This is a genomic window from Micromonospora coerulea (assembly GCF_016598485.1).
Taxonomy (GTDB): Bacteria; Actinomycetota; Actinomycetes; order Mycobacteriales; family Micromonosporaceae; genus Micromonospora; species Micromonospora coerulea.
Genome location: NZ_JAEMUW010000022.1, coordinates 57,672 through 98,816 on the forward strand (window position 1 = coordinate 57,672; position 41,145 = coordinate 98,816).

Genomic DNA, 41,145 nt, shown 5'->3' on the forward strand with positions numbered 1-41,145 from the left:
GATGGCCGCGCCGACCTTCAAGGTGCCGTTCCCCTGCGGCCAGTCCTGGTCGGGGCAGACCCGCTCCGACCACAGCCCGGCGTACGCGATCGACTTCAACCGCACCGACGACCTCGGCGACCCGGTGGTGGCCAGCGCGCCGGGCACCGTGGACCGGGTGACCGACCTGGGCGGCACCAGCTACGGCAAGTACGTCCGGATCGACCACGGCGGGGGGTACACCACCTACTACGCCCACCTCAACGGCTTCAACGTCTCGGTCGGGCAGAGCATCAGCTACGGCAAGGTGATCGGCTGGGTGGGCAGCACCGGCGGCTCCACCGGCCCGCACCTGCACTACGAGCAGCGGCTCAACGGCAACGACATCCAGGCCCGGTTCAACGGCACGCTCGCGCTCTACTGGGGCACCAAGACGTACACCAGCGACAACAACTGCTCCTCGACCACCGCCACCGGGACGGTGAACACCGCCGGCGCGGATCTCACCGTCCGCTCCGGGCCGGGCACCGGCTACACCGCGGTCGGCTCGGTCGCCGACGGCACCACGGTCACCATCTACTGCCAGACCTCCGGCACCACGGTCACCGGCACGTACGGCACCAGCTCGATCTGGGACCGGATCGGCAGCGGCCGGTACGTCTCGGACGCGTACGTCCAGACCGGCTACGACGGCTACATACCGAACGTCCCCCGCTGCTGACGGCGGGGCGCGGCCGGGCCCCGGGGCGACCGGGGCCCGGCTCATGCGTCCGTCGCCGCCCGGCAGGCGTCACGCCGCCGGGAAGCACGGCGCCGGGGTCGTCGTGCCCGGATGCTCCTGTCTGGGAGGACGGAGCTCCGGACCCGACGACCCCGGCGGGTCAGGGGAGGTGCGGAATCGGCGCCTAACTGAAGATGCTGACGCCACCCGGGCCGACCAGAAGACCGACCACGATGAGGACGACGCCCCACAGGATCTGCCGGCGGAACAGCGCGAGGATGCCGGCGACCACGAGTACGACTGCGAGAATCCAGAGAATCAGCTCCATGGCGGCTGAGTACCCGGCCATTCGCGCCCGGAAACCTGGCTCAGCCGACCAGATGATCTCCCAGGTGGAAGATGCTGTACGCCTGTTTGATCACGGGGTGGGCGACGTTGCGGACCCGTACCCCGCCCGGCGTGGTGCCCCGCTCCGTTCCGTGGTGGGCATGCCCGTGCAGGGCCAGCGCGGTCGGCGCCGAGTCGATCGCCTGGCCAAGCTGGTAGCAGCCGAGGAACGGGTAGATCTCCAGCGGCTCGCCGGCGAGGGTGTCCGGCACGGGGGAGTAGTGGGTGAGCGCGACCAGCAGGTCGCACTCCAGCCCGCGCAGGGCCTTGCCGAGCGCCTCCGAGCTCTCGTTGGTGGTCCGGACGAACGCCTTCATCTCCGGCTCGCCGAAGTCACTGGCGCACCGCCCGGCGAAGCCGCCGCCGAAGCCCTTCACTCCGGCCACGCCCAGCCGCCCGCCGGCACACTCCAGCACCATCCCCGTCCCTTCCAGCACGGTGATCCCGGCGTCCCCCAGCACCTTGACCACCTGCGGCACCTGGTCGCACTGGTGGTCGTGGTTGCCGAGCACGGTGATCACCGGCACCCCGAGATTGCCGAACTCCTGGGCCACGCAGCGCGCCTCGGACTCGGTGCCGTGCCGGGTCAGGTCGCCGGCGAGCAGCAGCACGTCGGCGCAGTCGGGCAGTTCCTCCAGGGCCGGCCGGAACCGGCCGACCACGTCCTCGTCCACGTGCACGTCGCCGACGGCGGCGATTCGGATCACGATTCCACCCCCCTCACGGCAACTCCTCGACCTGGGTGGGTGCCTGCGCCCGGATCACCCCGATGTCGCTGGTGATCGGCACGTCGGGGAAGCGCTCGGCCACCCGGCGCAGGATCTCCTCGCGCCGGTGCGGGCTCTCCACCTCGCCGTAGAGGACCAGCCCCCGCTCGCGGCGGAGCACGGTGATCCCCTGCTCGGCGACGTCCGGGTCCTCGGCCAGCAGACGGTGGATCTCCGCCTCGACGTACTCGTCGGGCGGCGCGCCGCCGTGCTCCTCGTTCACGGTGTCTCCCTTCCTCCGGGTGTGCCGCCGTGCGGCAGGACGTCCAGCCGGTCGAGCAGCACCAAAAACGCCTCGGCGTACGGCGAGTGCTGCGTCTCCTTCCGTACCCGTTCCCAGTCGATCTGTTCCCGCAGCGAACGGGCCAGCGGCAGGGCGCGGGCGAAGTCGCAGTAGTGCTGGGAGAAGCTGAGCAGCTTGTGCACCATGAGTTGGCTGGCCGAGAGCACCGGCATGTGGATCGCGTCGACCGGGCGCACGATGGTGTCGGCGAAGGTCTCCTCGGTCACCGGGGTCTCGATCGGCCGGTGGATCAGGTCCACCATCCGGCCCTCGTCGTAGACCTTGACCAGCCAGTCCTCCGGCGGCCGCTCGGCGGTGAAGCCGGCCGCGACCAGCGCCTCCAGCGCCCGGTCCACGTCCTGCTCGCGGATCAGGAAGTCGACGTCGTGTTCGCTGGAATGGCCGCCGTGCGCGTACACGGCGAAGCTGCCGCCCAGGGCGAACGGGATCTCGGACTGCTTGAGCACGGCGGCGACCTTCTTCAGCGTGTGGACCAGGGTCTCGTCCCCGCGCTCGGCCATCTGGGTCTCCCGTCGTCGTCGCATGGCGGTGGGAATGAAGTTGCGTACCCGGCAAGCCGGTCGGCCACACCTGGCCCGGGCACGGGGGCGGCCTCCACGGTACAGAAAGGGACAAATCGTCAGAGTGCGAGCGCGGATCGGATAGCGTTGGGCAGGTGGCCAGATCACTGCGGGCGTGGCGCGGCAGGGCCCGACTACGCACCATCGCCCTGATCGGCATCGATGGCTCGGGCAAGACCACCCAGGCGCACCGGCTCGCCGAGGCGCTCAGCGCGGCCGGTCACCCGGCCACCTACCACCGCAACGCCGGCGGCCGGCGCTGGCTGGGCCGCCTCGCGCACCGGCTCGGGCGCCCGGACGCCCAGCGGCTCGTCGGGCGCAACGGGATGCTCGCGGTCGAGTCCGCGCTCCGCTGGCTGGCCATCGCCCTGGCCCTGCTGAGCTGCCTGGTCACCGGCCGGACGGCGGTGATGGACCGCTACTCCGCCTGCCAGTACGCGAGCATCCGGGCGCACGGCGGGCAGCGGTGGGAGCGGCTGACCCGGGTCGGCTACCGGCTCTTCCCGGCCCCCCAGGTGACCTTCCTGCTCACCGTCGACCCGGCCGAGGCGTACCGGCGAATCGAGCGGCGCGGCACCGACCACGAGAGCATGGACTGGCTCACCGCCGCCGCCACCGCGTACCGGACGCTGCCCGAGTACGCCAGCTTCGTGGTGGTCGACGCGGGCGGCTCGCCGGACGAGGTCTCCCGCCGGATCCGGGCGCACCTCACCGAGTGGCTGCCGGGCGACCGGCCCGCCGCCACCGGCCCGGACGACGCCGACCCGCTGGCGACCGGGCCCGGGCGGCCCGGTCCGGTGTCGGCTCAGGCCCGTCCGTAGACGGGGATGCTGGCGCCGCTGGTGGGCGCGGACTCGTCGGAGGCCAGAAAGCGGATCACCGTGGCGATTTCTGCCGGGGCGACCCAGCGCCGGTGGTCGGCGTCCGGCTGGGCGGCGCGGTTGGCCGGGGTGTCGATCACGCTGGGCAGCACGGTGTTGCACCGTACCCCGCGCGGCCGGTACTCCACCGCCACGGAATTGGCGAAGGCCAGCACGGCCGCCTTGGCCGTGACGTAGCCCGCCGCGCCGGGAAAGGGGGCCACCGCGGCGCGCGCCGAGACGCAGACCACCGCGCCGCCGCCGGCCGCGACGAGATGCGGCAACGCCGCCTGGGTGACCAGGTACGTCGGGCGCAGGTTGATCCGGAGCATCCGCTCGAACTCCTCGACCGGCGTCTCGTGCACCAGCCCGCCGCTGGCGTACCCGCCGACGAGATTGACCACGGCGCGCAGCGGCGCGGCCGGGTCGGCCGCGGCCAGCTCCACGGCCCGGGCGGCCCCGGCCGGATCGAGCAGGTCCGCGGTGAGCCGGACCGGTCCGGCCCCCGCCGGCTCCGTCGCCGCGCCCTCACGCTCCGGTACGACCACTCGCCAGCCGGCCCGCAGGAAGGCGGCCGTGACCGCCCCGCCCAGCCCGCCCGTGCCTCCGGTGACCAGCACACTGCGCTCCGCCATGGCCACACGCTAGCCGGCAGAGGTTCCCGCCGGGGCCGGGGGGCGGGCGGATCCCGCCGGTCCGGGCGCCGGTGCGTGACCGGTGCGCCCGGACGGCCGACCGGCGGGTCGGGCCGGCCGTCCGGCTGGCCGGGGATGGACGACGGCGGGTCGGCCGGCCGGCCGGCACTGCGGACTCGGCCGGAGCGGATGAGGCGGCGGGGCAGGGGTAGTGGGACCCTTGCCCGGCGGGGCCGGCACGTAAGGCGGTACTTTTCCGGATACGCGCGGTGATGGTTGACGGTCACGCCTCGTGAAAGTAAGTTTCATCCGTGGCGAAGAGTCCGAAGATTTCTGCGAGTCACGAGCAAGGTGGACTGATCGTCCACATCAGTGGCCTGCTCCCATCGCTGTCCCCGGCCGAACAGCGGGTCGCCCGGCTGGTCGTCGCCGACCCGGCGGGCGCCGCCCGGCGCACCATCACCGACCTCGCCACCGCCGCCGAGACCTCCGAGGCCACCGTCATCCGGTTCTGCCGGTCGGTCGGCATGGACGGCTACCCGCAGCTACGGATCCGGCTCGCCGCCGAGGCGGCCCGCCGGATCGAGCCGCCGGACGCCCGGGTGGTCGGCGGCGACATCCCGCCGGGCGCCGACCTGGCGCAGATCATCGCGACCATCGCGTTCAACGACGCGCGGGCCGTCGAGGAGACCGCCGAACAGCTCGACCCGGCCGTCTGCGAGCAGGTCGTCGAGGCGATCGGCGGCGCCGGCCGGATCGACGTGTACGGCGCCGGTGCCAGCGGCTTCGTCGCCTCCGACTTCCAGCAGAAGCTGCACCGCATCGGCCGCACCGCCTTCTACTTCCCGGACGTACACACCGCGCTCACCTCGGCCGCCCTGCTCGGCCGGGGCGACGTCGCGGTCGGCATCTCGCACACCGGCACCACGTCGGACGTGATCGAGGTGCTGGAGCAGGCCCGGGCGCGCGGCGCCACCACGGTGGCGCTGACCAACTTCCCGCGCTCGCCGATCACCGAGGTGGCCGACTTCGTGCTCACCACCGCGGCGCGCGAGACCACGTACCGATCTGGCGCGATGGCCAGCCGGCTGGCCCAGCTCACCGTGGTCGACTGCCTCTTCGTCGGGGTGGCGGCGCGCAACCGGGCCAAGGCGAAGAAGGCCCTGGAGGTGACCGCCGAGGCGGTCAAGTCGCACCGGGTGGGCTCGACGCGGAGGCGCGGATGACCGCCGGTCGGGTGGAGCGCGACGAGTTGTCCGCGGTCCGGCCGGTGGTGCGCGTCGGCGCGCCCACCGAGCGGCGCAACCCGCACAGCGTCGACCTCGACCTGATGTCGACCCGGGACGTGCTCACCGTCATCAACGAGGCGGACCGGCGGGTGCCGGCCGCGGTGGCCGCCGTCCTCGACGAGATCGCCGAGACCGTCGACCTCGCGGTCGCGGCGCTGCGGGGCGGGCACCGGGTGCACTACTTCGGCGCCGGCACCTCGGGGCGGCTCGGCGTCCTGGACGCCGCCGAGCTGGCGCCCACCTTCAACTCGCCGCGGCACTGGTTCTGCTCGCACCTGGCCGGCGGGCGCGACGCGATGTGGCGCGCCGTCGAGGACGCCGAGGACGACGACCGGGCCGGCGCGGCCGAGGCGGCCGAGTGCGTACGCCCCGGGGACCTGGTGGTCGGTCTGGCCGCCAGCGGGCGCACCCCGTACGTCCTCGGGGCGCTCGCCGCGTCCCGGGCGCAGGGGGCCGGGACCGTGCTCCTCTGCGCCAATCCGGAGGCCGAGGCCGCCTCGTCGGTGGACGTCTTCATCGGGGTGGACACCGGACCGGAGGTCGTCACCGGGTCGACCCGGATGAAGGCGGGCACCGCACAGAAGCTGGTGCTCAACACGTTCTCCACCGCCGTGATGGTGCGACTCGGCCGGGTCTACTCCAACCTCATGATCGACATGGTGGCCACCAACGCGAAACTGCGCGGCCGGATGATCTCGATCCTGATGGAGGCCACCGGCTGCGCCGAGGAGGTTTGTCGGCGCGCGCTGCAGGAGGCCGACGGCGACCTCAAGACCGCCCTGGTGTCCCTGGTCTCCGGCGCCGAGGTCGCCGCCGCCCGGGCCGCCCTGGCCCGCTCCGCCGACCAGGTGCGCGGCGCGCTGGACCTGCTCGCCTCCTGACTCCCCGCCGGCGCCCCTCCGTGGGTCCCATCGCCCCGCCTGTCCCGCTGCGACGCGCGTCACGCCGCGTCCGGGACGTCTTTCGCGCTGCGGATTGTTCATCGAGGGGTGGGGTAATCCTCACCCGTGGCTGAACCGACCGGTCCACCGGCGCGTATCTGGCAGTGACCAGGATCGCAATGAGGCGGTGACGCGGGTCGCTGTGTTCATGGATTTCGCAATGGTGCGATTCCGTGGGGCACGACGATTTCGCTGATCCGTCGCCCTGTTTGCGGGGCGGCGACGCAGCCGACCGGGCGGGGCCTTGACAGCAAACGTCGACCGGGCTCTCAGCTACTACTCAGGCATTCGTGACAGTTTCGACTCACGACATGGAATCCCCGACACGTCTCATCTGTTGTGTAGGTGTCAGCACCGATGGGCACAGCGGAAGTTACGGGGGAGGGCTGACGGACGTGGGGATGGCAAGGAACCGGGCAACCGGCGCGAGCGAGGGGACCGTGGGCACCGTGGACAAGAACATCGGCATGCGAACCGACGAGGTTGCCGAGGAGCGCGACCTGGTCGGCGTCTACCTGCACGAGATCTCCCGTACGCCGCTGCTGGACGCCGCCAAGGAGGTCGACCTCTCCAAGGCGATCGAGGCCGGGCTCTACGCCGAGCACCTGCTCGGCGAGGACCAGGTCCCGGCCGGCGTGGATCGGGAGGACCTGGAGCGACTGGTCGTCGAGGGCGAGCGGGCGAAGGACCTCTTCATCCGCGCCAACCTGCGACTGGTCGTGTCGATCGCCCGCCGCTACGTGCGGTCCGGGATGCCCATGCTGGACCTGATCCAGGAGGGCAACACCGGTCTGGTCCGGGCGGTCGAGAAGTTCGACTACGAGCGTGGCTACAAGTTCTCCACCTACGCCACCTGGTGGATCCGTCAGGCGATCAGCCGGGCGATCGCCCAGCAGGAGCGCACCGTGCGGCTGCCCGTGCACCTGGTGGAGGACGTCAACCGGATGCGCAACGTGGCCCGGCAGCTCACCCGTGAGCTGGGCAGCGACCCGGAGCCGGAGCAGATCGCGGCCGCCCTCGGCGTCACCGTCGAGCGGGTCAACGAGCTGCGCCGCTGGTCGCAGGACACCGTCTCGCTGGACACCCCGGTGGGCGACGACGGCGACACCAACCTCGGCGACCTGGTCGCCGACAGTGACGCCCCGTCCCCGGAGGACATCGTCCTCAGCGGCCTGGAGCGGCAGCGGATCGAGGGGCTGCTCAACCACCTCGACGACCGGTCGGCCGGCATCATGCGGGCCCGCTACGGCCTCGAGGACGGTCGCGAGCACTCGCTCACCGAGGTCGCGTCGCGGTTCTCGCTCTCCCGCGAGCGGATCCGCCAGCTGGAGATCCAGGCCCTCGGCCGGCTCCGCGAGCTGGCTCGGGCCGAGGGGCTGCAGGCGGCCTGACCTGGTAGTAATGGACAGAACGAACGGCCGGCGTCCGATAGGGGGACGCCGGCCGTTCGCCGTTCAAGGCGGGTCAGCGCACCCGGCCGTAGCCGGCGATCGTCATCATGTTCATGTCCCGCTTCAGCACGTTGCGGCCCGCGCTCGGTGCGTCGATCACCTGACCGCCGCCGACGTAGAGCGATACGTGCCCCAGGCCCTCGTAGAAGATCAGGTCACCGGGTTGCAGGGAGCTCCGGCTGATGCGGGACGTGGCGTCCCACTGCATCGCCGCGTTGTGCGGCAGGGACTTGCCGGCGGCCCGCCAGGCGGCCAGCGTCAGCCCCGAGCAGTCGTACCCGTCGGGTCCGTCGGCACCCCAGACGTACGGCTTGCCGATCGCCCCGTACGCGTACCGCACCGCCGTCCCGGCCGCGCCGGAGATCGCCGGAGCACTCCCGGCGGAGCTCGACGTCGCCGGTGCCTCGGTGGCCCGCCCGTACGCCTGCCGGCGCAGCTCGTAGAGCCGGGCCAGGTCGGCCTGGATCTTCTTCTTACCCGCCACCAGCTGCCTGGCCTGTGCGGCCTCCCGGGCCAGCGTGGCGTCCAGCCGGGTCTTCTGGTCGATCAGCCTGCGCTGGTCGTTGGTGAAGCCGGCGATGGTCTCCTGACGCTGCCGGGTCAGCTGGTCCAGGGTGCTGAGCCGGTCGGCCACCGAGGTGGAACCACCCTGCTCCAGCAGGGCCTCCGCGGTCCGCAGTCCACCGGTCTTGTAGGCGGTCACGGCGAGCGTGCCGACGTCGGAGCGGCTCCGCTCGGCCTGCTCCTGCAACGGGCCGATCTTGGCCTGCAACGTGGCCGCGGTGGCCTTGTTGGCCTTGATCTCCTCGTTGAGCTTGTTGTAGGACTCGACGATTCGCTCCAGCTCAGTCGAGGACTTCTCGATCTGCTTCGTCAGCTCGGCCGGGGTGGGCTCGGCCCGCGCCACCGACGCCGGGGCGATCAGCGCGGCCGAGAGGCCGGCGACCGCCAGTGAGCGCAGCAGGATCCGTAAGGACGACAAGAGCGGAAGACTCCTCTCCCACGGTCGCCCGGTCGTATGCGCGCGCGGGCGACACCGGCCCGGGGCCATCCGGGTGGATGGCGGTCGACCGGTCCGGCCCGGACAACCTAACCCGGGACGCGAGTTACCCGCAGTTGAAGCAGGGGCGAATGTTGGCAAAGTGTCAGGAAGTGCTGGCGATACGGACTACGCTTCGTGACCGGTTCGCAGTCCTGCGGTCGCCGGCTCGGCCTCAAACGGACGGTCCGGGCGGTTCGGGCGATTCGTCGTTCTGGACGGATGTCGCCAGCCCGCTCGCGGCAAAATACTGACAAAGACCGAAATGGATTCCGTTTGTCGGCATGCGCTGGCCCGCAGGGCGGTGCCAGCGGTCCGAAACCACCCGGTCCCGTTGGCGCGACCGCAACACAATGAAGCGCGGAGCCGGGAATCCGCCGGACGGCATCGATGCCGCTCACCGGCGGCGCAGACCTCCCCGGCGCGTCAGCTCTGGGAGGACGCCGTGCAGACCGATGGCTCCGCCACCCGCCCGCCCCGGTCGCCGAAACCGACCGGCGCGGCCCCGACCCTGCTCTACGCCCGACCCGGCATCGTCGTCACCGGCGAGCGCTTCACCGTCGGCCGGAACAGCTGGCCGGTCGCCGAACTCACCCAGCTCTGGACCGGTCGCGGCCCGCACGACCGGCTCGCCGTCCGCGCCGTCGTGGTCACCGCCGCCATGATCGGTGGCGTCGGGGTGCTGCTCGGTTTCACCGGCGGACTCCAGCGGCTCACCGCCGGGGCGTACCTGACCCTGGGGGCGGTCGGCCTGCTGCCGTTGGCCCTGGTGCTGGTCGGCGACCGCTGGCGGCCACCGGCGTACGAGCTGTGGGGCCGCTACCGGGGCGCCGAGGTGCTGCTGTTCAGCAGCGACGACGAGCGGCAGTTCGGCCAGGTGACCCGCGCGTTGCAGCGGGCCCGCGAGGGTGCCCGGCACGGCGGTTGGGGGGATCCCCCGGCCTCCGCCGACCCGTGGCGGCCGAACCGCTGACCGCCGAGGTCAGGACCACCGGCCGGCCGGGACCGGCCCGGCCGGCGGTCAGCCGGCGACCGGCTCCGGCGTCCGCGCCCGCTCCGCGCTGAGCCAGTGGGTCACCCGGCGCTCCGCGTAGAACGAGACGAACGGCACGGTGCCGGCGAGCATCACCAGCAGCATCCGCTTCAGCGGCCAGTCGACCCGACGGGACAGGTCGAACGTGGCGGCCAGGTACAGCATGTAGAGCCAGCCGTGCGCGGTGCCGACCACCGCGACCACGGTCGGCTTGTCGAAGCCGTACTTCAGCGGCATGCCGATCAGGACCAGCACCGCCAGCGCCACGCCCACGATCCAGGCGATCACGCGGTACCGGGTAAAGGCTCCGCCCACCGTCGTCCGTCCTTCCGTACCGGCCTCAGCCGGGATAGTCGCCGGGCTTCGCGCCCGGGTTGGCGTTCAACCATGTCAGGTAGCGGTTGTATGCGGCGAGGTCGCCGTCCTGGGCCCCGTCGGCCGGCACCGGCACCCGGTTGACCCGCACCGGCCGGCGTACCCCCGGGGTGGTGGCCGTCGGCGCGGAGCCGGCGCTCGCCGGCGGCACCGGGCTCGACCGGTCGCCGCGCGTGCCGCGCAGCGTGTGCCGCACCTCACGCCACCAGACGAAGATCACGAAGCCGGCGAAGACCGGCCACTCGATCGCGTACCCGAAGCTCAGCGTGTTGCCGGAGGCGGCCCGGGTGACCTGCCACCAGCCGAGGCCGAGAAAGCCCACGACCAGCACGACCATGGCCACGTGGCGGGCGATCCACCCCGGTGTCCAGAGCCGCTTCATGCCATCGAGGGTACCGGGGCCATCGGCCGTCTCCGACGCGGCGTCGTAGTCCGTGGGGTTTGGTGGCATTCCCGGTGGGCATCCGTCTAGACGCCAGCCCGAACGAGACGAGGGGGCGACGATGACCGAATCAGTACGCCACAGCGGTGACGCCAGCCCGGAACAGCGGTTGCCGGAATGGGACGCCGACCACATGCGGGACGCCGCCGGCGAGGACGTGGACGGTGAGCTGCTCGGGGTGGACCCCACCGAGCTGGGTGACGAGGACCTGATCCGCGAGATGCACAGCCTGCACCGCACCCGGCTGGACACCCTGCGCCACGCGGCCGACTCCGCGCTCGCCCACCACCTGCGCCGCACCGCCGAGCTCGAGACCGAGTACCTCGCCCGGCACCCGGGCCGCGAGGTCGACCCGAGCCGCCTGCGGGACGCCTGATGGGGGCGCGCGCCGAGCGCGGCATGTCCGCGCCGCCCGAGGTGGTCTTCAACACGGCCACCGACCCCGCCCGTGCCGCGTCCTGGCTGCCCGAGCCGCTGCGCCGGGACGGTGGCAGCCGGCCGGAGGTGGCCAGCGCCGACGAGCTGCGGGCCCGGTGGGCGAGCGACTCCGCGCCCGGCTGGTCCGCCGAGATCCAGGTGGAGCCGGCCGACGCCGGCGGCGCCCGGGTCCGGCTCGACCTGGCCGGCGGGGAGACCGACGGGCTGGCCGACGAGACCCTGAACAACCTCGCCCGCGAGGTGGCCGACAACCTGACCGCCGGCTGAGCCGGCCCCCGTGACGGACCGAGGAGACCGGGTGACCAGCAGTGGGCTGAAGCAGAAGGTGGCGCGACTGCGCCAGGCGTACGCGCCGCACGAGCAACGACCGCTGGGCGGGTACCTGACGGCAATGGGCACGTACGCCGCCGTCACCGCGATCCTGGCCGGGGTGGTCCGGGCGACCGGGCGTCCGGTGCCGGAGCGGCCCGCCCCGTCCGACGTGGTGCTGCTCTCCATCGCCACGCACAAGCTCAGCCGGCTGCTGTCCAAGGACGCGGTGACCAGCCCGCTGCGGGCCCCCTTCACCCGGTACGACCACCCGATCGGCAGCGGCGAGGTGATGGAGCAGGTCCGCGACCAGGGCAGCTCCACCCGGCACGCCATCGGCGAGCTGCTGAGCTGCCCGTTCTGCCTGGCGGTCTGGGTGGCCACCGGGCTCACCGGCGGTTTGGTGCTGGCGCCCCGGCTCACCCGGCTGGTCGCCACCGCGCTGACCGCGGTGGCCGCCTCGGACTTCCTCCAGATGGGGTACGCGGTGGCCCAGCGCGTCGCTGAGGGCGGAGACCACGACGAGCGGTGACGTGGTACGCCGAAGGGGCCGGTCTCCCGGCCCCTTCGGCGTCCCGCGCGTTCGTCAGGTGGGGGTCGTGCCGTGGTCCTCCCCGGCCCAGCCGCGCGCGGCCTCGGGCTCCCGCTCGTCGGCATCCTCGTCGGTCACCACCTCCCGCTCCACGGCGGTGCGGTCGTGCTCGTTGGCGAAGTCCGGCTCGGGCAGGGTGTCCACGCCCTCCGTCGGTTGGCCGAGCGCCGCCAGGTGCTCGTGCCCCTCGTACTCGGTGTCGCGGTCGGTCATCGGCCTGTCCTCTCGGGTGTCACGGTCGGGGTGGAACCGCACTCAGGCGACCGTCCCGCCCAGCAGGTCGGCCGCCTCGTCGGCCGCGTACTCGCCCTGGGGGAGCGCAGCGATCCGGGTCAGCAGCTCCGCCGGCAGTTCCGCGGCAACGGCGCGGCGGTAGATGTCCGCCTGAGTGATCCGCTCCTGACCGTGGTAGATGTCGTCCAGCAGGTCGTCGAGCTGCCGGATGTCCGGCTCGTCCGGCACGGGTGCGTCGTCGGTCACCTCGATCAGCTACCCGGGCCCGAATCGGTCAAACGTCCCCCGGTGCCGGCGCCAGCGGGGTGACGGCGGACACGGCCGCACCCGGAACACGGGACCGGGACCCGTCGTTGTGCAGAGCGTCGGTGTGTCCAGTGTCCCCGGGCCTCACCTAAATTGCCTTCGCGGAATACCGTTCGGCTGGAGCCGCGTCGTGCCACTCGCCGAGAGGCGACCTGCACACCGACACCAGCGCCGCCCCGGCCTCCGGCCGGGGCGGCGCTTTATCTCTCCCCGTCCCCAGGTGGGGGTCAGGCGGGGGTGGAGAGGGTGGCGCGGCGGGTGCGGACGGCGGTGGCCAGGTCGGTGAGGACCTCGGCGGTGGTGTCCCAGCCCAGGCAGGCGTCAGTGATGGACTTGCCGTACTCCAGCTCGCGGGTCGGGTCGAGGTCCTGCCGTCCGGGCTGGAGGAAGCTCTCCAGCATGATGCCGACGATGCCGCGCTGGCCGGCGGCGAGCTGGGCGGCCACGTCGGCGGCCACCTTCGGCTGGTTGCGGTGGTCCTTGCCGCTGTTGGCGTGGCTGGCGTCCACCACCACCCGCTCCGGCAGGCCGGCCGCGCGGAGCAGGTCCAGCGCCCCGGCCACCGACTGCGCGTCGTAGTTCGGCCGGCCGCCGCCACCGCGCAGCACCAGGTGGCCGTCGGCGTTGCCCCGGGTGTGCATGATCGCCGGAGTCCCCGAGAAGTCGATGCCGGGGAAGACGTGCGGCACGCCGGCCGCCCGGATCGCGTCCACCGCGGTGGCGATGCTGCCGTCGGGGCGGTTCTTCATGCCGATCGGCATGGACAGGCCGGAGGCGAGCTGCCGGTGCACCTGGCTCTCCACCGTCCGGGCGCCGATCGCGCCCCACGCCACGGCGTCGGCGATGTACTGCGGGGTGATCGGGTCGAGGAACTCGCAGCCCACCGGCAGGCCGAGGCGCAGCACGTCCAGCAGCAGCGCCCGGGCCGTGCGCAGGCCGGCGTTCACGTCGCCGGAGCCGTCCAGTCCCGGGTCGTTGATCAGGCCCTTCCAGCCCACCGTGGAGCGCGGCTTCTCGAAGTAGACCCGCATCACCACCAGCAGGTCGTCGGCGACCTGGTCGGCCACCTCGCGCAGCCGGCCCGCGTACTCCAGGGCGGCGGCCGGGTCGTGCACGGAGCACGGGCCGACCACCACCAGCAGGCGGTCGTCGGCGCGGTCCAGCACCCGGCCGACCGCGCGCCGGCCGGCCAGCACGGCCTCGGCGAGCGGCGCGTCCAGCGGCAGGTGGTGGTGCAACAGGGCCGGGGTGGTCAGCGGCACGACACGGTCGATCCGCTGGTCGATGACCCGATGCGCGTCCGGGGTCGTCACGGTGGGCTGTCCTTTCGCCGACCGTGCCCCGGGGCCGGCGCCCGAGGTCGAGCCGGCTGCTCGTACGCAAAAGGGCAGGGAGTCGATCCCTGCCCAGCCGGCTTGAAGAGGAGTGACGTCAGATCATGGTGAAGTCACCGGCTCCTCCAGCCGGCTGCCTAAACCATCGATACGACCGCGTCACGCCAGCCAGCGTACCCGACGGGACCGGGAGGCCTCACTCCGTTCCGCACTGCGGAACACGGGGTATGGGGGACGGCATGAGTCACCAGCAGAGCGACCAGGACCGGGTCGAGTCCCGGGCCCACCTGCTGCCCGAGGAGGCGGCGCTGGGCAGCGACGACCCGGAGGCCCAGGCCGAGGCCATCCTCACCGAGTCGGACGTCCGGGAGGAGGACCGGAACGCCGCGCCGGACACCGTCCTGGAGCACCGTACGTCCGATCAGACGGTGACCCCGGTGGAGCCGCCCGACTGAGCCGACGCCGCGGGCATGCCTCACGAGTACCCCGGCGCGGGCCGTCGATGCTCCCGCGCGTCACCTTTCCGCCCGCGAGATCGGATAGCGTCGTCCCATGCCCGACAGCGGTTACCCCTGGCCCATCGAGACGACCCGACTGGACAACGGCCTGCGCGTGGTGGTGAGCGAGGACCGCACCGCGCCGGCCGTCGCCGTGAACCTCTGGTACGACGTGGGCTCGCGGCACGAGCCGGCGGGACAGACCGGCTTCGCCCACCTCTTCGAGCACCTGATGTTCGAGGGCTCGGCGAACGTGGCGAAGACCGAGCACATGAAGTTCATCCAGGGTGCCGGCGGCTCGCTCAACGCCACCACCAACCCGGACCGGACCAACTACTTCGAGATGGTCCCGGCCGAGCACCTGGAGCTGGCGCTCTGGCTGGAGGCCGACCGGATGGGCGGCCTGGTGCCGGCGCTGACCCAAGAGACCCTGGACAACCAGCGCGAGGTGGTCAAGAACGAGCGGCGCCAGCGCTACGAGAACGTCCCGTACGGCGACTCCTGGCTGCGGCTGCTGCCCCTGCTCTACCCGCCCGGCCACCCGTACCACCACGCGACGATCGGCTCGATGGCCGACCTGAACGTCGCCGACCTCGCCACCTTCCAGGCCTTCCACACCACCTACTACGCGCCGAACAACGCGGTGCTCACCGTGGTCGGGGACGCCGAGCCGCCCGAGGTCTTCGCGCTGGCCGACAAGTACTTCGGTGCCATTTCGGCCCGGGACGACATCCCGTCGGCGCCGGACGGGCGCACCGTGCCGGCGACCGGGCGGCCGGCGGTGGAGACGGTCACCGCCGACGTGCCCGCGCCGCGGGTCTACGTCGCGCACCGCACCCACCCCTACGGCACCCCCGGGTACGACGTGACCACCGTGCTCGCCACCGTCCTCGGCACCGGCCGGGGCAGCCGGCTCTACCAGCGCCTCGCCGACGGCGAGCGGATCGCCCAGCCGGACCTGGTCGGGGCGTACGGCGTCGACCTCGCGCACGGGCCCGCGCCGCTGATCGCCACCGCCACCGCCCGCCCCGGGGTGACCGCCGAACGGCTGCGCACCGGGCTGACGGACGTCGTCGACGAGCTGGCCACCGTGCCGGTGACCGCGGCCGAGCTGGACCGGGCCAAGGCGCTGCTGAGCACCCAGTGGTGGCGGCACATGTCCACCGTGGACGGGCGCGCCGACGTCCTCGGCCGGTACGCCACCCAGTTCGGCGACCCGGCGAAGATCGGTGAGCGCCTGCCGGCCTGGCTCGCGGTGACCGCCGAGCAGATCGCCGAACAGGCCGCCGAGCTGCTCGGTGCCGCCGACCGGGCCACCCTGACCTACCTGCCCGAGGAGACCTCATGACGCTGATCGCCGCCCGTCCCGGCCCGGGCGCCGCCCGCCCGTACCGGTTCCCGCAGGTGGTCCGCCGTACCGTCGCCGGCGGGCAGGTCGTCGCCGCGCACCTGCCCGGGCAGAACCTCGCCGTCGCGCTGCTGCTGCTCGACGCGGGCGCCGGGCGGGAGCCGGTCGGCCGGGACGGCGTCGGCGGGGTGCTCGCCAAGGCCCTGGAGGAGGGGACCGCCCAGCGGGACGCCACCGCGTACGCGCTGGCCATCGAGGCGCTCGGCACCGAGCTGGTGACCGGGCTGGACTGGGATTCCTTCCAGGTCAGCGTGCAGGTGCCGGTGGAGCGGCTGAGCGCCGCCGTGGAGCTGCTCGCCGAGGCCGTCCGGACGCCCCGGCTCGACCCGGCCGACGTGCGGCGGGTCCGCGACGACGAGGCGACCGCGCTGCGGATGGACTGGGCGAACCCGGGTCCGCGTGCGGACGCCGCGCTGCGCGCCGACCTGTTCGGCGCCGACAACCGGTGGGGCCGCCCGATGTACGGCGACCCGGAGACGGTGGCCGGGCTGGACGTGGACGACGTGACCGTCTTCCACTCCGAATGGTTCATCCGCCCGGGAACGCTGATCGTCGCCGGCGACCTGGAGCGCACCGACCTGGACGCGCTCGCCGCGACGGCGTTCGCGGGGGCCGGCGGCGGGCCGGTGGAGCGGGGCGGCCCGATCGAGGTGCCGCTGCACGAGCGCCGGCGGATCATCCTGGTGGACCGCCCCGGCTCGGTCCAGTCCACGCTGCGGCTCGGCCACCCGTCCCCGCACCGCGCCCACCCCGACCACGTGCCGATGACGCTCGCCGGCACGGTGCTCGGCGGTGCGTTCACCTCCCGCCTCAACCACCTGATCCGCGAGGTGCGGGGCTACACGTACGGCATCCGCGGTGACTTCGCCTCGTCCCGCCGGTTCGGCCGGTTCGCGGTCAGCTCGGGGGTGCAGAACGCGGTGACCGCCCCGGCCCTGGTCGAAGCGGTCGGCGAGATCACCCGTACGCAGGTGACCGGGGTGACCGAGGACGAGCTGGCGGTGGCCCGCTCCTGGCGAGCCGGCCAGCTCTCGGTCGAGTTGCAGAGCCCCCGGTCGATCGCCGGCGCGCTGACCACGCTGGTGGTGCACGACCTGCCGGACGACTACCACGCCCGGCTGCGCGAGTCGCTGCTCGCCGCCGACGTGGACCAGGTCGCCGCGGCGGCCGCGACGCACCTGCACCCGGAGTCGCTGACCCTGGTGGTGGAGGGTGACGCGGCGGTGGTCCGGGACGAACTGGTCGCGACCGGCCTCGGTGAGGTCGTCGACCACCAGCACTGAGGCGGCGGTCGCGTCGGCCCCGGGGGTGTGTGACGTCGCTCGCGTCCGGGGCCGGCCGGGACGCCGGCCCCCGGTCGCCCCGGCGGCAAAGCTGCGGCGCGGCCCGGCCGGCACCTGGGATCTTCCGGTCCGGCGGGCCGGACGGCGGCGTCGTTGCGGCCCGGCCGGACTGCCCGGACCCCGGGCCGGCCCGGCGCGCGGCGTCCGGGGCCTGGGAAAGCATTCCCGGTCGGGTCGACGGGCTGGGTAGCCTCGCGGGCATGAGGATCGGCATTGTGGGGGCCACCGGCCAGGTCGGTGGCGTGATGCGGCAGGTGCTGGCGGAGCGGGAGTTCCCGGCGGAGCAGGTGCGGTTGTTCGCCTCGGCCCGGTCGGCCGGGCGGACCCTGCCCTGGCGCGACGGCGAGGTCACCGTGGAGGACGCGGCCACCGCCGACTACCGCGGGTTGGACATCGTGCTCTTCTCGGCGGGCAAGGGCACCGCGAAGGAGCTGGCTCCCCGGGTCGCCGAGGCCGGCGCCGTGGTGATCGACAACTCCTCGGCCTACCGGATGGACCCGGACGTGCCGCTGGTGGTCGCCGAGGTCAACCCGCACGCGGTGGGCGACCGGCCGAAGGGCATCATCGCCAACCCCAACTGCACCACCATGGCCGCGATGCCGGTGCTCCGCCCGCTGCATCGGGAGGCCGAGCTGGTCAGCCTGGTGGTGGCCACGTACCAGGCGGTCTCCGGCGCCGGGCTGGCCGGCGTGGCCGAGCTGGACGAGCAGGTCCGCAAGGTGGCCGAGCACGCCAGCGGCCTCGCCTTCGACGGCGCCGACGTGGAGTTCCCGGCCCCGCGGTCGTTCGCCCGGCCGATCGCCTTCAACGTGCTCCCGCTCGCCGGCTCGATCGTCGACGACGGCTCGTTCGAGACCGACGAGGAGCAGAAGCTGCGCAACGAGAGCCGCAAGATCCTGGAGATCCCCGGGCTGAAGGTCTCCGGCACCTGCGTCCGGGTGCCGGTCTTCACCGGTCACTCGCTCCAGATCAACGCGCGCTTCGCCCGGCCGATCAGCCCGGAACGCGCCCGCGAGCTGCTCGACGGCGCGCCCGGGGTGGCGCTGTCGGAGGTCCCCACTCCGCTGGAGGCCGCCGGCCAGGACCCGACGTACGTCGGGCGGATCCGGGCCGACGAGACCGCGGAGCACGGCCTGGCCCTCTTCTGCTCGAACGACAACCTGCGCAAGGGCGCCGCGCTCAACGCCGTGCAGCTCGCCGAGCTGGTCGCCGCCGAGCGCCGCTGACACCCTGGCGCTTCGGGGCCTCGTGGCCGCCCCGGCCGGCTGATCGGTCGCCGTCACCCGATGTCCTCGCGAGCGATATACCTGAGAGGCATAAATATGACTCTCAGGTATATCGCCCGTCGGGCATCTGCCCTCGTTCCACAGGGACCGACCCGGCCACCACGACTCGACGCGGAGGACACCATGGCGGACGAGAAGACCGAGCGGGCCCTGACCCAGCTGATCGCCGGACGCTGGATGGGTGTGCTGGCCACCATCAAGCGGGACGGCCGGCCCCAGCTGTCCAACGTGGTCTACGCCTTCGACCCGGAGCGGCGCCTGATCCGCGTCTCGGTCACCGACGGCCGGGCCAAGACCGCCAACCTGCGCCGGGACCCCCGGGCCAGTTTCCAGGTCAGCAGCGACGACGGCTGGGCGTACGCGGTGGCGGAGGCACGGGCGGAGCTGACCCCGGTGGCCGAGCGGGCGGACGACGCGACCGTGGAGGAGCTGATCGCGCTCTACCGGGCGGTGCAGGGCGAACACCCCGACTGGGACGACTTCCGTGCCGCCATGGTCGCCGAGCGGCGGCTGGTGCTGCGCCTGCATGTCGAACGGCTCTACGGCATGCCCCCGCGCGGCTGACCCGAGTTACTGCTCCCCGCGCGACGGGTAGTCGGCGGGTGCCGAACCGAGAGGGGAGCACCATGACAACGGTCGGAGAGTTCATGACGACCCGGTTGGTGACGATGGACGGCAGCGACACGCTCACCGCCGCGGCGCAGGAGATGCGCGACAGTGCCATCGGCGACGTGGTGGTGACCGACGGCGACAAGGTGGTCGGCATCATCACGGACCGGGACATCACGGTCCGCGGCGTCGCCGCGAGCATGGACCCGAGCTCCACCAGGCTCAACCAGATCACCACCAAGGACGTGGTCACGGTGAGCCAGTACGACGACGCGGTGGCCGCCGCCGACCTGATGCGCACCTACGCCGTACGCCGGTTGCCGGTGATCGACGACGGGCGGCTGGTGGGGCTGATCTCGATGGGTGACCTCGCGGTCGAGCGGGAGCCCCAGTCGGTGCTGGCGGACATCAGCGCCGACGAACCCAACAACTGACTTCGTCCGCCGCGGTCACGCCGGCTCCCGGTTCGGGGGCCGGCGTTCGCGGCTGCGATCGAACCTGCCGCCCACCGGCCGGGTCAGCCGGTCTCGACGACCACCCGGACGTCCGACGCACCGCGCGTCGCCCGGACCGTCTCCGCCTCCGCCTCCGCCTCCCGGGCGACCCGCTTGGTCAGGGGCCCGAACGGGGTCACGCTCAGCTCCAGCCGGCCCCGGCCGGCCTGCTTCGCCCGCCAGACCCCGGCCACCTCGCCGTCCACCAGCAGGGCACCCGGGTTGCCCAGGATCCGCCAGAGCTGCCGTTGGTGCGCCTGTTCGGGGACCAGCAGGCCGCGATCCCGGGCCTGCAGGTACGGGTCGCCGGGCGGCAGCAGCCGGACCAGCCGGGCCGGTTCGGCCGCCCGCAGCGCGTCGAGCCGCTCCGCCGGCAGCCAGACCCGCCGGCCGTCCACCCGGACCTCGGCCAGCCGGTCGGCCGGCCAGACCCGGCGCAGCTCGGTGGCGCCGGTGCCCAGGAACCCCGCCACGTCGGCCACCGTGGCCGGGCCGAGCAGCCGCAGGTAGGCCAGGGCCAACGCGTCGGTGCCGGTCGCCGCGTCGGGCGGTGCCGGGCGCTCGGCCAGCGGTGCGAGCCGCGCGGCCCGGCCGGAGACCACCAGGCGCACCCCACCGGCCAGGCCGGCCTGCTGGAACAGCGAGCCCGAGACGTGCCGGGCGCCGCACGGGCCACAGTCGTAGCTCAGCGCGGCCGGGATCCGCTCGGTGACCGCCCGGCTCACCGCTCCCTTGTCCCGCTCGCCGGTGACCACGGCCTGGAAGGCCTCGGCGGCGGCCCGGAACGCGGCCAGGCCCAGCTTCGCGCCCTCGCGGATCTGCCCGCCGATCCGCCGGGCGGCGTCGGCGTCGCTGAGCGGCCAGAGCGCGGCGGCCAGCGCCGGCAGCTCGGCCCGGCGGTGCAGGTGCGGCGCGCCCCGGACCGACCACACCAGTTCCAGCCGGTCGTCGTCCGGCCCGGCGTCCACCGGGACGCGGGCCGCCAGCGCCAGTCGGGCCGAACCGTACGGGGTGTCCTGCGCGCCCAGGGCCAGCACGTCCAGCTCGGCGGGGCGCAATCCCGGTCGGTCGAGCTGCTGGGCCGTCACCCGGTACGCCAGCACCCGCCCCCGGTCGAGTTCCGGTCCGTCCGCCACCCGTCCTCCTCGTCGCCTCCCGCCGGAGGCTACCGCGCTCCACCGACGCCGGAGGGGCGTCGACTCACCCGAACCGGGCGAGATTGACGCCGTGCCGGGCGGGGACCCCTCCTCGGACGTCGAACGCCTGGGGATCGCGGGAGGAGTGGACGGATGCTGGACGCGACCACAAGGTTCTTCGAGGACCTGGACCGGCGGGGGTTCGAACCCCTGCTGCAGAAGACCTCCGGGACCCTGCGCTTCGACCTGCACGAGGGAGCGCAGACGACCCACTGGCTGCTCGAGGTCGACCGGGGCAACCTGCGGGTGCGCCAGGAGGACCGGGAGGCTGACACGGTGGTGGGGACCGATCCGCGGCTCTTCGGCGACCTGGTCACCGGTGGCGAGAACGCCATCGCGGCGCTGATCCGCGGCGACATGACCGTCTCGGGCGACCTGCGTCTGCTGCTCCAGGTCGAACGGCTCTTTCCCGGCCCGGCGGACTCCCGGGGGCCGCGCCACGCGTTCCAGAGGGAGGTCCACTGATGGGCGCGACCGACACCATCCGCATCCTGGACGGCAACACCTTCGTGGTGTCCGAGGACACCGGGGACATCGAGGCCACGCCGAGCGAACCCACCGGGCTGTTCTCCCTCGACACCCGGTTTCTGTCGAAGTGGGTGCTGACCGTCAACGGTGAACGGCTCAACGCGCTCTCCTACGACGACCTCCAGTACTACGAGGCGCGCTTCTTCCTGGTGCCGGGGCTGGCGACGCACTACATCGACGCGAAGCTGTCGATCATCCGGGAGCGGGCGGTGGGCGGCAGCTTCCGGGAGACCCTGACCATCCTCAATCACGACGAGAAGCCGGTCGACCTGGAGATCCGGATGGACGCCGGCTCCGACTTCGCGGACCTCTTCGAGGTCAAGGACGAGGTTCTGAACAAGAAGGGCGAGAGCTACGCCGAGGCCGAGCCGGAGCGGCTGCGGCTGGGCTACCGGCGCGGGAACTTCAGGCGGGAGACGGTCGTCACCTCCTCCGGGCGGGCCCGCTACGACCGCGACGGTTTCGCGTACACCGTCCACCTGGAACCCAACGAGCAGTGGAACACCGCGATCGAGGTGCAGACGCACGCCGTCGGGCCGGGCGGCCGGGACCTGCGGATGGGGCTGCGGGCGCACGGCACCGAGCGGCTCGCCCTCCAGCACGACCTGGAGGAGTGGATCGCCAAGGCGCCCAGGGTGAACAGCGAGCACGGGCGGGTGTCCCACACGTACCGGCGGAGCCTGATCGACCTCGCCGCGCTGCGCTTCTCGCCGATCTCGCTCGGTGGGCAGGCCCTGCCGGCAGCCGGCCTGCCCTGGTTCATGACCATGTTCGGCCGGGACAGCATCCTGACCTCCCTGCAGGTGCTGCCGTTCGCGCCGGAACTGTCGAAGACCACGCTGCGGATCCTGGGCGCGTTGCAGGGCACCCGTTTCGACGACTTCCGCGACGAGGACCCCGGCCGGATCCTGCACGAGATGCGGTACGGCGAGACGGCCGCCTTCGAGGAGCAACCCCACTCGCCGTACTACGGCTCGGTGGACGCGACCCCGCTGTTCGTGGTGCTGCTCGACGAGTACGAGAAGTGGACCGGCGACGTGGCGCTGGTCAAGGAGCTGGAACGGGAGTGCCGGTCCGCGCTGAAGTGGGTCGACGACTACGCGGACCTGGCCGGCAACGGCTACATCTGGTACGAGCGGCGCAACAGCGACACCGGCCTGGAGAACCAGTGCTGGAAGGACTCCTGGGACTCGATCTCGTACCGGGACGGGACGCTGCCGCCGTTCCCGCGGGCCACCTGCGAGGTGCAGGGGTACGCGTACGACGCGAAGATGCGGGCCGCCCGGCTGGCCCGGGAGTTCTGGGGTGACCCGGCCTACGCCGACAAGCTGGAACGGGAGGCGGTCGAGCTGAGACGGCGGTTCAACCGGGACTGGTGGGTGGCCGACGGCGAGTACTACGCGCTCGGCCTGGACCCGACCGGCCGCCAGATGGACGTGCTCAGCTCCAACATCGGCCACCTGCTCTGGAGCGGCATCGTCGACGACGAACGGGCGGCGAAGATCGCCGAGCACCTGGTGGGGCCGCGACTGTTCTCCGGCTGGGGGGTGCGGACCCTGGCCGAGGGCGAGGTCCGCTACAACCCGATCGGGTACCACAACGGCACGATCTGGCCGTTCGACAACTCGTTCATCGCCTGGGGGCTGCGCCGGTACGGCTTCGCCGAGGAGGCGGCCACCATCGCCAACGGCATCCTGGACGCCGCGACGTACTTCGACGGGCGGCTGCCCGAGGCGTTCGGCGGCTACCCGCGGGAGCTGACCAAGTTCCCGGTGGAGTACCCGACGGCGTGCAGCCCGCAGGCGTGGTCGACGGGCACCCCGCTGCTGCTGATCCGCACGATGCTCGGCCTGGAACCGCACGAGGGGCACCTCGCCGTCGACCCGCGACTGCCGATCGGCATGGGCCGGATCGAGGTGCTGGACATCCCGGGTCGGTGGGGTCGGGTGGACGCGTTCGCCCGGGGGCGGCTGGACCTGCACAACCTGGCCCAGACATAGCCGCCCGGCGGTGTGCCGCCGGCCCCTGGTCGAGCGGCGCACCCGCCGTTCGGACGGCGAGGTCGGGCAGGCCCGGACGGTGGCGGCGTCACCGGGTGGGCAGGACGGTGTCCAGGAATGCCGCGGTGACCGCCCGCAGGTCCGGGCGGCCCAGGTCGAGGGCGTGCCCGCCGTGGGTGATCCAGGTGTGCACCGGATGCCCGGCGGCGAGCAGCCGCCCGGTCAGGTCGATCGACTGGCCGACCGGCACGGCGACGTCGTCGCGCCCGTGCACCAGCAGCACCGGCACGCCGGAGCCCAGGTGCGTGGCGACGGTCGAATCGACGGTCGCCGGGTCGCCGGGGGCGGGCGGATGGCCGAGCAGCCCGGCCCACGGGTCATCGTGCCTCCGCAACCGTCGCCAGTCCGCGGCGAGCGGGTCGACCGGCGCCCAGTACGCCAGCGCCCCCGCCACGTCGCCCGGCCGGTCGACCCCGCGCAGGGCGAGGTGCAGGGCCAGGGTCGCGCCCGCCGAGTCGCCGCCGACCAGCAGCGGCAGCCCGCCGGCCGCCGCCCGGGCCGACCGCGCCGCCGCCCGTACGTCGTCGAGCTGCGCCGGCCAGCGTGCCTCGTCCACGAACCGGTAGGTCGCCGGGTGCACCCGCAGCCCGTACGCCGCGAGGGCCGCCCCGTCCTCGTCGCTGCGTCCCCGCCATCCGCCGCCATGGATCCAGAGCAGCACCCCGCGTTCGGTCATCGCGCCATCGTGCCGGCTCGGGCCGCCGCATGGCCACCGGCTCTGCCAGCGGCAGAAGGGCCGGCCCGGTCCGGTCGTTCGACGGCCGGCTCGCGCCCCTACGGTTGCGTAACCTACGCGGGGTAAAGTTGCCGGATGTCGGAACTCGTGTACCCGCCCGTGATCGCCGCCGCCAAGACGATGTTCCGGGTCCTCGACCTGCGCCTGACCGTGGAGGGCAGCGACCACGTGCCGCCTACCGGTGGCGCGGTCCTGGCCAGCAACCACGTCAGCTACCTGGACTTCATCTTCTGCGGGTACGGCGCGCACGAGTCGCGCCGCCTGGTCCGGTTCATGGCCAAGCACGAGGTCTTCGCGCACAAGGTCTCCGGCCCGTTGATGCGCGGCATGAAGCACATCCCGGTGAACCGGGCGGCCGGTGCCGGGTCGTACAACACGGCGGTGGAGGCGCTGCGCCGCGGCGAGGTGGTCGGCGTCTTCCCGGAGGCCACGATCAGCCGGTCGTTCCTGGTCAAGGAGCTCAAGAACGGGGCCGCCCGGATGGCGCAGGAGGCCGGCGTGCCGCTGCTCCCGGTCGCGCTCTGGGGCACCCAGCGGCTCTGGACCAAGGGCCGGCCGCGCACCCTGACCCGCCGGCACACGCCGATCACCATCCTGATCGGCGAGCCGATCGACCCGGCCGGGTACCCGGACGCCAGCGCGCTGACGGTCGAGCTGAAGAGCCGGCTGAGCGCGCTGGTGGACCGGGCTCAGCGGGAGTACCCGGACGCCCCGGCCGGCGCCGACGACAGCTGGTGGCAGCCGGTGCACCTCGGCGGCAGCGCGCCGACCCTGGCGGAGGCGGCCGAACTGGACCGGCGGGGTCGCCGCGCGTCCGCCTCCTGACCCGCGGGGGCGGCGCCGGTCCGATCGGTCGGGCGGTGACCGGATCGTTCCGCATCCGGGCATGATGGTGTCTGCCGCCCCGCCGCCCGCCCGGCCAGGATCGAAGCCATGAACAGAGCCGCACTCGTCGTCATCGACGTCCAGGAGTCGTTCCGGCAACGACCGCTGTGGGCGTACGCCTCGCAGCCCGACATCGTCGGCCAGGTCGGCCGGCTGGTCGACGCGGCCCGCCGCCGCGGCGACCTGGTGGTCTGGGTCCTGCACGCGGAGCCCGGCACCGGCGCGGTCTTCGACCCGGCCAGCGGCCACGTCCGGCTGATCGACGGGCTGGCCCCGGTCGAGGGGGAGCCGATGCTGGTCAAGACCGCGCACAACGCGTTCACCACCACCAACCTCCAGCAGTTGCTCACCCTGGCCGGCGTCCGCGAGGTGACGGTCTGCGGGATCCGTACGGAGCAGTGCGTGGAGACCACCACCCGGCTGGGCGCCGACCTGGGGTACGAGATGACCTTCGTGACCGACGCGGCGGTCACCTTCCCCATCCCGCACCGCGACCTGCCGGCCGACGCGTCGCCGGAGCGGATCCTCGCCGACCCGCGCACCCTGTCCACCGCCGACATCGTCACCCGCACCGAGTACGCCCTGGCCGGCCGGTTCGCCACCATCCGTACCGTCGCCGAGCTGACCGGCGCCGTCCCCGCCGGGGTCTGAGCCGTGGCCCGGGTCGTCTTCCTGCTGGTCCCGCAGCTGCACCTGCTGGACCTGGCCGGGCCGGCCCAGGTCTTCTCCAGCGCCGCCGACCTCGGGTACGACTACCGGCTGCACTACGTCGCCGAGACCGCCGAGGTGCCGACCGTGCAGGGGGTGTCGCTGCGGGCCGACCCGGCGTGGCCCGACCTCGACCGGGACGACCTGGTCGTCGTACCGGGCTGGCGGCCCGCCGCGCACGGCCCGGCGGGGCCGGTCGGAGCCGACGACCTGCGGCGGCTGGCCGACCATCACGCGCGCGGCGGCACGGTGGCGAGCATCTGCGCGGGCGCGGGCGCGTTCGCGCTCGGTCGGGCCGGCCTGCTCGACGGGCGGCGCTGCACGACCCACCACGAGGTGCAGGACGAGCTGGCCCGGCGGCACCGGGCGGCCCGGGTGGTCCGCGACGTGCTGTACGTGGTCGACGACCGGGTGGTCACCTCGGCCGGCATCGCCAGCGGCATCGACGTGGCGCTGCACCTGGTGGCCACCCGGCACGGGCCGGCGGCGGCCGCCCGGATCGCCCGCACGCTGGTGGTCTATGCCCGGCGCAACGGCCACGAACAGCAGGCCAGCGCGATGATGCGGTACCGCTCGCACCTGCTGGACGCGGTGCACCGGGCGCAGGACCTGATCGACGCCCGCTACTCGGAGCCGCTGCCGCTGGCCGAGCTGGCCGCCGCCTGCGGGGTGTCCGAGCGCACCCTGAGCCGGCTGTTCCGGCAGGCCACCGGGCTGACCCCGCTCGGCTACCAGCAGTCGCTGCGGGTGGAGCGGGCCGAGCACCTGATCGGGCACGGCGCCACGGTCGAGGCGGCCGCCCGCGCGGTCGGCTTCACCGACGCCCGGATGCTCCGCCGCCTGCGCACCCGCCCCCGCCCCGGCCAGGCCCCCCTCACCCTCGCCAGCTGACCCACCCCCGGCCGCCGCCCCCGGCCGCCGATCCGGCCCGTCCCGGGGCCGGTCGCACTTCAAGATCACCAGCGGTGGGACGGGTGGGGTCAGCAGGCGGAGCCGGGGCGGTGCGGGAGGGCGGGCGAGGTGGGGAGCGACTGGCGGGGACGGAGCGGGGTGGACTCCGGGAGGGGGGTGTGCTCCGCGGGCGGGCGGTAGTAGTCCTCACGGGAGAGGAACTCGACCGGCAGCGAGCCGGGCAGGGTCACCCGACCCGCCGCCGGGAAGGGCGCCGCGCCGACCCGGGTGGCCAGCTCGGCCCGCTCCGGCGGGGACAGGTCCACCAGCTCCGGGTGCACCAGCCGGAACGCGGCCACCGACCGGCGTACCTGCCGGGCCAGCGCGGCGACCAGCGGGACCGGACCACCGAGGGCCAGCGCCGGCTGCCGGATCGTCCGCAGCGCGTCGCACACGACCAGCAGCTCCCCGTCGCCGTCCGGGTCGTCGTTCCGCAGCTCCAGCCGGGACGGCCACTGCCAGCGGATCTGCCCGCTGACCAGGCGGGACGGTCGGACCGGGCGCCGGTGCCGGGCGCCGGCCGACTCGTCCCGCCCGGAGACCAGGGTCAGCTCCGCCCCGCCGCAGACGTACCCGACCCGACGGTCGGTGACGGTCACCGTGGCGGCCGCGGGCAGCGTCCAGCTGCGGGCGCCGCCGGTCGGGCCGAGCAGGTGACCGGCGACCCGGAGCCGGTGCACGCCGAGCACCTGCTCGCCCCGCGCGGGGACCAGCGCGTGCCGCCGGTCGAGCTCGGGGCGGGCGGCGTCGTCGTCGCCGTCGAAGCGGTGCGGCCCGACGAAGAAGGGTGCGGCATCCTCCTGCACTGTCACGACCTCCCCGGCACGGTTGGCGGTACGTCGAGCCTTGCCGACGTCCGGGGCGGTGTCATGACACCCGTTAGGGGGTCGGCCGGTCGGTCGCCGCGTGTGACCGGTAGATGCCGATCTCTTCCGGCCGGACGAGCCCGTCCTCGATCGCCCGGGCAAGCAGCGCCGCCTTGGTGGCCGCCGGTCGACCCGCTCGGGTGTACTTGATCCGCGCCCGGTCGACGTACTGCTTCACGGTGTGCTCGCTGATCTGCATGCGGCGCGCCACCGACGCCTTCGACATCGACTGGAACCAGAGCAGCAGCGCCTCGCGCTCCTTGTCGGACAGGGTCGGCCGGTCCGGTCGCGGGTCACCGACCATCGCCCCGGCCAGCGCGGGCGGCACGTACGGCCGGTCGCTGGCCGCGGCGAGCACGGTGGCCACGCAGTGCTCCCGTCCCTCGTGCTTGGCCAGGAAGGCCACCGCCCCCGCGTCCAGCGCGGCGAGCATGGTGTCCGGATCGGTGTGCTCGGAGTAGACCACCACCCGCCGGCCGGCCGAACTCAGCTCGGCCAGCTTGTCGATCACCATCCGCCCGTGCAGCCGCAGGTCGAGCAGGATCACCTCGGCCTCCGGGGCGGCCCCGAGCACCACGTCCGGATCGTCCCCGGTGGCCAGGACGCGCAGCCGTGGCTCGGCGGCCAGCCAGGCCCGCACCCCGTCGATGACGACCGGGTGGTCGTCCACGATCGCCACGCCGACCGGCGGTGCGCCGGTCACGTCCTCCGCCACCGGGTCTGCGTCCATCTGATCTCCCCGTCCCGCTCGTGCCGCTGCTCCACCGGACCCGCGCCGTCGGCGGCGGCCGGCGGACCGGTCGCGTCCGGGCCCTCGTGGTCGGGCGTGACCAGGCTGACCGCCACCTCGTCCGGGCCGGCGACCACGGTCAGCCGGGCCCAGCCCCGGGCGCCGGCGAGCGCGGCGGTGAGCGGGTCGGCCAGCCGGCGGCGGACCTGCACCGGCAGCTCCGGCGGCACGCCGATGGCGATCAGGTCGATCGGCAGGCCGTTGCGTTCCGCCAGGTCGGCGGCGGCCCGCAGCTCGTGCAGCAGCGGGTCGGGCACGTCGTCCGACTCGGCGATGAGCCGGCGCAGCCGGGCCGCCGCCAGCACGCAGCGCCGCCGTACCTCGGGGTCGGCCGGGTCGGCGTCACCGGTGGCGAGGGCGGTCAGCACCTCCTCGGCGGTGCCGCTGACCAGGGCCAGCCGGGCGCGGCGGTCCTCGCGGGCCCGCTCCCCGGCCACCCGTTCCGCCGCCACCGCTCCGGCGGCCGCGGCGGTGCCGGCCCGGTCCCGCGCGAGGGCGGCGATCGCGGCCGCCCCGGCGAAGACCGCCACCGGCAGCGACGAGGTGCCGTAGACGTACATCGCGTAGCGGGTGAGGTCGGCGGGGGTGGTCGTCCCGGACCCGAGCACCGCGCCCAGCGCGATCACCGCGTGCGCGCCGAGCAGCGCGAGCAGCCAGCCGACCGGCCGCCGCCAGAGCACCAGCAGGAAGAACCAGGCGAGCCCGCCCCACACCCAGTTCGCCGCCGTGAACAGGTACCGCTCGCCGGCGGCGGCGAAGACCGCCGCGTCGACCACCAGCAGCACCGCCGTCAGGGCACGGGCGGGGGGAGTGGCACCGCGCAGCAGCCGTACGGCGGCCGTCACCCCGACCGCCGCGGTCACCGCCCAACCGGCGGCGACCACCACCGGCGCGGCGAGCCCGGACCAGGCGCTCAGCACCGCCGGCAGCCCGATGGCGGTGTGCCAGGCCAGCGCGATGGCCACCGCGGCGATCCGGGCGCCGCGGTCGGAGGCCCGGGCCACGGCGGTCGCCGCGCCGCCGGCTCCCGCGGCGTCACCCGGAACGTCCGACCATCCCGCCGGTCCGCCCGGGTCGGGCAGGGCGGCGTCGCGGGTCGCGCCGGCGGTGGCGGACGGGTCCCGGTCGCCCCGGGTTCGGGCTGAGGTCGCGGGTGCCCGGTGTCGCCGGGTACGGAGCGGGCCGCCACCGGGAGGCACCGCCTCGAGCTCAGTGGGCACCGGACCACTCCAGCCGGATCCGGGTCCCGGCACCAGGGGCGGAAGTCACCTCGGCCCGACCCCCCACCGTGGCCATCCGGCCGTGCACGGATTCGCGCAGGCCGTACCGGTGGGCCGGGACGCCGGTCGGGTCGAAGCCGGGACCGTCGTCCTCGACCTCGACCACGACGCTGCCGGCGGCGCGTGCCAACCGCAGCGTGGCGGTCGCTCCGGGGGCGTGCCGGACCACGTTGGCCAGTGCGGCCGCCGCGCTATCGGCGAGCGCCCCGGCCACCTCCGCCGGGACCACGCACGGGGCGAGCGTCGCGGTCACCGGCAGATCCGGCAGCCGCGCGAGGACCGCCCGCAGCCGGTCGTCCAGTGCGGTGGGCCCGGCCGCCGGCGCGGACCGGAAGTCGGCCAGGGCGGTGAGGGTACGCAGGTCGGCCGCGCACCGCTTGCGTACCGCGGCCGACGGGCCGGCCACCGCGCCGAGCCCCACCATGGTCAGCGTGGCCAGGACGGTGTCGTGCAGGTCCCGGTTCTGCCGGCGCTCCGCCTCCCGGGCGGTACGGGCCACCACGGCCGCCCGGGCCAGCCGCTGGTAGTCGGCGAACGCCCGGTCGGCGCGACCGATCCGCCGCCGCATCACCGCCGTCATCATCGCCGCGCAGCCGGTCTGCACCAGCAGCGTCGCGGCGTGCGCGCGGGCCTCGACCGGGTTGCCGGCGGTCAGTGCGCCGGCGACGTAGCCGGCGGTGACGAGCAGCCCCGCCGGGACGGACCAGCGCGCCGGGGCGGTGGCCTGGGCGTTGATCACGGTGGTGCTGGCCAACACGGCGATCCAGCTCCCCTCGCCCGGCAGGACCTCCGGCGCCACCAGCCACGGGACGAGCAGGCAGGCCACCGTGGTGAGGGCGACGTCGCCGGCCACCAGTGGCCCGGTCACCCCGCGCCGCAGGGCCCGCGCGGCGTACCAGAGCGACCAGGCGGTGAGCACCGCGACCGCCGGCACCAGCAGCGCCACCCGCACCGGCGGCGTGCGGACCGCCAGCGCCACCACGGCGCCGACCAGACCGCAGGTCAGCCGGAGCAGCGCCGGCAACGTGGTGAAGATGAGGGTGAACGCGCCCCCGGCCGGCCGGTCCCAGGCGGACGGCGGCGAGGTCGTGGCGGCAGCGACCGGCATCGGGGGAGGTGTCCTTCCGGCAGCGACCCGGTCGGGTCCGCACGGCGTAGATCGACGCCGGAGAATAGCATGCCCGACCGCAACCAGTCACCCACGGTGCGCGGCGCGTCGCCGCTCGCGACCGGCTGTGTCCGGCTCGGCCGGGCGACGAGGTGGCATCCGTCGATGGTGGACGACGGCGGCGTGGCGGTCATCCGTTTCCGGCCGCCCGCCGGGGCGGGCGGCCGGAGGCGCGGTCAGGCCGGGCAGTTGTGGTACGCCGCGACCCGCCACCCGTCGCCGTGCCGGGACAGCACCCAGGTGGCGCGGCGGCGCCGGTCGGCGGGAACCGTCTCCTCGCCGGGGAGCAGGAAGCCGCTGCGGCTGACCACCACCGCCGCGTCGTCCCCGAGGAGCCGGACGTTCTCCGGCTCGTCCACCGAGGTGGAGCCCTTGAGCGGGCCGGCGAAGGCGGCCGACAGGTACCGGCGCACCTCCTCCCGGCCCTGGTGGAACACGCCGCCGGGCAGCACCACCGTCGCGTCGTCGGAGTAGCGGTCGGCGAAAGCGTCGGCGTCGTTGGCCGCCCACGCGGCGACGAGGGCGTGCAGCACCTCGCGGACTGCCCGGTCGTCGCGGGTGTGGATGGTGTCGGTCATGGTCGTCCTTCCGTGGTACGGATCTCGCCGGTACCTACTCGGCGGTGCGGCGGAACTCATCGCGTCCGCGGCGATGAGTTCCGCCGGCCGAGCCGGTAGGTATGGACAGGGGTGGAAGGAGCAGCGGTGACGACGACCAGCGAGGACTTCGACCGGCGGACCGGCCCGTACCGGCGGGAGCTGCTGGCGCACTGCTACCGGATGCTCGGCTCGGTGCACGAGGCCGAGGATCTGGTGCAGGAGACGCTGCTGCGGGCCTGGCGCGCCTTCGACCGGTACGACGAGGAACGGGCCTCGTTGCGGACCTGGCTGCACCGGATCGCCACCAACGCCTGCCTGACCGCGCTCCGTGGCCGGGCCCGGCGGCCGCTGCCCGCGGACCTCGTCGCGCCGAACCCCGACCCGGACGCCCCCATGGTGGTGGGCGAGGTGCCCTGGTTGCAGCCCGTCCCGGACGCGCTGCTCGACCCGGCCACCGTGGTCGCCGCCCGGGGCAGTCTGCGGCTGGCGCTGGTCGCCGCCCTCCAGCTCCTGCCGCCCCGGCAGCGGGCCATCCTGATCCTGCGCGACGTGCTCGAACAGCCGGCCGCCGCGGTCGCCGAGACCCTGGGCACCACACCGGCCGCGGTGAACAGCGGACTGCAACGGGCCCGCGCCCGGCTCGGCGCGGTAGGGGTACGGGAGGAGCAGGTCGCCGAGCCGGCGGATCCGGACCGGCGGGCCCTGGTCGACCGGTACGTCGCGGCGTTCGAGCGGGCCGACGTCGGGGCGCTGACCCGGCTGCTCACCGCCGACGCGGTGCTGGAGATGCCGCCGGTGCTCAACTGGTACGTCGGCCGGGAGCGCTACGGCCGGTTCATCGCTCGGATCTTCGCGCTCCGCGGCACCGACTGGCGGCTGCTGCCCACCGCGGCCAACGGCCAGCCCGCCCTCGCCGCGTACGTCCGCGCCGGGGACCTGTATGTGCCGCACACCCTCCAGGTGCTGACGGTCACGTCGGCGGGAATCAGCCGCAACGTGGTCTTCCAGGATCGCGCGGTGTTTGCCGCGTTCGGCCTGGCCCCACTGCCGGCCGCCGCGCCCTGATCGGGAGGGCCTTCGGTGGGGGAGGCGGGGCCACCACCAGGGGCGGCACGCCCGCCACGGACCGGGGGCAGCCCGGCCGTTCCGGCTCGTCGCTGCCCGTCGGCACGCGGTGCCGGGCGGTAGCGGTGTGACATCCGCCGACTGGTCGGCGCTGAGGGCACGAGATGAACGCACAGATCCTGCCCCCAGCGGACCGATCGTGTCGCCGATCGATCACTCAGCGGCGTCGCCGCCGGGGCGCGACAACGGCCGGTCACCCCGCCCGGCTCCGGGTCACCACGTGCGCCCGTCCCACCTCCCCGGCACCCCCGCCGAGGACACCGCCGCACCGGAGGCACGCCGGGTGGCACGTCCGCGTTCCCACCTACCAGACGGAGCTGCTCGATGCTCGAGACCGCCCTCGCCAAACTCCTCACCCTGAAGGTCGGTGCCACGGCCCTGGCCCTCACCGCCACCGGTGGGGTCGCGCTCGCCGCCGCGACCGGCACGCTGCCCACCCCGCTCACCGACTCCACGGCGAAGTCGTCCGCCCACGCCACCGGTAAGCCGTCGGACGCGGCTGACAAGGGCAAGAAGTCGGCCGACGCGAAGGGCACGCCCTCGCCGAACCTCGTCGGCCTCTGCCGGGCCTACCAGGCCGGTGCCGGTGACAACCCGGGCAAGGCGCTGGAGAACCCGGCGTTCAGCGTGCTGATCACCACCGCCGGCGGCAAGGACAAGGTGGTGGCGTACTGCGACAACCTGCTGGCGTCCGCCAAGGCCAAGCCGAGCAAGGCGGCCGATCCCACGGCCACCCCGAGCCACCCGACGGCCCGGCCCGACACCCGGCCCACCGCCGGGGCCGAGCGCACCGAGACGCCCGGCGGCCGCAAGCCGACCGCCCTGCCGACCAACTGACCCGCGGCACCGGGCGGGCGACCACCCCCCTCCGCCTGCCCGGTGTCCACACCGCGACGCCGTCCGGATGACCCTCCCCCCGGGTGATCCGTACGGCGTCGCACCCCGCGCCCTGACCGGCGCGGCGAGGCGGCGGCCGGGTCCCGCGGCCGCCGCCTCACCCCAACCGCCGCGCCGATCGGCGGGCACGGGCCGGCTTTACGTTCGACCGGTGCCGCCTTCGTCGGCGTCGCTCGGCCCTCGGCCCTCGGCCCACACCGTGCCGGACGGGCTCGCCTCGGCCGAGTGTCCGGTATGGATCAGCGGCGGATGGGGTGTCGACGCGGGGCCGCCGCGCTGGCTAGGTAGGCGGCCCCGAATGCTGCGTAGCGCAGGCGTAGCGGCTACGCCCAGCGCCCGCCATTGCGGCTGGCCTTGGCCATGTCGAGCAGGTGGGCCAGCCGGTACCGCAACACCCGTGCCTGCCCGATCGACAGGACCAGGCTGGCGGCGGCTGCGGCCTCCACGCTGGTCAGGTTCATCATCGGCTCGGCCGCCGGGTGCAGCGCTTGCACCAGGGCCACGTCAACGATGAACGCCTCCGGCCGGTTGGTGTCCAGGTGTCGGGCGCGGGAGCGGTGCTGGCCCCGGCGCTGGCAGTCGTTCCGGTCGCACCAGCGCGGGTGGCTCGGGTCGGCGGGCTCGGTGGCAAGGGTGCCGGTCGGGAAGACGTGCACGTAGCCGCAGGGCCGGTCCACGTCGGGTGCCATGCCGACCGGATGGGCGTCCATCCCGGTCTTGGCGACCACGGCGGTGACGTGGATCGTGTGCGCGGGGCAGGTGTACGCGCAGGCATCCAGGGAGTCGGCGGTGTACAACTCGATACGGACCGTCGCTGGTTCTCCGCAGGCGGGCGGGGTGGGTAGGGTGCTCACGGGTCGCCTCCTTGTTAGGCGATCAAGGCCCCTGGTCCGCGTGGCTGCGCTGGCCGGGGGCCGCCTGATTGCGGGCCAAACCAGCAAACCGCAGTTGGCCTATGTAAGCAAGGGATCCCGCACAGTAATTAGGCCAAATGATTGTTGCGGATCGTAAGCCCAATTTGGCTAGTGAGATCATCTGCGATGTGGCCAACCGACTAGCGGATGCTGTGCGCGCGTTTCACATGGCGCAGGCGACCGCTGCTGCTTCCGCCCAGCGCGCAGCCCAGGATCGGGAGAAGGTCACCGAGGCCCGGGACAAGCTCGCCGACGCCATTGTGGAAGCCGCCCGTGATGGCATGCGGCAGATCGACATCGTGCGGGTAACCGGCTACACCCGCGAGCGCGTGCGCCAGATCCTCCGCGCCCACGGCATCACCCCGGATTAGCGCTGCACAGGGCTGACCACGGCTGACGCGGTTGTGCCCGGGTTGTACCCGGCAATGTCGAAGATCGGCGCTGACCAGCGCTTCCGCTGGCAGTGGTGGTGCGCCCGGCAGGATTCGAACCTGCGGCCTTGGGATTAGAATAAGATCGCGGATGGCTGGTCAGGTGACTCCGCGCCTGATCAGCCCGCCCGTCGTTGTCGGGCGGCGTCGGCGTCTGTGGAAGGTCTTGGCTGTACGGATGGCTGTACGACAGGGGCACTGACCGTCTGATCCGTAGATTCCCAAGACGGTGTCGGCCCCGTCCGGAACGGTCCGCGTCGCCCTGGTCGTCGCATGCTCGCCAACTCAATCGGTTCGGCTTCGTCCGCGTTCGTTCGTCCCGGTGGCTCCCACCCGTGGCTCCCAAGCTAGACCCCAACCCGATGCCTCTACTGCGATTGACCCGATCGCCGCTTGGCCAAGAGCGCGGACGCCTGTGGTTCAGGTACTCGGCTCGTGACCTTGCCACCGGGCGTCCGTGGCGATCCTTTCCCAGCCGGGGCAACCTCGCCGGCCAGCCGTACCGTTCACCAGATATGAGACCGACAAGAGGCGTGGCGCGGTGAACCGCGCCGACGAGGACGAGTACCGGCAGTTCGTGACGGCCCGCCTGGAACCGCTGCGAGTGACGGCGTACCTGCTCTGCCATAACTGGCACACCGCCGACGACCTCGTGTCAATCACGATCGGAAAGCTCTACCGGCACTGGCGCCGGGTCAGCGCGATCGAAAGCCCCGATGCCTACATCCGGGGGATGCTTACCAACGCCTGGCTGGACGAGCGGCGCCGGCCGTGGCGGCGCGAACGGAGCACCGACGACGTGCCTGACCGAGCGGACGCGGAGCACTCCGAGGAGCTGCTGGCCGACCGGGAACACCTCCTCGACCTGCTGTCCCAGCTGCCGCCCCGCCGGCGGGCGGTGATCGTCCTGCGGTTCTGGTGCGACCTATCGGTCGAGGAGACGGCGCGGGTCCTGGGCATCAGCACCGGCACGGTGAAGAGCCAGGCCGCACGGGGGTTGGAGAGCCTACGCCTGCTGGCGACGTTGGATCGGGCGGGGATTCGCGCGGGGAACGGGGAGGAAGCATGAGCTATCAGACGGTCTTCCGGGAGGCGGTCGGCGAGATCCCGCCCACCTCCATCGACGTAGAGCAGGTCATCCGCCGGCAGCGCCGCCGGCACCGGCTAGGCCGAACCGGGCTGGCGGCGATGGTGGGGGCTGCGGTACTCGGGGTCACCGTCCCGCTCGCCATCGCTGGCGGGTCCGGGCCGGACCTACCGGCATCGTCGCCTTCCCCGACCCCGTCTGCACAGTCGGCGCGGACCCCACGCCCGGAACCGGGGACGACCTTCAGCGCGACCGACCTGGCCGTCTTCGCGGCGCTGGCGCGCGAGGCGCCCGACGTCGAGTGGATCACCGAAGGTTGGCCGTCGGACGGCGACCTGGTGACGTGGCACCCTGTTGACTCGGCGAAACTCTACTTCGGTCAGGGTCCGATCCGGGCTGGCGATCGGACCGGATACTTCAAGCTGCAGCTGCAGCAGGACTGGGACCGTCGGGTCGCCTTCTGCATTCCGGAGAAGAACCAGGAAAACGGCTGCGTCAACAGCACGGGACCGGCGGGCGAGAAGATCCAGACGTGGTCGAACCAGGCCCCGATCACGTCGTCGGACAAGAACCGGATGCTCCACGGAAAGCCCGCCGCACCGACCAGCGACAGGTTCTCGACCCATTACGGCGTCGCGGTCGAGCGGCCGGACGGGACCTTCCTGATCGTGACCATGTCGGCCGACGGGGAGAACTCACCCCTCACCCTCGCGCAGCTAACCGCGGTGGCCCTGAATCCCGCGATCACGCTGGACTGAACGGCGGGCCGTCCGGCGATGCGTGCATCGCTGTCCATCAACAACGTCAAGAGCGAAGGATCTGATCTCCTCGTCGGGCAGTCGTAGACCTTCCAGCCTCACCGGACGGGGACAAGGTGGAGCGCCTCACCAGCCGAACGACCTTGGCCCCGTCCGGTGAGGCTGGTAGCCCTTGTGGTGTCCGGCGAGGGGATCCACCCGGCTGATCTCTGAGGAGGGTCGGGGTTCGGGGCGGAGCCCCGAGGTCTTCCAGGTGTTGTGATCCGTCAGCGTGGCCGGCCGGCCCGGCCGATGCCGGCCGGAGGTCGCCAGCAGGCCGGGGCCGGGCCGGCGCGGCCCGCCTTGCGGGCCGCCTTGATCTGATAGAGCGGAATTCGGCAATGCACGCGGTCCGTGCCGCTGCCACTGTGTCTGTCCTCCGTCGGCTGATGCGCGACAGTCGTCCGCCAACTGATCCGCGACGTCCGCGCGGATCGCGGCATGTCGAATGTCCCCGTCACGCGCCGCCAAGGGAGCTGAACTGGATGCCGGCCAGCCGCCAGCCCTCGGGCAACTCGATCCAGGTCTGGCTGACGCGGACGGTCAACGCCATCTCCTGCCCGCGCCAGGTCGAGTGGCTGCGCTGGACGCACCGGACGATGGCCGCGTGACCGTAGAAGAAAACCTCTACTTCGCCGCTCTCCAGGCTGGTGTAGGCGAACTCGGTGAACTTGCCGACCCACTGTGCTTTATCAAGTACATAGCCCTGCTCGCCGATGGACCGAAAGTCGTCGGCCAGCAATGCGTTCAGCACGTCAGTGTCGGCGCGTAGCTCGGCCTCGTCGAAGGCACGCTGGAGTCGATGAACATCGGAGATCACGAACAGATCCTGCCCGACCGTCCGTTCCGGTGGAAGCCCACCCCGCGAAAACCGATCAAGCCGCACGACCCGGCACAGTAAGGCATCCGCTCATCGCCTGATCCGTGGGCTCACGCTCTGCCGACCCGCCGCTAGGCCCTAGACCCTCTATCGCACATCACCTGACCGGAGATGTGTAGCGGATCAGTTGGCGGATCACATACGGCCGCTGTGTCCGCGTGGATCGAGCGCGCGACGCTCAGGCTGGCAGCATCTGCTCGGCCAGTTGGACCAGCGCCAGTGCTGTTCCATCCTCGGGATCAACATAGGCGGTGCGGATCAAGTAGGTGCCGGGAGCTACGTCGATGGTGAGGTGGTGTTCGTGCTTCAGCTCGTCGCCGGCGAGCGTGGAGTCGAACAACAGGGCCTGTCCGCTGGCCGTCCAAGTACCTGCGTCCTCCCAGTCGGCTGTCTCGATGGCTTTGGGGATGAGGCAGATAACGTCGTCCTCGGAGTCGGCGTAGATCCACCGGACGAAGAGCCGCTGATCCGGAAGGTACGTGGTGGATGCTGGTTGTCGCCAAGGCCGAGCGCCTCTTCGTCACCGGCATCCAGGGTGCCTGCGTAGCCGTCGATCTGGCAGGCACGGCCGTAATCCCCCCACGTGTCTAGGTCACCCGGGTCAAAGTCGAACGGTGCGCCCCTCCACTGGGTGAGGGCTGATGACGGTACGACGATGAGTGGTCCGCCTCCCGACTCGACCCACGGCAGCCGGCTTTCTGGTCAGGAGCGTCGCCGCGACCGGTGATGAAGGTGCTCGGTCACAGCCAGATCGGGTTGACGATGAACACGTACGCCCACGTCCTGCCGGATATCGAGCGGGCCGCCGTGGACGAGGCCGCGAAGCACCTCTTCGGGTGACTGCTGTACGAATGGCTGTACGGGGGCCGTGGTGATCGTCTCGACCGGGAGCGGAAGCCGCTGACCTGCGGTGACATGGGTGCGCCCGGCAGGATTCGAACCTGCGGCCTTGGGATTAGAAGTCCCCTGCTCTATCCGCTGAGCTACGGGCGCGCGTCGTGGGTGTCGCGCCAAGAGGGTACCGCCGCGTCCCGGGTGCGCGGGGGAACGGGTGGCCCCGGCCGCGTCGCTGATCAGCGTCGCACGGCACGCCCCTCGGCGGCACGCGAGTTGCCCGGGTCGGCAGACGGGAGGTGGCGACGATCCGTACCCTCGGCGTCGTGCTGCTCGACCCAGAAACCGAGAACGACATCGCCTCCGAGATCTGCAAGCTCCTCGGCCGCGCCATCCTGCCCGTCGGCCAGCTCGACCGGCCGGGTGACCCCGGCCGGGGCTTCGGGACGGCGTTCTTCTTCACGGAACTGGTCACGGCCAGCGACGGCAGGCAGTTGCTGCGCGAGTACCTGCTGACCGCGGACGCGATCAGCCGGGCACCGTACGGCGAGATCGGTGTGCGGCCGAGCGTGACCGAGCCGGCGGGGGCCGCGTCAGAAGGGATCCTGCTGGCGGACTTCGGCGCGCAGTGGGTCCACCTGCCGGAGGTCGGGCTCGCCGCCATGCTCGCCAGGGGCCTGCACGAGTACGCCGAGAGCCGAGGCTGGCGGTGGCGGACGCAGCCGGTGACCGAAGCGGTGGCAGCGCCTTCGGACGCCGTCGCCCGGATCGGCAATGCCCCCGCGTCGGCGTTCGTGCTCGCGCTCGGCGTCGCCGAGGACGGGTCACGCCCGCTGGAGGCGGCGATCGAGCGGGTGGTCCGCGACGGTGACGACATCCGCATCACCACGGAGTTGCCCGCCGGCTACGTCGGCGCCCCGGTCTTCGGCGTCGAGGAGACCCCCGGCGGCGACCTGGCGGTGCACTGCCTGGGCCTGGTGCTGCCCGGCGAGGGCGGCGGCCACCGGGTCGCGACCTTCGACCGGATCCGGGCGGCGCTCGCCGCGGTGTCGCCGGGCGCCTGAGGGTCAGCCCTCGGCGGTCGCGTCGGCCCGGTCGTCGACCGGCCGCCGGGCCGCCGGCGGGCCGTCCGGCGCCGGCTCGGTCGGACCCGTGGCCAGGAAGGCCTCCGCCCACCGCCCGGCCTCGGTGAAGACCTTCTCCCGTACGCCGGGGCTGGACAGCGTCAGGTCGTGCAGCCCGCCGTCGAAGCGGGCCAGCGTGACGTGCCGGCCGAGCCGGGGCGCCCAGCGGACCATGTGCTCCACGTCGAGGACGGCGTCGGCCAGGGTGGCCGATTCGTGCCACTTCGTGCCCCGGTAGCTGCGGGTCGAGCAGGCCAGCAGGACCGGCACCGGGATGTCGAGCCCGGCCCGGAGCTGCCGCTGGCCGGCGCGGATCGCGTTGATCCAGCCGGCCCGGACGGGGAACCCGGCGAGCGGCTTCCAGGCCAGGTCGTAGCGCCACTCGCCGCGGTGGTCGGCGTGCAGGCTCTCGCCGTACACGGTGCCGAGCCCGAACGGGAGGATGCGCTGCGGCGCCCGGCGGCCCAGCCGGGAGACGGCGGCCGCGAGGGGTCGACGGACCAGCCAGGGTGCGTTGATGTCGAAGAACGGGCTGTTCAGGAAGAGGCCGTCGACCAGGCCGGCCTCGCGGCGGCCGTGCGCCCAGAGCGAGAGGATCAGGCCGCCGGTGGAGTGGCCCATCGCGAGCAGGGTGTCGTGGCCGTCGTCCTCGCGGATGATCTTGGCCGCGGCGTCCAGCTCCGGGAAGTAGTCGCTCAGGTCCTGGCAGAAGTTCGGGGTCTGGTGCGGCAGCAGGCTCCGGCCGTACTTGCGCAGGTCGAGGGCGTAGAAGTCCCAGCCGCGCTCGGCGAAGAAGTCGGCGACGTGGGTCTGGAAGAAGTAGTCGACGAAGCCGTGCACGTAGAGCACCGCGCGCCCGGTCGGGCGCTCGGCCCGCCGGCGGACCAGGGTCGCGACGACCGGTCCCTCGTCGTCGGTGCCCAGGTCGATCGTCTGCCGCTCGTACGGCGCTCCCAGCACGTCCGGTTCCACGACCGCGACGGTACGCCGCGACGCTACCCGGCGGTAGCCCCCGCCCCGTCCGTTCGCACCGGGTGGACGGGGCGGGGAACCCTCAGACCGTCTCGGCGTCGGCCCGGGCCGGTTCGGCGGCGGCGTCCCGTTCGCCGGCCTGGGCGGGCACGCCCTCGGGCTGGCCGTTGTCGCGCAGGTGCTTGTTGCTGCGCGGTTCCTGCCGGGTCTTGGCGTCGTTGAGCCGCCGGCGCAGGTCGTCGCGGACATCGTTGAGCGCGGCGTGCAGGTCCTCCTCGGTGGAGGTGGTGACGATCCTCTGCCGGCCGGCGACCCAGCACTCCAGGGTGACCTTCTGCCCCCGGGCCTCGCGGTCCTTGACCGACACCTCAAGCTCGGTGGCGTCGGCGTGGAACCCGGCCAGCCGGGCGTCCAGGGTCGCGAACTGCTCGGCGATCCAGTTCCGGTCGCCCTGGGCGAACCCGGCGCCCACGCGCAGGCACTCGGCCACGGTCGCGGGATTCGCCACGGCGCTCATCGCCGGACCCCACCCTCGGCGCGGGCGGAACCGGTCGTACGGAGTGGGCAGAGGTTCATCTCGCTGGCCTTTCTCTCGGTTGATCAAACCCATACCCAGCCGGCGTCGTTCCGGAACCGCCTTCGGCCGCCGGCGGCCTAGCAGACCCGACCTTGATCAGGTCGTTG

47 protein-coding genes, 1 tRNA gene and 2 pseudogenes (1 of these 50 cut by a window edge) are annotated in these 41,145 nt (G+C 73.2%); 26 read left to right on the plus strand and 24 right to left on the minus strand.

Annotated features, from left to right (window positions below):
- Positions 1 to 700, plus strand: the 3' portion of a protein-coding gene (locus tag I8N68_RS24950) for a M23 family metallopeptidase (RefSeq protein WP_200214837.1). Its footprint begins 74 nt before the window's first position; only the last 700 of its 774 coding nucleotides appear in the window; the start codon falls outside the window, past its left edge; its stop codon occupies positions 698 to 700.
- Between the two features lie 184 nt (positions 701 to 884).
- Here the strand turns inward: I8N68_RS24950 and I8N68_RS24955 are convergent, their stop codons facing one another.
- The 4 genes and pseudogenes from I8N68_RS24955 to I8N68_RS24970 form a co-directional block, all read right to left on the minus strand.
- Entirely contained in the window at positions 885 to 1,028 is a 144-nt protein-coding gene (locus tag I8N68_RS24955) for a GPGG-motif small membrane protein (protein ID WP_167179460.1), read from the minus strand.
- Positions 1,019 to 1,797 (minus strand): annotated as a pseudogene (locus I8N68_RS24960) (metallophosphoesterase family protein). The gene I8N68_RS24955 and the pseudogene I8N68_RS24960 overlap by 10 nt, the downstream one beginning before the upstream one ends.
- Positions 1,798 to 1,807: 10 nt before the next feature.
- Positions 1,808 to 2,077, minus strand: coding sequence for a hypothetical protein (locus I8N68_RS24965; RefSeq protein ID WP_200214840.1), 270 nt, complete (start codon positions 2,075 to 2,077; stop codon positions 1,808 to 1,810).
- Positions 2,074 to 2,694 carry a nucleotidyltransferase gene (locus I8N68_RS24970; RefSeq protein ID WP_487047280.1) on the minus strand — a complete coding sequence of 207 codons (621 nt, stop codon included), beginning with the start codon at positions 2,692 to 2,694 and terminating at the stop codon, positions 2,074 to 2,076. Before I8N68_RS24970 ends, I8N68_RS24965 begins: the two co-directional genes overlap by 4 nt.
- Before the next feature lie 119 nt (positions 2,695 to 2,813).
- Between I8N68_RS24970 and I8N68_RS24975 the strand changes: the two genes are divergently transcribed.
- On the plus strand, positions 2,814 to 3,539 hold the full coding sequence (locus I8N68_RS24975; RefSeq protein WP_200214847.1) for a dTMP kinase: 726 nt from the start codon (positions 2,814 to 2,816) through the stop codon (positions 3,537 to 3,539).
- Here I8N68_RS24975 and I8N68_RS24980 read toward each other — a convergent pair.
- Positions 3,524 to 4,213: an SDR family NAD(P)-dependent oxidoreductase gene (locus I8N68_RS24980; protein WP_200214850.1), complete on the minus strand. Its 690-nt coding sequence runs from the start codon at positions 4,211 to 4,213 to the stop codon at positions 3,524 to 3,526. The two genes, I8N68_RS24975 and I8N68_RS24980, sit on opposite strands and share 16 nt — an antisense overlap.
- Before the next feature lie 311 nt (positions 4,214 to 4,524).
- On the opposite strand from I8N68_RS24980, the gene I8N68_RS24985 reads away from it, so the two are divergent.
- The 3 genes from I8N68_RS24985 (at position 4,525) to I8N68_RS24995 (ending at position 7,834) form a co-directional block, all read left to right on the plus strand.
- Positions 4,525 to 5,439 (plus strand): MurR/RpiR family transcriptional regulator, encoded by a 915-nt coding sequence (locus I8N68_RS24985; protein ID WP_200214853.1) that lies wholly within the window; start codon positions 4,525 to 4,527, stop codon positions 5,437 to 5,439.
- Positions 5,436 to 6,383, plus strand: coding sequence for an N-acetylmuramic acid 6-phosphate etherase (gene murQ, locus I8N68_RS24990; RefSeq protein WP_200214856.1), 948 nt, complete (start codon positions 5,436 to 5,438; stop codon positions 6,381 to 6,383). Before I8N68_RS24985 ends, murQ begins: the two co-directional genes overlap by 4 nt.
- A 461-nt stretch (positions 6,384 to 6,844) precedes the next feature.
- A complete protein-coding gene (locus I8N68_RS24995; protein ID WP_200214858.1) occupies positions 6,845 to 7,834 on the plus strand; it encodes a sigma-70 family RNA polymerase sigma factor in 990 nt (329 codons plus the stop codon).
- Positions 7,835 to 7,907: 73 nt separating this feature from the next.
- Here I8N68_RS24995 and I8N68_RS25000 read toward each other — a convergent pair whose 3' ends face one another.
- Positions 7,908 to 8,876 (minus strand): C40 family peptidase, encoded by a 969-nt coding sequence (locus I8N68_RS25000; protein ID WP_200214861.1) that lies wholly within the window; start codon positions 8,874 to 8,876, stop codon positions 7,908 to 7,910.
- Between the two features lie 502 nt (positions 8,877 to 9,378).
- On the opposite strand from I8N68_RS25000, the gene I8N68_RS25005 reads away from it, so the two are divergent.
- Positions 9,379 to 9,906 (plus strand): DUF6232 family protein, encoded by a 528-nt coding sequence (locus I8N68_RS25005; protein ID WP_200214863.1) that lies wholly within the window; start codon positions 9,379 to 9,381, stop codon positions 9,904 to 9,906.
- Between the two features lie 48 nt (positions 9,907 to 9,954).
- Here the strand turns inward: I8N68_RS25005 and I8N68_RS25010 are convergent, their stop codons facing one another.
- Entirely contained in the window at positions 9,955 to 10,281 is a 327-nt protein-coding gene (locus tag I8N68_RS25010) for a DUF3817 domain-containing protein (RefSeq protein WP_200214866.1), read from the minus strand.
- A 25-nt stretch (positions 10,282 to 10,306) separates the two neighbouring features.
- Positions 10,307 to 10,723: a hypothetical protein gene (locus I8N68_RS25015; RefSeq protein WP_200214868.1), complete on the minus strand. Its 417-nt coding sequence runs from the start codon at positions 10,721 to 10,723 to the stop codon at positions 10,307 to 10,309.
- Positions 10,724 to 10,844: 121 nt separating this feature from the next.
- On the opposite strand from I8N68_RS25015, the gene I8N68_RS25020 reads away from it, so the two are divergent.
- From I8N68_RS25020 to I8N68_RS25030, 3 genes are read left to right on the plus strand one after another with little or no spacing between them, the layout of a single operon-like run.
- The gene (locus I8N68_RS25020) at positions 10,845 to 11,159 is read left to right on the plus strand and encodes a DUF6158 family protein (RefSeq protein WP_200214870.1); all 315 of its coding nucleotides are present in this window, start codon (positions 10,845 to 10,847) and stop codon (positions 11,157 to 11,159) included.
- Complete coding sequence (locus tag I8N68_RS25025) at positions 11,159 to 11,488, plus strand: hypothetical protein (protein ID WP_200214872.1); 330 nt, start codon at positions 11,159 to 11,161, stop codon at positions 11,486 to 11,488. Before I8N68_RS25020 ends, I8N68_RS25025 begins: the two co-directional genes overlap by 1 nt.
- 31 nt (positions 11,489 to 11,519) lie before the next feature.
- Positions 11,520 to 12,062, plus strand: coding sequence for a DUF1360 domain-containing protein (locus I8N68_RS25030; protein WP_200214874.1), 543 nt, complete (start codon positions 11,520 to 11,522; stop codon positions 12,060 to 12,062).
- A gap of 54 nt (positions 12,063 to 12,116) precedes the next feature.
- Here I8N68_RS25030 and I8N68_RS25035 read toward each other — a convergent pair whose 3' ends face one another.
- The 3 genes from I8N68_RS25035 to I8N68_RS25045 form a co-directional block, all read right to left on the minus strand.
- Positions 12,117 to 12,335 (minus strand): hypothetical protein, encoded by a 219-nt coding sequence (locus I8N68_RS25035; RefSeq protein ID WP_200214875.1) that lies wholly within the window; start codon positions 12,333 to 12,335, stop codon positions 12,117 to 12,119.
- A 42-nt stretch (positions 12,336 to 12,377) separates the two neighbouring features.
- Positions 12,378 to 12,611: a hypothetical protein gene (locus I8N68_RS25040; RefSeq protein WP_234040555.1), complete on the minus strand. Its 234-nt coding sequence runs from the start codon at positions 12,609 to 12,611 to the stop codon at positions 12,378 to 12,380.
- Between the two features lie 278 nt (positions 12,612 to 12,889).
- Entirely contained in the window at positions 12,890 to 13,975 is a 1,086-nt protein-coding gene (locus tag I8N68_RS25045) for a 3-deoxy-7-phosphoheptulonate synthase (protein WP_200214877.1), read from the minus strand.
- Between the two features lie 260 nt (positions 13,976 to 14,235).
- On the opposite strand from I8N68_RS25045, the gene I8N68_RS25050 reads away from it, so the two are divergent.
- The 6 genes from I8N68_RS25050 (at position 14,236) to I8N68_RS25075 (ending at position 19,573) form a co-directional block, all read left to right on the plus strand.
- Positions 14,236 to 14,451 carry a hypothetical protein gene (locus tag I8N68_RS25050; protein WP_200214878.1) on the plus strand — a complete coding sequence of 72 codons (216 nt, stop codon included), beginning with the start codon at positions 14,236 to 14,238 and terminating at the stop codon, positions 14,449 to 14,451.
- Positions 14,452 to 14,548: 97 nt separating this feature from the next.
- Entirely contained in the window at positions 14,549 to 15,841 is a 1,293-nt protein-coding gene (locus tag I8N68_RS25055) for a M16 family metallopeptidase (protein WP_200214879.1), read from the plus strand.
- A complete protein-coding gene (locus I8N68_RS25060; RefSeq protein WP_200214880.1) occupies positions 15,838 to 17,184 on the plus strand; it encodes a M16 family metallopeptidase in 1,347 nt (448 codons plus the stop codon). The genes I8N68_RS25055 and I8N68_RS25060 overlap by 4 nt, the downstream gene beginning before the upstream one ends.
- 260 nt (positions 17,185 to 17,444) lie before the next feature.
- The gene (locus tag I8N68_RS25065; RefSeq protein WP_200214886.1) at positions 17,445 to 18,470 is read left to right on the plus strand and encodes an aspartate-semialdehyde dehydrogenase; all 1,026 of its coding nucleotides are present in this window, start codon (positions 17,445 to 17,447) and stop codon (positions 18,468 to 18,470) included.
- A 183-nt stretch (positions 18,471 to 18,653) separates the two neighbouring features.
- Positions 18,654 to 19,094: a PPOX class F420-dependent oxidoreductase gene (locus tag I8N68_RS25070; protein WP_200214888.1), complete on the plus strand. Its 441-nt coding sequence runs from the start codon at positions 18,654 to 18,656 to the stop codon at positions 19,092 to 19,094.
- A gap of 62 nt (positions 19,095 to 19,156) precedes the next feature.
- Positions 19,157 to 19,573, plus strand: a complete 417-nt coding sequence (locus tag I8N68_RS25075) for a CBS domain-containing protein (protein ID WP_200214891.1) — start codon at positions 19,157 to 19,159, stop codon at positions 19,571 to 19,573.
- Between the two features lie 83 nt (positions 19,574 to 19,656).
- Here I8N68_RS25075 and I8N68_RS25080 read toward each other — a convergent pair whose 3' ends face one another.
- Positions 19,657 to 20,769 (minus strand): DNA glycosylase AlkZ-like family protein, encoded by a 1,113-nt coding sequence (locus I8N68_RS25080; protein ID WP_307812963.1) that lies wholly within the window; start codon positions 20,767 to 20,769, stop codon positions 19,657 to 19,659.
- A gap of 153 nt (positions 20,770 to 20,922) precedes the next feature.
- Here I8N68_RS25080 and I8N68_RS25085 point away from each other — a divergent pair, with 153 nt between their 5' ends.
- Both I8N68_RS25085 and I8N68_RS25090 read left to right on the plus strand, forming a co-directional pair.
- Positions 20,923 to 21,294: an SCP2 sterol-binding domain-containing protein gene (locus I8N68_RS25085; protein WP_200214894.1), complete on the plus strand. Its 372-nt coding sequence runs from the start codon at positions 20,923 to 20,925 to the stop codon at positions 21,292 to 21,294.
- Positions 21,294 to 23,357: an amylo-alpha-1,6-glucosidase gene (locus I8N68_RS25090; protein ID WP_200214896.1), complete on the plus strand. Its 2,064-nt coding sequence runs from the start codon at positions 21,294 to 21,296 to the stop codon at positions 23,355 to 23,357. Before I8N68_RS25085 ends, I8N68_RS25090 begins: the two co-directional genes overlap by 1 nt.
- Positions 23,358 to 23,445: 88 nt before the next feature.
- Here I8N68_RS25090 and I8N68_RS25095 read toward each other — a convergent pair whose 3' ends face one another.
- Positions 23,446 to 24,093: an alpha/beta hydrolase gene (locus I8N68_RS25095; RefSeq protein WP_200214898.1), complete on the minus strand. Its 648-nt coding sequence runs from the start codon at positions 24,091 to 24,093 to the stop codon at positions 23,446 to 23,448.
- A gap of 135 nt (positions 24,094 to 24,228) precedes the next feature.
- Between I8N68_RS25095 and I8N68_RS25100 the strand changes: the two genes are divergently transcribed.
- From I8N68_RS25100 to I8N68_RS25110, 3 genes are all read left to right on the plus strand, one after another.
- Positions 24,229 to 24,978 carry a lysophospholipid acyltransferase family protein gene (locus I8N68_RS25100; protein WP_200214900.1) on the plus strand — a complete coding sequence of 250 codons (750 nt, stop codon included), beginning with the start codon at positions 24,229 to 24,231 and terminating at the stop codon, positions 24,976 to 24,978.
- Positions 24,979 to 25,086: 108 nt separating this feature from the next.
- Positions 25,087 to 25,689, plus strand: coding sequence for an isochorismatase family protein (locus tag I8N68_RS25105; protein WP_200214902.1), 603 nt, complete (start codon positions 25,087 to 25,089; stop codon positions 25,687 to 25,689).
- Positions 25,690 to 25,692: 3 nt separating this feature from the next.
- Positions 25,693 to 26,637, plus strand: a complete 945-nt coding sequence (locus I8N68_RS25110; protein WP_200214904.1) for a GlxA family transcriptional regulator — start codon at positions 25,693 to 25,695, stop codon at positions 26,635 to 26,637.
- A gap of 89 nt (positions 26,638 to 26,726) precedes the next feature.
- Here the strand turns inward: I8N68_RS25110 and I8N68_RS25115 are convergent, their stop codons facing one another.
- The 5 genes from I8N68_RS25115 to I8N68_RS25135 all read right to left on the minus strand — a co-directional run bounded on the left by I8N68_RS25115 (position 26,727) and on the right by I8N68_RS25135 (position 31,379).
- Entirely contained in the window at positions 26,727 to 27,503 is a 777-nt protein-coding gene (locus tag I8N68_RS25115) for a hypothetical protein (RefSeq protein ID WP_234040543.1), read from the minus strand.
- Positions 27,504 to 27,576: 73 nt separating this feature from the next.
- Entirely contained in the window at positions 27,577 to 28,293 is a 717-nt protein-coding gene (locus I8N68_RS25120; RefSeq protein WP_200214906.1) for a response regulator, read from the minus strand.
- Positions 28,263 to 29,435: a hypothetical protein gene (locus I8N68_RS25125; RefSeq protein ID WP_200214933.1), complete on the minus strand. Its 1,173-nt coding sequence runs from the start codon at positions 29,433 to 29,435 to the stop codon at positions 28,263 to 28,265. Before I8N68_RS25125 ends, I8N68_RS25120 begins: the two co-directional genes overlap by 31 nt.
- Before the next feature lie 127 nt (positions 29,436 to 29,562).
- Positions 29,563 to 30,741, minus strand: a complete 1,179-nt coding sequence (locus tag I8N68_RS25130; RefSeq protein WP_200214908.1) for a sensor histidine kinase — start codon at positions 30,739 to 30,741, stop codon at positions 29,563 to 29,565.
- Positions 30,742 to 30,977: 236 nt separating this feature from the next.
- Positions 30,978 to 31,379 (minus strand): SgcJ/EcaC family oxidoreductase, encoded by a 402-nt coding sequence (locus tag I8N68_RS25135; RefSeq protein ID WP_200214910.1) that lies wholly within the window; start codon positions 31,377 to 31,379, stop codon positions 30,978 to 30,980.
- A gap of 126 nt (positions 31,380 to 31,505) precedes the next feature.
- Here I8N68_RS25135 and I8N68_RS25140 point away from each other — a divergent pair, with 126 nt between their 5' ends.
- Together I8N68_RS25140 and I8N68_RS25145 are read left to right on the plus strand one after the other, a co-directional pair.
- Positions 31,506 to 32,465: an RNA polymerase subunit sigma-70 gene (locus tag I8N68_RS25140; RefSeq protein WP_307812965.1), complete on the plus strand. Its 960-nt coding sequence runs from the start codon at positions 31,506 to 31,508 to the stop codon at positions 32,463 to 32,465.
- A 384-nt stretch (positions 32,466 to 32,849) separates the two neighbouring features.
- A complete protein-coding gene (locus I8N68_RS25145) occupies positions 32,850 to 33,362 on the plus strand; it encodes a hypothetical protein (protein ID WP_200214915.1) in 513 nt (170 codons plus the stop codon).
- Positions 33,363 to 33,745: 383 nt separating this feature from the next.
- Here I8N68_RS25145 and I8N68_RS25150 read toward each other — a convergent pair whose 3' ends face one another.
- Positions 33,746 to 34,276, minus strand: a complete 531-nt coding sequence (locus I8N68_RS25150; RefSeq protein WP_200214916.1) for a hypothetical protein — start codon at positions 34,274 to 34,276, stop codon at positions 33,746 to 33,748.
- 137 nt (positions 34,277 to 34,413) lie between these two features.
- Here I8N68_RS25150 and I8N68_RS25155 point away from each other — a divergent pair, with 137 nt between their 5' ends.
- The 3 genes from I8N68_RS25155 (at position 34,414) to I8N68_RS25165 (ending at position 36,612) form a co-directional block, all read left to right on the plus strand.
- Positions 34,414 to 34,707: a hypothetical protein gene (locus tag I8N68_RS25155; RefSeq protein WP_200214918.1), complete on the plus strand. Its 294-nt coding sequence runs from the start codon at positions 34,414 to 34,416 to the stop codon at positions 34,705 to 34,707.
- Positions 34,708 to 35,308: 601 nt separating this feature from the next.
- Positions 35,309 to 35,836 (plus strand): SigE family RNA polymerase sigma factor, encoded by a 528-nt coding sequence (locus I8N68_RS25160; RefSeq protein ID WP_200214920.1) that lies wholly within the window; start codon positions 35,309 to 35,311, stop codon positions 35,834 to 35,836.
- Positions 35,833 to 36,612 carry a hypothetical protein gene (locus I8N68_RS25165; protein ID WP_200214922.1) on the plus strand — a complete coding sequence of 260 codons (780 nt, stop codon included), beginning with the start codon at positions 35,833 to 35,835 and terminating at the stop codon, positions 36,610 to 36,612. Before I8N68_RS25160 ends, I8N68_RS25165 begins: the two co-directional genes overlap by 4 nt.
- Positions 36,613 to 37,108: 496 nt before the next feature.
- Here I8N68_RS25165 and I8N68_RS25170 read toward each other — a convergent pair whose 3' ends face one another.
- The 3 genes and pseudogenes from I8N68_RS25170 to I8N68_RS25185 all read right to left on the minus strand — a co-directional run bounded on the left by I8N68_RS25170 (position 37,109) and on the right by I8N68_RS25185 (position 38,524).
- Complete coding sequence (locus I8N68_RS25170) at positions 37,109 to 37,537, minus strand: nuclear transport factor 2 family protein (RefSeq protein ID WP_307812966.1); 429 nt, start codon at positions 37,535 to 37,537, stop codon at positions 37,109 to 37,111.
- A gap of 172 nt (positions 37,538 to 37,709) precedes the next feature.
- Positions 37,710 to 38,221, minus strand: a pseudogene (locus I8N68_RS34325) (Imm21 family immunity protein).
- A 230-nt stretch (positions 38,222 to 38,451) separates the two neighbouring features.
- A tRNA-Arg gene (locus I8N68_RS25185) sits at positions 38,452 to 38,524 on the minus strand.
- A gap of 140 nt (positions 38,525 to 38,664) precedes the next feature.
- On the opposite strand from I8N68_RS25185, the gene I8N68_RS25190 reads away from it, so the two are divergent.
- On the plus strand, positions 38,665 to 39,429 hold the full coding sequence (locus tag I8N68_RS25190) for a hypothetical protein (RefSeq protein ID WP_307812967.1): 765 nt from the start codon (positions 38,665 to 38,667) through the stop codon (positions 39,427 to 39,429).
- 3 nt (positions 39,430 to 39,432) lie between these two features.
- Here I8N68_RS25190 and I8N68_RS25195 read toward each other — a convergent pair whose 3' ends face one another.
- Both I8N68_RS25195 and I8N68_RS25200 read right to left on the minus strand, forming a co-directional pair.
- On the minus strand, positions 39,433 to 40,461 hold the full coding sequence (locus I8N68_RS25195; protein WP_200214924.1) for an alpha/beta hydrolase: 1,029 nt from the start codon (positions 40,459 to 40,461) through the stop codon (positions 39,433 to 39,435).
- 82 nt (positions 40,462 to 40,543) lie between these two features.
- Positions 40,544 to 40,978, minus strand: a complete 435-nt coding sequence (locus I8N68_RS25200; RefSeq protein ID WP_200214926.1) for an HPF/RaiA family ribosome-associated protein — start codon at positions 40,976 to 40,978, stop codon at positions 40,544 to 40,546.
- Positions 40,979 to 41,145 lie beyond the last annotated feature (167 nt).

Excerpts from the sequence above, each read along its gene's own strand:
- I8N68_RS25055 (WP_200214879.1), top strand. The coding sequence starts at position 14,549 with ATGCCCGACAGCGGTTACCCCTGGCCCATCGAGACGACCCGACTGGAC.
- I8N68_RS25070 (WP_200214888.1), top strand. The coding sequence starts at position 18,654 with ATGGCGGACGAGAAGACCGAGCGGGCCCTGACCCAGCTGATCGCCGGA.
- I8N68_RS24995 (WP_200214858.1), top strand. The coding sequence starts at position 6,845 with ATGGCAAGGAACCGGGCAACCGGCGCGAGCGAGGGGACCGTGGGCACC.
- I8N68_RS25135 (WP_200214910.1), bottom strand. The coding sequence starts at position 31,379 with ATGACCGACACCATCCACACCCGCGACGACCGGGCAGTCCGCGAGGTG.
- I8N68_RS25035 (WP_200214875.1), bottom strand. The coding sequence starts at position 12,335 with ATGACCGACCGCGACACCGAGTACGAGGGGCACGAGCACCTGGCGGCG.
- I8N68_RS25025 (WP_200214872.1), top strand. The coding sequence starts at position 11,159 with ATGGGGGCGCGCGCCGAGCGCGGCATGTCCGCGCCGCCCGAGGTGGTC.
- I8N68_RS25105 (WP_200214902.1), top strand. The coding sequence starts at position 25,087 with ATGAACAGAGCCGCACTCGTCGTCATCGACGTCCAGGAGTCGTTCCGG.
- I8N68_RS25145 (WP_200214915.1), top strand. The coding sequence starts at position 32,850 with ATGCTCGAGACCGCCCTCGCCAAACTCCTCACCCTGAAGGTCGGTGCC.
- I8N68_RS25085 (WP_200214894.1), top strand. The coding sequence starts at position 20,923 with ATGCTGGACGCGACCACAAGGTTCTTCGAGGACCTGGACCGGCGGGGG.
- I8N68_RS25100 (WP_200214900.1), top strand. The coding sequence starts at position 24,229 with ATGTCGGAACTCGTGTACCCGCCCGTGATCGCCGCCGCCAAGACGATG.
- I8N68_RS25095 (WP_200214898.1), bottom strand. The coding sequence starts at position 24,093 with ATGACCGAACGCGGGGTGCTGCTCTGGATCCATGGCGGCGGATGGCGG.
- I8N68_RS24955 (WP_167179460.1), bottom strand. The coding sequence starts at position 1,028 with ATGGAGCTGATTCTCTGGATTCTCGCAGTCGTACTCGTGGTCGCCGGC.
- I8N68_RS25165 (WP_200214922.1), top strand. The coding sequence starts at position 35,833 with ATGAGCTATCAGACGGTCTTCCGGGAGGCGGTCGGCGAGATCCCGCCC.
- I8N68_RS25020 (WP_200214870.1), top strand. The coding sequence starts at position 10,845 with ATGACCGAATCAGTACGCCACAGCGGTGACGCCAGCCCGGAACAGCGG.
- I8N68_RS25015 (WP_200214868.1), bottom strand. The coding sequence starts at position 10,723 with ATGAAGCGGCTCTGGACACCGGGGTGGATCGCCCGCCACGTGGCCATG.
- I8N68_RS25060 (WP_200214880.1), top strand. The coding sequence starts at position 15,838 with ATGACGCTGATCGCCGCCCGTCCCGGCCCGGGCGCCGCCCGCCCGTAC.
- I8N68_RS24980 (WP_200214850.1), bottom strand. The coding sequence starts at position 4,213 with ATGGCGGAGCGCAGTGTGCTGGTCACCGGAGGCACGGGCGGGCTGGGC.
- I8N68_RS25155 (WP_200214918.1), top strand. The coding sequence starts at position 34,414 with ATGATTGTTGCGGATCGTAAGCCCAATTTGGCTAGTGAGATCATCTGC.
- I8N68_RS25050 (WP_200214878.1), top strand. The coding sequence starts at position 14,236 with ATGAGTCACCAGCAGAGCGACCAGGACCGGGTCGAGTCCCGGGCCCAC.
- I8N68_RS25075 (WP_200214891.1), top strand. The coding sequence starts at position 19,157 with ATGACAACGGTCGGAGAGTTCATGACGACCCGGTTGGTGACGATGGAC.
- I8N68_RS25090 (WP_200214896.1), top strand. The coding sequence starts at position 21,294 with ATGGGCGCGACCGACACCATCCGCATCCTGGACGGCAACACCTTCGTG.
- I8N68_RS25065 (WP_200214886.1), top strand. The coding sequence starts at position 17,445 with ATGAGGATCGGCATTGTGGGGGCCACCGGCCAGGTCGGTGGCGTGATG.
- murQ (WP_200214856.1), top strand. The coding sequence starts at position 5,436 with ATGACCGCCGGTCGGGTGGAGCGCGACGAGTTGTCCGCGGTCCGGCCG.
- I8N68_RS25130 (WP_200214908.1), bottom strand. The coding sequence starts at position 30,741 with ATGCCGGTCGCTGCCGCCACGACCTCGCCGCCGTCCGCCTGGGACCGG.
- I8N68_RS25200 (WP_200214926.1), bottom strand. The coding sequence starts at position 40,978 with ATGAGCGCCGTGGCGAATCCCGCGACCGTGGCCGAGTGCCTGCGCGTG.
- I8N68_RS25120 (WP_200214906.1), bottom strand. The coding sequence starts at position 28,293 with ATGGACGCAGACCCGGTGGCGGAGGACGTGACCGGCGCACCGCCGGTC.